The sequence below is a fragment of the Acetobacter tropicalis genome (assembly GCF_030644465.1).
In the GTDB taxonomy this organism is placed as follows: Bacteria; Pseudomonadota; Alphaproteobacteria; order Acetobacterales; family Acetobacteraceae; genus Acetobacter; species Acetobacter tropicalis.
Map to the genome: position 1 here is coordinate 2,019,582 of NZ_JAUYUW010000001.1, position 53,608 is coordinate 2,073,189.

Here is a 53,608-nt window from a genome sequence, read left to right on the forward strand (position 1 = left end):
TATCTTCCGTGCCGTTGGCGTGGAATCCGGGGTTCCATACCTGTCAGCAGCCGAGCGTGCTGGATACGGATTTATGGATGTTTCATCTGAAATACGCAGATCAGACCCATATGCTGGAGCGTCTGGCGTTGACCCGGCAGTTGAAATGGAGCGCACGAGCCCTTCAAACAGGGCATGGTGGCTCACATCGGGTTTCCAATCGCAGCATGGTCCGTTTCTTGGAAGGGTTTCAGGGCAAACGGCAGGAGACCGATCTGGATAGTCTGGATCTACGCGCACTTGTTGAAACCGGAACGGAAAGTGCGCTGCATCGTATTCCGTCAGTTTTCCTCAAATCTGTTTAAAATAAAGAAGGGTTTATGTCATCGTTCGGCGGGAATGGCTTTGCAGAAGCTGTGCCGTAAGGGTGGTCAATGTGTGTTGAAGGGGTTCAAAGCCCTGGTTTTTCGTGCGTGTTGCCTCGTCCATATACAGACCGCGCCGGATTTCTATTTGCAAGGCATGCAGCCCTTCACGCGGGCGTCCATAATGGCGGGTGATGTACCCTCCTGCATACGGGTTGTTGCGTGTGGTTTTGTAGCCAAGGTTTGTAAGCGTATCTTCCGCCGTAGTCACAAAGCGGCTGTCGCAGCTTGTACCGTAGCCGTCCCCCAACACAAAATCGGGAGATCCTGCTTCAGGCGCATCCGGCATGGAGTGTAGGTCCAGTAACAGGCAAATGCCATGCCGGGCGTGGGTCAGGCGCAGAGTTTCCGCCAGAGTGGCGTGATAAGGCATCCAGTAGTCACGGATGCGTAAAGCCGCTTCCATGAACGGGATGCGAGTGTGATAGATTGGGCGGTTATCGGCCACAATACGCGGAATGGAACCCAACCCGGAAAGTCCCCGATGTGTGGCTTTGACAAAGCTGGGCACGGGTCCGTCAAACATGCGCGGATCAAGGTCCCACGCGGCCCGGTTCACATCACAAAACGCACGGGGGAAGGTGGCGGATAACAGGACAGGCCCTAACGCATGCGCGCCTGCCGCGAGTTCTTCCACATAACTGTCCTCCCCACTGCGCAGGCGATGGAGCGGCTGACGGCTATTTTGCACAAAGGCTTCCGGGTAAAAACACCCGGAATGGGGCGAGGCCAGCACCAGTGGCGTTTCCACAGCGCCCGAAACCAGCACCGGCGGCGGCGCGGCAACCCGGTCCGTTTCTGGGTGAGACGTGCCCTCACCGCCAGGAAAAACGCGATTCAGGCCACGTCGGATAAGCGTGTGGGCAATATTTTTCATTCGGGTATCATTGTGGGCTTGCGCTTTGAACGCAAGAAGGATAGAACGCGCCCACGGTTAAGGATGGGCGCATAGCTCAGCGGTAGAGCACTACCTTGACATGGTAGGGGTCACAGGTTCAATCCCTGTTGCGCCCACCATCTTTATCCGGCAGAAAACCAACGGTTTTCTGAGGCTTATGCATTGGACTGCCATCCTTTGCAGTTGAGTCTAGCACGCTATTAGCACGCAAATTGAGATTTACCATTGACCGGGCTGCCACCCGGTCAATGGCGCTTGCGACCTCTTCAATAGCCTGTCTGGCGTTGGCGAGGAAGTCCGGACGCACATGCACATAGCGGCCTGTGGTGCGAAGATTGGGCATGGCATGTCCCATGAGAGAAGCGACTTCTATCTCAGGTACGCCACGAGTGATCAGTTCGGTCGCCATAGTATGGCGAACGGTGTAGGGAACAATTTCAGGCGATAGGTCAGCCGCTTCTCTCGCAGCTCGCCATGCACCATTAATTTTCAAGATCGGCTTGCTCTTGTAAGTCACGAGATGTCCCGAAGGTACGGTCTCAATCCATGGGCGCAAGAACGCAGGCATTGGCACACGGGGTCGCCGCTTTTTTGTGCGGGGTCGGCCGGGTGGGTTAAGGTCTATTACTCCGTGCTGTAAATCACACTGTTCACGCGTAAGTTCCAGAAGAGCTTCCGGTCGTGACGCCGTACCAATTATAAGGGCCAGAAACATGCGAAGGTGCGGTGGCATATCAACATCCCATAATCGCGCCATCTCTTGAATGGTCATTATGCGTTCGCGGCCTGTACCATCAGGAGGTAATACAATGGGGATTTGACGTTCGATTTCACCATTTTTCCACGCCCAGTTTATGACAGCAGCGGCAATACCCATAATTCGGCGCGTATACCCGGCAGAATAACCTTGGCTACGCATATATTCAGAAATGCGCTGTTGTTCAGAAATGGTATAATCTGCGACGGTGTAATTTGGTTTGAGACAGTCTAAAACTAACTGCAATGCGCGATAGTTCGGTTGGGCGCTTCGTGTCTGTTTACTATGTTTCTTGAAGTAACGAAAAAAAATGGTTGCCATAGTTGCATCTGAATTATGCACATTGCGTTTAACCGAGTGTTCTGCCACATATTCTGCAAGTTTTATTTGTGCTTCATGAAAAACAGTTGTGCGAAGCGATGTTCGCTTTGTTTGTCTTGTTTTTGGTTCGTAGTAGCAAGCACACCATGCTTGTGAATTTTTACGTCGATCGAGGAAATATTCTCCAATTCGAAATTTGCCTTCGGACATATCTCATTTCTCTTTAAATAGTCAGTCAAATGGTCTTCTGTGTAGCGATATCGAGAACGAATTTTTATATAGCCGATTTTTTTATCTCTTCGTTCGCGTTTTAACGTAGCGAGAGAAATTCCAAGACGGGTTGCCGCTGTTTTTTCAGTGAAAAGCTGCCTCGAAAAGGAGCAAAGATCAATGGTCACTATACCTGTCTCCGACAGGCGGCCATTTTATGACGGGTTTACACTATTTCTGGGATGAATTTCATTCCAGAATGGTGTAGAAAGTCTGTCATAGCAGGCCGCTAGGTGCTTCTTGCGGTTCTGCGTGAGGTTGGATGCTCAAACATCCAACCTCACAAGCTAGAAGACTTTTCTGTCTCAAATTTATAAATTTCGTCAACACAAAAAATAATAAAAAATTCAAGGAATATTCTCTGTTTATTATATCAGTCATATAATAAAAATATTCATAATTATTTTTTATTTAAAAATTAAATAGGAAAATATATAGTTTTTAAAAAATACAGTATTTTATTTTAATATATTTCTTGATGAAAAAATAATACAAGTAAAAGTGTTTACTTAAGAAATTTATATTTCTCCACGTTTTTTCATTTCCTCTATTGCTCCAATCGGATTAAAACGTTTCTTCGGTTTCCATGGTTCTGAGGACGGTGCGATTATCGGACTCAGTAACTCCTCGTCGTTGCGTGAGTGTGGAGCGTTGGATTGTTGTCCATTTGATGCCAGTAACATGGTATGGGGAGCCGCGTTGGGCTTCGGATTGGATTGTGCAATACAATCAGCATTTCCATTTCCTAGAATCCTTGATTGGTTACGATACCGTGCCACGTAGCTCGTAAAAGTACGGAAAGTAATTGATATTCCAGTAGCTTTTTTAAATTTCAAAAATGCTTGCTCTCTTGTGAAACCTTCATCTCGCCACGCTTCAATTTTAGGCATCCACTTTAAAACTATTTTACTAGCTTTTTTAGGGGTTTCGAGATTGATTTCCATATTCTGTTTTTTCCAGATTTTGTCGTGATCTGATGGTCATTATGTTGTTGGTTAGTTGTTATAGTATCTGACTTTTTCTGTTTTTTCATTGTTATTCTATCGTCAATTCGTTGTTTAAGGTCGCTACGCTCCGCAGTAGGACGATTTTTGGGCTTTTGATGAGGAGTGGAAGGTTCTTTTTCCCTTAATCTGGAAGCGTGTTTTGAGCCTTAAATTGGTCATACACAATACGCAGTCCTAAAAGACTGCAAGTCATTGATAAGAAAAGAATTTTTTCGTTTGGATATTACGTTTGGTATTATTTGCGTAAGACGTTTTTCTATTTTCTGGCAGTTTTCTGCGGGGTTTGCGTATTACTTTGGTAAGACGTTTAGATTAGAAGAGGAGCTTCGCGATAATTATGACCGTAGACAAGTTACGAACCAGTTCTCCAAGACTGAAAATTTTTGATAGCGTTCGCGCTGCCTCAGATCCTCATGTTCAAGAGAATTTGCTTAATATGGCGTGGCAGGATGGTAGCTGCCGCGCTTTTGTTCATGCGTTAGAAGTGATCGCGAAAGCGCGAAGTAGGGATTGTGCTTCAAATGATGATGTACAATCTACCGAGGAGCTTCTCAGTGTTCTATCAAATAAGAAAGATTTGAAACTGACTGATCTCTTGAGAATTTTGGCCGTAATGAATGTGCAAGTGACATTTAAGCTATCAAGTTTATCAAACTGATAATTAAGTGAAATTAACGGACTATTACGAGGAGCAGTACATGCGGGTGTCCACGAGTCGGATTGATCCGGAAAGTTTATGTCAGACTACTGAAGAACAAGATCTTTTTATCGCTGATGCCAATAAGACAGGGCAGACTGAGGTAATTGCTAATGCGCAGGCAATAGTTGAGCGGGCGAAGAAAAAAGCTTCTTCTTGTTTTTCTGGTTAGCTACAAAATGATAATGATCAGACCTGAAGAATGGGGAGGAGTAACTTGTTTTGTGTTTGATTATCGTCTTCGGGATATGAAAGCCTCAGGATTCAGATAAAACATTCTGCGCATTATGCGCAGAAGGGCTCTTTTGAGTTGGCTAAAGTGAACCTAGCTCATTAGCATTGTCTTTTTAATAAAGAGCCATCGTCAATCTGCGAAGCTCTTTTGAGTATACCCTAATGAGCCATGCCCATATTGACCAACAGCGAGCCGAAGCAAGTCACCCTAAAATCGCCCGGGTGTATCTCCGCGTGAGTACTGATCAGCAAGATTTACGAAGGCAGGAGCGGATTGTTGAAGATGCCCGTGCAGCGGGATGTTACATCGCTGCCGTCTACAGAGAAAAAGCATCTGGCGCACGTTCTGACCGACCGGAATTAATGCGTATGATCTCCGACAGAGGTGGTCCCGTCCGTTCGGACAGTTTTGCGGGCTTGATAAGCTATACCCGGTTGTTGTTATGCCGCCCTTCTGACGGCGTTGCTGTTGGCCATCTGGTCCGGGGTTAACCCCGGACCAGATGGCGTCGGCACGTTATGATACGCCTCATCGGGCGTTCGTCCAGCCAGCGCCGTATGCGGACGCCTTTCGTTATAATGGGCGATCCATCTGCCAAGCCCGGCCCTCAGCTCTGATCCGGTCTCGAACGCGTGCAGGTAGACGCATTCATATTTCAGCGACCGCCACAGACGCTCGATGAACACGTTGTCCAGCCATCGCCCACGCCCGTCCATACTGATGCGGATCTGACGCTCTTCCAGTATCCCGGTGAAACGGGGTGTCGTAAATTGCGACCCCTGGTCAGTATTGAAAATGTCCGGGGCGCCATAGCGCATGAGGGCATCCTGTAGCGCCTCGATACAGAACTCCACGTCCATCGTGTTCGACAGACGCCAGGACAGGACCTTGCGCGTGAACCAGTCCATGATCGCCACGAGATAGAGAAATCCCCGTTTCATGGGAATATATGTGATATCGGAACACCAGACCTGGTCAGGCCGATTGATGACCAGATCCCGTAGCAGATATGGATATTTCCGATGCTCCGGATGGGGCACGGTCGTGCGCGGCTTCTGGTAGATCGCCCGCAGGCCCATGATCGCCATGAGCCGCCGGACCCGCTTGCGGCCCACTTCATGTCCCAGGCGGCGCAGATGCCATGTCATCTGCCGTGAGCCATAATACGGCGTTTCCAGGAACTGGGCGTCGATCAGCCGCATCAGCTCCAGATTGGCTTCGCTCTGTGGCACAGGCCGATAGTAGACGCCCGACCGGTTGAGTTGCAGTAGCGTGCATTGCCGGATTATCGGCAGGCATGCTCTCTTCGGGTCAATCATCTGCCGCCTCTGATCACGCCCAACCGAGCAGAGGCATCCCGCAAAAAATCCCGTTCCACCAGCAACTGGCCGATCTTGGCGTGCAGTTTCTCTACATCAGCAGGGCTGACTGAAGGTTCCGTTACTGACTTACCAGAAAAAAGGCTTGCCATGCCTTCGATCGCCTGGCGCTTCCATTGGGCGATCATCGTCTGATGCACGCCATGTTTCGAAGCCAGTTCCGCCAGCGTCAGTTCCCCACGGATCGCCTCCAGCGCAACCCGTGACTTAAACTCTGCCGCATACCGTTTCCGCGTAACCTTGCCCATAAAACCCGTCCTCGTTCAGGCCAGATGATAGCTTATCGCCCTGTCCGAAAAATGGGGACCACCTCTGACCTTCAGCCAGGAGAGCTGGTTATTGCTGAAAAGATGGACCGAATCAGCCGCCTGCCATTGGGGGAGGCAGATAGACTGGTCCAGACAATCCGGCAGCGTGGAGCAAGACTTGCAATTCCCGGACTGGTGGATCTGTCCGAGGTCCTTGCAGAAGCTGAAGGCGTAACTCGTGTGGTCCTGGAAGCCATGCAAGAAATGCTTTTGCGGCTCTCTCTGCAAATGGCGCGAGAAGACTACGAAGACAGACGAGAGCGCCAGAAACAAGGTATTGAGCAGGCAAAAACCTTAGGAAGATACAGAGGACGAAAGCCAAATCGCAAAGTTCACGAACGGATAGTGGCACTCCGACAAGGTGGCACAAGTATTTTAGAAACAGCCCGCTTGGTAGGTTGTAGCCCAAGTCATGTCAAAAAAGTTTGGCTACACTATACGAGTACAATGGTCGCCGATGGTGCTTAAAGTCTCCTATCCCTGAAATCCCTCCCAAAGGCCGCCTTGCTTCACGATGGCGGCAATAACAGCACGCAACAGCGAGTTATCGTTCAGCAACTGTTTGCCCATTTTTTCATGAGCTTCCATAAGCTCAATGGTCGCGTTCAGCCCTTCTTCCTGAAGGTCAGGTGAGTTAGCGAACTGATCCTTTGTGTTAGCCTTTGCCTGCTCGCGTAGTTTTTCTGATTCTGCCAGCTTGGTTTCCAGCCCAGTGACAAACGCCACCTTGTCACCATCCGTCAGATCCCCTTCGAATAGGTCATTGATTGCCTCAATGATGCGGGAAAGCTGCACCTTCACTTTGTCCTGCGGTTGCCCCGAACCAGCTTCCTTTATCGGCTCCAGCCCATCACCGGCTTCGTTCTTCAGTCCAAGCTTCTGCTTGCCAAGGTCTTTCATACGGTGATGCGTCAGACGTAAAGTCGTCGTGTCAATGGTCTCACGCTCACGGTCGAACTTCAGTAACGGCCACAGCATCTTTGCAAACAGGTACAGCTTTTCATAATCCGGATTGCCGTAGTTCAGCATCTGGCTAAAAAACTCATACATCCGCACGTAAGATGCCAGATCACTCCGGAACTGAACCAGTTCGTCAATGCGCTCCTTTGCTTCCTTCCGCTCCTGTGAGCTTTCGGGTTCGTCCTGAATGATTTTCCGCGCCTCACGATAGCGGCCCAGCACACGGGAACTGACCGGCACAATGGCCGCATCAAGCTGCTGCTGTGACGCTTTCGGATTTGTGAGGATATGAGCCACCCGATCCACTTCAGGCTGATCATACAACCCGGCATCATCCAGCTTGTGGCGCAGGTTCACCACGCAGTTCGGGTCACTGAGGTCCGCCAGCTCGGCCTTCGTGTAATATTGCTGGAACGCCTTGAGGATGTCTTCGGGATCGTTCTCGAAGTCGACAACGAAGGTCATGTCCTTGCCCGGATAGCAGCGATTCAGGCGTGAAAGCGTCTGGACAGCCTGAATCCCGCCGAGTTTACGATCCACATACATGCCGCATAGCAAAGGCTGATCGAAACCCGTCTGGAACTTGTTCGCCACGATCAGAATCCGCCATGGATCTTCGGCAAAGACTTCCCTCAGGTCGCGCCCTTTGAGGGCCGGGTTGATATTGCTTTCCGTAAAGGGTTCCGGACCACTTTCCGGGTCATCCACTTCGCCCGAGAATGCTGCGAGAAGCCCAAATGGATAATGTTTTTCCTTCACATAGCGATCCATAGCCAGTTTCCAACGCACGGCCTCCTTGCGGCTGGCAGTCACGACCATGGCGCGGGCCTTACCGCCAAGGAGAGGCTGCACATTCTGACGGAAATGCTCCACTACGATCTGCACCCGGGCGGTGATGTTGGTGGGATGCAGGCGCACCCACTTCATCAGTGCTTTCTTTGCCTCCGAAGCCTCGACTTCCGTGTCATCCAGAATCTGTCCGTTCTGGCTTAGGCGAAACGCCTGTTTCCAGGACACATAATTCTGCAACACATCGAGGATGAAGCCTTCTTCGATAGCCTGCCGCATGGAATAGACATGGAACGCCTCAGGCTTATTGTGCTTGCCCTTGGGCTGATCCGGATGCGGCAGGCGCCCGAACAGTTCCAGCGTTTTGGCCTTTGGTGTAGCCGTGAACGCAATGAAGGAAATGCCAGCGTCTGCTGCCGTCCTCTGCGCCATTTCCGCCGCCAGCAGGTCTTCCGTGCTGATCTCCCCACCGTCCGCAAGCTCCGCCAGTTCACCGGCGGAAAGAGCAGCCTTGAGTTTACTGGCCGAAGTGCCGGTCTGGGAGGAATGAGCCTCATCAGCAATCACGACGAAATGCTTGCCCTCGGCTGCAGCAAGCTTACGGATTTCTTCCAGAGCGAATGGAAAGGTCTGAATCGTGCAGATGATGATTTTCTTGCCGGTATGCAAGGCCGCCGCAAGTTCTTGGCTTTTGCTGCCCCCGTTGCCAGAGATCGACGCCACGACCCCACGCGTGCGCTCGAAGCTCTCAATGGTTTCCGAAAGCTGCCGATCCAGCACGGTACGGTCTGACACCACGATGACCGTATCGAACAGCTTGTGATTATGACTGTCATGCAGGTCGGACAGAAAATGTGCCGTCCATGCGATGGAGTTTGTCTTGCCTGACCCGGCAGAGTGCTGGATTAGGTAACGCTGCCCCGGCCCTTCCTCCAGAATAGTGGAAACCAGCAGCCGTGTGGCGGCAAGCTGATGATAGCGCGGAAAGATCCAGCCCGCGATTTTCCCCTTTTTCTTCACCGGAATGACGTAGCGGCCCAGAATATCCAACCATGAGTCAGGCTGCCAGACTTCCTGCCACAGATACGCCGTAGTGCCGGGATTGCCCGCACCGCCAGCGTTCCCTTGGTTGAACGGCAGGAAGCGGCTGTGCGCGCCATCCAGATGTGTGCACATCATCACATCGCTGTTGCTGACAGCAAAATGCACGACCGCGCCACCAGGTACCGAAAGCAGAGGCTCCGCAGGCTTTCCCGGCGGTTTTGGCAGGCGGTCGGTGCAATACTGCTCCACCGCATCCTGAACTGACTGAGTGTAGTTTGATTTCAGTTCGGCGGTCGCAACCGGAACGCCATTCAGAAACAGCACCAGATCCAGCTCATTGCCGTTACTGGACGAATAACGCACCTGTCGTACAACGCGCAGGCAATTGGCGTCATAACGATACTGCAAATGCGGGTTCATCGTTAGAGCCGGACGGAACTGACAGATTTTCAGTGTTTTTGTCAGTCCGATAATGTCCAGCCCGTCCCGCAGAACAACCAGCGCGCCCCGTGTGTTCAGCGCATCCCGCACCCGCTGGCACAACACAGCCCCCGCTGAGCTGCCGTGCGTTTTTTCCAGCGTTTCCCACGCCTCGGGCTCGCATTCGCGTACCCATGCCAGCAGGTCTTCAGGGAACAACGCCAGCCCCACGTCATATCGGGCCGCCGAGCCTTCCTCGTAAAGCCAGCCGGAGCGCCCAAGGTAATCGCAGATTTCGGATTCTAGATGGTGCTCCTTGTGAAGATCGGTCATTCGCTAGCATCTTTTTCTGTTACGGCATCAAGTTGACGGGCCTGCCAGTCCCGGAATGAGATGTCTGGGTTGCTCTCCAGCTTCCATGCGGCAGGGCCACTCACGGAATGGCCGAAAACAACTGCGGCTGCTGCGCTTGGGCTTCGGAACGCATAGTCTTTGGTGAACACACGATGCGTTCCTACCATTTGCAGGATGCCGGACCGCACCAACTCGTCATGCAACGGTTGGTACGATGCACTCTGACCGCCCTCTCCGTACCACTCGCTCCGGGCTTGCGACCCGGCCTCGACAATAAATTCGCCGCCCTGAAAAATTGCCTTCGCCGTCAGATCAATGCGGGGCTTGTTCAGCACGAAACGAACGCTCTCCGTTGCGGCCTGATCCGCTTCCGCCGCTTCAAAAGCAGGAACAGGGCGCGACGAGCCCGCCGGACGGCTACGCTGAATGAACATATCTACCCGAATAGCAGGCAAAACCACCATCAGACTGGCAAGAAACGCTTCCATTTTGGCGATATCCGCTTCCGTCAGACCCGGCAGCTTTGGAGAATTGCCGTTGTGTAGCGGTGTATGCCCGATCTCCCGCGCCATAGCGATAAGCCGCGCTTCCAGATACTTTACATGCGCCTTGTTTAGCCGGTTAGCACTGGCCGATACCAGAACGGCTGTTTCCCACCAGTCCTTATCACTCGCCGCCGCATGCTGCTTGAGCCTGACACCAAGATCTTCGGCCTCCCCAATATAGGCGAAGTCTTCTCCTTCTTTCTCACCCAGCAGCAGGTAAACCCCAGCGTAACCAGCTTCCTCCCGTTTGAGCGCCTCCGTCAGGCGTGTGCGAGGCGTGACGAACACATGCCCCGTCCAGTTGAAGAGTTCAGCGGTGATCATCCCGTCCGGATGACCGTCGATATAGAAAAGCTCCAGAGAGCGGCCTTTGGTGTCGATCATGCTGCAACGGCCTTGCTCTGGGCGCGAACGTCGATCTTGCCGGTGACGGCGGCGGAGATGAGGGCAGCTCGGCGTTCTTTGAGGAGAACAATTGATTTTTGCGAAGCGTCCGTCAGAATTCGAACACTTGAGAGTTCGCCCTCTAAAGAATCGACAATTGCAAGTTGCGTTTCATAAGGTGGTAGGAGCAGCGGCAATGCACCTACATCGCCCACTCTCAAATGACCAACTGTACTTCCTTTTGACCTCTCAATAATTCTCTCTCGTGCAAGACCTCCATAAATAGAATATAGTAAGAATTTATTCGAAAGTATTTGGGGTAAAGGTCGAATAAACATCATTCTTTGCCCCAAACAAAATTCAATATTTTCAGGAGCAAGACAAGCCTCACCAGCGGGGGCTTCGCGTGTAAATAGCACGTCACCAAATTGAGGAACGCCTTTTTCGGTCCATTCAACGAAGTTGGTTTCATCTGTAAAATATCCTGAATCAGGGATAAAAACGCCGTCCTTGATACAAGAAGTTCTTACAACAAAAAATTTTCCGGCTGGATGATTTTCTGGCGTACGATTTTTACAATCGACTATTCTACAACCACAATCCTTAATCCGCTTCATTTCCCACCCTTCCGGCACCATCCCGATCCACGGGATGCCAGAGTCCTTCATGGAGGCGTTGGGATTCAGGCCTTTTGTGACGGCGTGGGAGATGACGGCCTGCCGCTTTTCCGCAAGGAGGGCAATCAGCCGTTCCTGTTCGGCAATCAGGGCGTCAATCTTCCCGCACTCGCGGTCCAGAAAGCTGGCTATTGCCTGCTGTTCGGGAAATGGGGGAAAGGTGACTAATTGGCTATATAGTGTTTCACGTGACAAACCCGGCACGCCGATATCTTGACTTAATGATGCTAAATTCAAAACGTGCAGCAACCAATAAACCCATCGCATATTTATCGAAGATGATAATTCAACAAAAAATACGGTATCGATTGCGAAAGCAGGAATTTGAGACCAGTTCAATGCACCGCACGAACCTTTTCTTCCGATCATTATTGTTGGAGATGGTGTATTAGAAATATTGTGAAAACCGACCACCCCATTAGAACCATAGACTGGGACAGAGCCATCCTCAGCGCGGTCTTCATTTTTTAAGCTGTCGCCATAAACAACTGAGATAATCCGTTTGAGTTGGATCATATTCCACCCAACCGGAATCTCCCCAATCCACTCGACCCCACTGTCCTTATAAGCCGCATACTTTGGGAAACTCATGCCGAAAGCTCCCCGAGCATCGCCATGATTTTCGCGGTCACCTCTTTCAGGTCGGCATCAATCTCCGCAAGCGGGCGCGGGGGCTCGAACACATAGAAATACCGGTTAAATGGAATTTCATAGCCGATCTTTGTCTTGTCCTCATCAATCCACGCATCCGGGGCATGGGGAAGGACTTCGCGTTTGAAGTAGGCGTGAATGTCATCATTCAGCGGCACATTTTCCGTATCGCGCAGGCTGCTGTCGGGCACAGGTTTGCCCTTCGCCTTGCCACGCTGACCGAGGACGATCTTGCCGTCCTCGTCGCGCTGCGGACGCTCCACGGTGATGGTCTGATAACCGAAATCCTCGTTATTGAAGATGCGACTGAGCGGCGCGAGCCGGACCTTGCCGCCTTCGGGCGCTTCCGGTGGCGCTTCACCCTGCATCACGACCGCGCGTGTCTGCGTGCCGTCTGTGGCAGTGATGGTGGCAAGCTGCGCCTCCTGCGCGTTCCGGAACAGGCGCGTGACAAGGGTGATGTCGTCCTCCCCCATTTCCTTGCGTTTGGAGCCGAGGCTTTTCCGCATTTTCTGCCAGAAGGAGGAGGCATCGATCAGTTGCACTTTCCCCTTGCGGTTTTTCGGCTTGCGGTTTGTCAGTACCCAGACATAGGTGGCAATGCCGGTATTGAAGAACATATCGGTCGGCAGCGCGATGATGGCTTCAACCAGATCTTCTTCCAGAACGAAGCGCCGGATTTCGGACTCGCCAGACCCGGCAGCACCCGTGAACAGGGGCGAGCCGTTCAGGACGATGCCAAAGCGTGCACCGCCGTCCTTCGTCGGGCGCATCTTGTGGACAAGATGGAGCAGAAACAGCATGGAGCCGTCCGAGATACGCGGCAGGCCGGGGCCGAAGCGTCCGTCATAACCCAGCTTTTCATGCTCGGCGCGCACGGTTTTCTCGACCTTCTTCCACTCCACGCCGAAGGGCGGATTGGAGAGCATGTAGTCGAATTTGTGGTCCGCCAGTTCATCATCGGAGAGCGTATTGCCAAGGCGGATGTTGCTGACATCCTGATTACGGATCAGCATGTCAGCCTTACAGATGGCATAGGATTCCGGGTTCAGCTCCTGCCCGAACATGGTCAGACGGGCGTCCGGATTGTGGTCGAGCAGGAACTCTTCCGCGACGGAGAGCATACCGCCGGTGCCAGCGGTGGGGTCATAAATGGTGCGGACGGCGGCATTGCCAGGAGTCAGCAGGCTGTCATCCTCGGCAAAGATGAGGTTCACCATCAGTTTGATGACTTCGCGCGGGGTGAAGTGCTCACCAGCGGTCTCATTGGAGGCTTCCGAAAATTTGCGGATCAGTTCCTCGAACACCTGCCCCATCTGGTGGTTATCAACGGCTTTATTACTGAGATCGAAGCTGATGAATTTTTCGAGTACCAGATAGAGGAGATTGGCTTTAGCCAGCCGGTCTGTTTGTTCGGCAAAGCGGAAGTGGCCGAAGATGTCGCGGGCGGCAGGAGAGAAAGCGTTGATATAGACCGAGAGGTTCTCTGTCAGGTTGCCTGGATCGTCCAGCACGCCTTTCAGCGTGAAGTCAGATGTGTTCACGAACCGCAAACCTGCAGCTTTCTCCATGAAAGGCATTGGGTCAATCCCTTTGCTCTCCCACTTTTCCTTTTCCTTCAGTACCTTGTCACGGGTCGGAGCCAGAACGGCATCAAGGCGGCGCAGAACGGTAAAGGGCAGGATGATCCGGCCGTATTCGGCTGGCTTGAAATCGCCTCGCAGGAGATCGGCGACCTGCCAGATCATGGAGGACAGGGAGGCAGTGCGGGGTGTCGTGCTCATAAGAAAATCTGGTCCGATGTCGAGAATATATGAATCACTGATTTTGAAAATGCTGCCGAAGCCACGCCGCGAACGCGTCTTCCCCCATTGCGCCAGCCGCCAGAGCCACCATGGCCTCGACGGCGTCCGGGGCGCTGACCTGCACACGGGTTCCATTCAGCCGAAGGAAAAGAACGCAGCAGCTCCAGGCTGTCCGCTTGTTGGCGTCATTGAAGGGATGATTACGCGCAATGCCATAAGCGTAGGCAGCTGCCAGAGTTGCGGGGTCCGATCGAGGCGCTTCAGCATAGTGCCATCGGTTTTCGGCGAGAGCTAACGCGCTGTGCAGCAGGTTCTCGCTTTTGAGACCATGTGTCCCACCATATTCCTTCAGAGCCTGATCGTGCATGAACAGCACCGCGTCAGGCTCCAGAAACTCAGGCGTATCGTCCATCAGCGCTTAGCCAGTTCCTGCAGAACGTCAGCTTGCTCACGCAGCGTCTCGCGCGCCATCTGCATCTGGCGTTCAAGCTTGAGATTGCGCTTTACGAGCTTGATGCCATCGGCCATTTCGACCAGCGTGAGTTCCTGCCCGACTTCCAGACCAAGGCGGATACGTGTTTCCGCCGGAAGGGTAACACCGACAGAATTACCCTGTTTGCGAACGACGACGGTTTCCATGGGCTTTGCTCCGTATTACGTGTCGTAATACGTAACAGGGCCACATCAAAGGTGACAAGCCCCAATATCCCTTTAGCAGTGCTGCTCAGACAGAATTGCGGGTCAGGTGGCTTCCCAGCTTTTGATGATTTCTACCCACTCGCCGGGTGAAAGCTGGCTGGGACCGTGGGGTTCTGGGTATCGACGCCCTGAAAGCAGTCGTTTCTCCTCTATAGATATATCTCTGGACGCCTTCTGCGTCATCCTGTCACTTAGAACCCGCACACCACGGAAAATGGCGCGGGCCATATGTTTTCCAGCCGCACGGACCTGATCAGCTGCCTTGATAAGCAGCCTGTAGGTATTACTTGTTCTCACCCATCGTCCCTCAACGCGCTTGCGCCGGTGGGTTCGCTCGATCAGTCCGAGTTCATAGCCCCGTTCAAGCGCCCTGATGACTGTCCGCACGGAATACCGGCAAGCCCGAGCGATTGCATCGTGGCTCGGATAGAGCCCATCCGCCCCCAGGAAGGTGGCGAGCGTCATGAGCACGGATTTTTCGGATGGCTTCAGCTTGTGATCAAAGTAAAGACCCAGAACCTGCTTGCGGAAAGCCGCCTTGACGGAAGCATGGCGGCTCATCGCTCCGCACTCCCGGTCGAAACAAGAATGCAATGAAAAAAACTTGTCTGAAGGGGCAGGAGATCCGTGACAACAGAGTTAGTTTCTAGTACGCTTCTCGCACGCATTGCACGATTTTTCCTTGATCGTGCGTGCCGTTTTTGAACGTGTTTGACTCTGTAAGTCTCTGATTTTGTTGGGGTCAGCCGGTTTTGACATGGTAGGGGTCACAGGTTCAATCCCTGTTGCGCCCACCATCTTTGACCGGCTGAAAACAGCCATTTCTGGCGTTTTCTTTTTCCATTCTCGTTGTTGGCTTCATGGTGTCTGGCACCATGAAATGGACCCAAGAGGCTACGGAATCCGTGCCGTTGTGGCAGTCTTATCATGCCTAGAGTCCCACCTTATACGGGGCCACGTATCTTCTCTGCACAAGGGGCAGCGCTACTCATTGCTGCTCATCCGCTCCCTTTGACAGTTGGTTTCTCTAGATTTTCTGTCGAGGTGTTGCGTGCGATCCGTAGCGTAACGTTACGCGTCGATGCACAACTATTCGCGGAATTATGCACAAACTGGTTAGAAGCTGGTTACAGCTTTTCTTGTTCAAGGATTAAGCGGTGATCCGATTTATCACCAGTCGATAATGCTTTCTCGGTACGCCATTGCCCTCTGCTTTGTGTAAGCTGTTGTTGTCTTGGTATTGCGCCAGATCTGCTGCTAGCTCAGCTCAGTGCCGCTTGGTGTTCCCAAGAGGGCAGAGGTCTCTTCGGGGCCCAAAAGCTTTATGGAGGAAGGAAGGGCCTCAGTCCTCCAGTTGTTCTTTCTTTTTTTCGCCTTCAGCCTGAACGCTCAGTTTGAGATAGATGCCCAGAGAGAAAACCATAAGCGTGGCCACAATCAGCAGGGAAGCGGGGTAAATAACCGTGGCGGGACCATCGCCTCGTGTCTCGAAAATCCCTACCAGTCCTTCTACAAACACCGCGATAATAATGCTGGTAATAAATTTGGTAAGGCTGACGCGGGCTTCAGCCAGAGTATGCTTGCCGCGTGAAAGAATGACTTCCTCTTCCATAAAATATTTGGCTACGTCAAATACAGCCAAAGCAATCACCACATAACTGATGGCATGTACCACGGCGGTCTGGGCTGTCTGCCAGGAATGACTGAAGAGCTGCTTTATAAGGTCGGAAATGCCAAAGCCCACCAGAAGGACTGCCAGAACCATAAGCAGAACACTGGCGGCACCAAACGTTATTCGGGCAAGAGCATGCATGCCGGGCCTTTTTCCTTTCTCACGCAAAATCATGATTGGCTAAGACAAGGAAAAACGTTTGGTTTGCCGAAGGGGTTCCACCCGTATTGGGCGGAGCCGGTATGCGCTGAAGGGAAAAGGGGCGGGGGCGTTCCTGTAAAAACGCATTGCTCCGGTAGGAGCAATGCGTCGTTGTAAGCAGCCTGAGTGCAGACTGATGCTTCAGGCCATCGCAACACGCAGGCGGGGGCCTGCATGGCCTACGGGAAGAACGGCGTAGTGGAACTGGGCTTCCAGAACTTCTGCTGCCGCCAGATACATGGCTGACAAACCGCAGAAAATACCTTCATAACCGGCAATTACGGTCAGGTTGGGTTGGGCAAGCAGATCCCCCAGCCCCAGCAGAACAAACAGGACCACAAGCGATGCAAAAATGGTCTGGTGTGCTCGGGTGGCGCGAAGCGTGCCGAGGAACATGACAAAGGTAAAAAGCCCCCATACCAGCAGGTAGCTACCCATCAGGTTGGGGTCAGTCGCAGCAACAATGTTGAGCTTGGGCAGGGCGATCAGCGCCACAAGGGACAGCCAGAAAGCGCCATAGGCCGTAAAGGCGGTTAAACCGAAGGTGTTTCCTTTGAGGAATTCTAAAATGCCCGCAATAATCTGGGCAAAGCCGCCAAACATCAGGCCCATGCCCAGAATGGCGGCGCCCATGGGCACCAGTCCTGCGTTATGCAGATTCAGCAGGACGGTGGTCATGCCAAAACCCATCAGCCCAAGGGGAGCGGGGTTCGCAAGGAGTGTGTCAGATTGTGCCATTGTCAGAACTTCTGTTCTTGTTGTTATGACACGATCATACTGGATGCTGTAGAAAGACTCCGCATGAAATCGTCAGGCGGCAGCGTAACTTTTATTTTATAGAACGCCTGCTCTATTTGGTCGTTATCGCTCTCTGTGTCTTTTTTCCAGAAGAGAAGCAGGAGAGAGCCGGAGCGGGTGTTTGTATAAAAAACAGTCTGAGGCTATTCTGTGTCTCAGCCGCCAAAAGGCCGCTATGGACCTCAGTTCTGGCTATATGCAGGTGTCAGCCGTTCCAGGGAGGACGCGCTTTTGGCACGGGCTGGTCGGGGTGCAGGCAGATCGGTCGGCTGTTCCCAGATATACAGAAGTGTCTGCCGCCATGTTTCCCGAACGGCTTCGCGCCATTTTTCATTGGGGGCAGGGGTGAGGGGCTGCTCGTTAAAACGGGGCATTGTGCTTTCCTGTGCGCTTACGTGCGAGGGCCTTTTAGCCTCTCTTTTCCTCCAACGGTGTGACGTTTCCATGAAACTCTCTTGTCTTTTCGGATATGAACTGAAAAAGAACTTCCGTCATATTCGTGCCATGGAGATATGAAATTATTGGAAAACAAAAGAAAAAGGAGTGGCTGATGACAGCATTTCAAGACTATTGGATAACTCTGAAAAACGTCTTTTCCCGAAGTTTTTCTGTCTTCTGGCGAAAACTGATCAAAAGACGAGGGAGAAGAAAAGCATGGTTGTGATCTCTAACCTTCTTCCCGCAGGTCCATAAAAAACCCCCACATTCCGTTTGGAAGTGGGGGTTTTCTCTGTTCGGGAGGAAAGAGCGTGCTGCTCTTCCCTCAAACAATGGGGCCGTTTGTTTTATTTGCTGTTGCCAGAAAATGTATTGCTGATGTCCTGTCCAGCTTCCTTGCCCCAGTTGCCAATTTTCTTGCCGGTCCGTTTGCTCCAGTTCTTTGTGGAGTCAGCAGCCTCTTCCGTGCCGTTCTTTGTTTTGTTCCAGGCGTGATTGGTCCCTTCCTTCGTCTTGTCCCAGGCTTCGGAAGTACCATTTTTGGTTTTATCCCAGACTTTTTCGGACCCATCCTTGGTGCGGTCCCACGTTTTGGCGGTACCCTGCTTTGTCTTGTCCCAAGCTTCGGAAGTGCCGCTTTTGGTTTTATCCCAGGCTTTTTCGGACCCTTCTTTGGTGCGGTCCCACGTTTTGGCGGTGCCCTGCTTTGTCTTGTCCCAGGCTTCGGAAGTGCCGTTTTCGGTTTTGTTCCAAGCCTTTTCGGACCCCTCTTTGGTGCGGTCCCATGTTTTGGCGGTACCCTGCTTGGTTTTGTCCCACGCATTGGTGGTGGTGGAGCGGGTATCATTCCAGGCGCGGTTGATCGGTCCCTGTTCTTCAGCGTGCGCACCGGGCAGGGAGAGAGTAAACGCCGCGGTGGCAAGCAGGGTCGTTGCGAACGTACGGATCGTCATAAGCGCCATAAAAAATCTCCAAATGCTGTTCGTTCAATCGTATGAAGATGGAAACTGTTTATGGCAAATATGAGAACAGGCTGTGCCGACCCTGTGTCACAGGGCGGGAGCCGTTAAAAAAGAGCAGGCCGGGGCATGCTGTCCAGCGCGGCTTGCAGGATATAGGCGGCTGCCAGTTGGTCCACCACACCTTCCCGTTTTTTGCGTGACAGGTCTGCTTCCTGAATCAGCATCCGGTTTACGGCGGAAGAAGAAAGGCGTTCATCCCACAGACAGACGGGGAGACCGGTCTGATCAGAAAGTGCCATGGCCCAGTCCTTTGCCGCCTGTGCGGCTGGCCCGAACGAGCCATCAAGGGAGAGAGGAATGCCGATCACCATTCCGCCAATGCCGTGCCGGTCGGCCAGCGCGCGGATGTGGGTCGCCATGGCCCCCAGTTTACCGCGTTTTACGGTTTCCAGCGGGGTGGCCACCATGCGTGAGACATCGGAAAGGGCAAGGCCGACCTGCTTGCGGCCGGGATCTATGCCCAGCAGACGGTCATTGCGGGCCAAAGCGGCGGTCAGGTCGGTCAGATTAAGGAGTGCCATGTCTGCACGGTATGTTGCCTTGCGCCCGATTATGCTAGGGCTTTTTTCCCCTAAACAGTCTGAAGAGAGTCTGCTTTCATGTCGCTTGACCTCGCGACCACCCGACGTATTGCGAAACTGGCCCGCATCGGCCTTGAAGATGCTGAGCTTGAATCCGTCCGCCAGAAGCTGGATGGCATTCTGGGCTGGGTTGATCAACTGTCCGAGGTGGATGTTGAGGGCGTGCCCCCCATGGTGGGCACGGAGATGGAAGCCCTGCGCCAACGTGAAGATGTGGTGACGGACGGAAACTGCCGTGAGGCCGTTCTATCCTGCGCGCCGGAAACATCTGGCCCCTTCTACACTGTACCCAAGGTTGTTGAATAAGATGCTGACCGGACTGACCCTGACCGAAGCGCGCACTGGCCTTGCCGCCCGCAAATTTTCTGCGCGAGACCTCGCCACGGCGCACATGCAGGCCATTGCGCGCCTGAACCCCAAACTGAACGCCTACATTACCGTTCTGCCGGAAAAAGATGTTCTGGCAGCGGCTGATGCCGCAGATGCCCGTTATGCTGATGGCACAGCCCGCCCCATGGAAGGGCTGCCCATTGGCGTGAAGGATCTGTTCTGCACCAAAGGGGTTAAAACAACCGCTGCCAGCAAGATGCTGGCCGATTTTGTACCGCCGTATGAAAGCAGCGTGACGCAGCGCCTGCTGGATGCCGGATCTGTTTTTGTGGGCAAGACCAACCTGGACGAATTTGCCATGGGGTCGGCCAACATCACATCCGCGTTCGGATCTGTTCTCAATCCGTGGCAGCGGAAAGGGGATGAGGCAACCGCGCTGGTGCCGGGCGGGTCTTCCGGTGGTTCCGCTGCTGCGGTAGCGGCTGGTCTGGCTCTGGCGGCTACGGGCACGGATACGGGGGGCTCAATCCGTCAGCCTGCCGCTTTCTGCGGTATTGTGGGGCTTAAACCTACCTATGGCCGGTGCAGTCGCTGGGGTACCATTGCGTTTGCAAGCTCCCTTGATCAGGCTGGCCCCATGACGCGCAGCGTGGCAGATGCCGGGCTGATGCTGGAAGCCATGGCTGGTTTTGATGAAAAAGACAGCACCAGTTCCAACCGCCCGGTTCCCGCTTTTGCTCAGGCTGTTGGTAAAAGCGTGAAAGGCCTGCGGGTCGGGATTCCTGCAGAATATCGTGCGCCTGGTCTGCCTGCTGAAATTGCGGCCATGTGGGAGCAGGGAATTGCCTGGCTGCGGGATGCCGGGTGCGAGATTGTGGATGTTTCCCTGCCGCACACCAAATACGGGCTTGCCACCTACTACATCATTGCACCTGCTGAGTGTTCATCCAACCTGGCCCGGTATGATGGCATTCGCTTTGGTGCCCGTAAGGACGCCCCCACGCTGGATGGCATCTATGAGCGGACCCGCGCCGAAGGGTTTGGGGAAGAAGTGCGCAACCGTATCCTGATGGGCACCTATGTGCTGTCCGCTGGCTATTATGATGCGTATTACCTCAAGGCCCAGAAAGTGCGCACACTGATCAAGCGTGACTTTGTGCAGGCTTTTGAACAGGTGGATGTGCTGCTGACCCCAACCGCGCCAAGTGCTGCGTTTGCGCAGGGTGAAAACATGGATGATCCGGTGCAGATGTATCTGAACGACATCTTTACCGTGCCTGCCAGCATGGCTGGTGTGCCTGCGCTGTCCGTGCCTGTGGGGCTGGACGCAAAAGGGCTGCCGTTGGGGCTGCAAATTATTGGTCGGCATTTTGATGAGGAAACCGTGCTGTCTGTTGGCGGCGCGCTTGAGGCTGCTGCGGGCTTTGCCCACACGCCCACCCTGCATGCGGAGGCAGGTGCATGAGCTACGTTATTGAAGGTAAAACCGGAAACTGGGAGATTGTGGTCGGGCTGGAAGTGCATGCCCAGATCATCAGCCAGTCCAAACTGTTTTCCGGCGCGTCCACCAAGTTTGGCGGAGAGCCCAACACGCAGGTCAGTCTGGTCGATGCGGCTTTTCCGGGCATGTTGCCGGTTATTAACAGGGAATGTGTGGCGCAGGCTGTTCGGACGGGTCTGGGCCTGAATGCCCGCATCAATCTGGAAAGCCGGTTTGACCGCAAGAACTACTTCTATGCGGATCTGCCGCAGGGCTACCAGATCAGCCAGTTTGCCCACCCCATTGTTGGGGAAGGCACGATTGAAATTGAACTGCCAGGGGGTGAAACCCGCCAGATCGGCATCACCCGGCTGCATATGGAGCAGGATGCGGGCAAGCTGCTGCATGATCAGGACCCCACCCGTTCCTTTGTGGACCTGAACCGCGCCGGTGTGGCGCTGATGGAAATTGTCAGCGAACCCGATATCCGTGCGCCGGAAGAAGCCGGGGCCTACCTGCGCAAGCTGCGCCAGATTCTGCGTTATCTGGGCACGTGTGACGGCAACATGGAAGAAGGTTCCATGCGGGCGGACGTGAACGTGTCTGTTCGGCAAGCGGGTGAGCCGTTCCGTACGCGCTGCGAGATCAAGAACGTCAACTCTATCCGTTTTGTCATGCAGGCCATTGAAGTGGAAGCTGCGCGTCAGGTGGAAATCTGGGAAAATGGCGGCGAGGTCGATCAGGAAACCCGCCTGTTTGATCCCGGCCGTGGGGAAACCCGCACCATGCGCTCCAAGGAAGACGCGCATGATTACCGTTACTTCCCGGACCCTGACCTGCTGCCGCTGGTGATTGAACAGGCATGGGTGGATGGCCTTAAAGCGGCCCTGCCAGAACTGCCGGACGCCAAGCGCGCCCGTTTCCAGAAAGACTACGGCATTCCGTTTTATGATGCCGGGGTGCTGGTGGCGGAACAGTCTGTGGCGGATTTCTTTGAAACCGTTGCCAAAGGGCGTGATGGCAAGCTGGCGGTGACATGGGTGACGGGAGATCTGTTTGCCGCACTGAATCGCACCGGGCGCACCATTGAAAACAGTCCTGTCAGCGCGGAAGCGCTTGGCAAGATGCTGGACCTGATTTCCGATGGCACCATCAACGGCAAGATTGCCAAGGATGTGTTTGAAGACATGGTTGAAACGGGGGAAAGCCCGGACGCCATTGTTGAGAAAAAAGGCCTCAAGCAGGTAACGGATACCGGCGTGATTGACGCCGCTGTGGATGCCATCATGGCCAAACATGCGGACAAGGTGGAAGAATTCCGCTCTGGCAAGGATAAGCTGTTCGGCTTCTTTGTGGGGCAGGTCATGAAAGAAACCAAAGGCAAAGCCAACCCGGCTCTGGTGAACGAGGCTCTGAAAGCCAAACTGAACGGGTAAGTTAAGAGGGGATGTAAAAAATCCCCTCAAATAAGCGTTCAGGGGGTTTGACGGAAAGCGAAGAACCCCCTAAAAGCACCAATGCAAACGTCGTGTATCTTTACACTCTTCTTGCGGAGGGGTGGCCGAGTGGCTGAAGGCGACGGTTTGCTAAACCGTTATACGGGTTAAACTGTATCGAGGGTTCGAATCCCTTCCCCTCCGCCAACAACTCCCTGATTTAAGTCAGAAATTACGATATTAATCGAATGGTTTTTGTGGGGGGTTTCCCTGACCTCCCCACATCAATGTGGGGGATTTTGTGGGGTTTAGTTATTCCATAGATCCTTGTTCTGCCGCGAGCTGGACGCGCTCTTGTTCTTCCACTGTCAGGTAGCCCAAGTAGTTTTGCTCCGTCACCTTAACACTGCTGTGGCCTAGGTGACGGGATAAACGGTAAATGTTCCCACCAGCCTTGAGCCAGCGCAGTGCAAAGGCATGCCGTAGATCATGCACCCCAAAACGATGAAAGAATGGATTGTCTTTCAGGATTCGCCTTTGGACCTGTCCGACATTGGATGAGAAATTAGCATAGGCCTGTTCAGTCGCCTCGCTGACATAGAGTAACCCTTTTTTATGCCCTTTTTCCAGGTAGGGCGTGGCATCTCCCCCTGGCGTAATCCAAGCAATGGTCCTTGGCCGACTAGTCTTTGTTTTGGTGAGGAGGATCTGTTGGCGTTTGGAGTCGACCTGAGACCTCTCCAGGTGTACGGCCTCTGCCAAACGCATACCTGTGGTTGTCAGGATGCCGAGAATACCTGCAACACCAGCAGGAGCGGCCCGCATAACTTGCTCTATTTCGTGCAGGGTAGGAGGTCGCTTAGGGTCTCTACGCTCACGGATGATGGTGCGGTCAAAGGATTGAACGGGATTATCAGTGCGCCACCCGATTGAGCAGCAAAAACTCATCAAGCGAGATAGGGCAGTCAGATCACGCTGGATGGACGCATTTGATATTTCCGTCCCGCATTCTGTACGGGATGATTTTCCCCCTGATTTTCTGCTCCTCACCCATTCGGCAATGTCTCTCGTGCTTATGGATGCGATGAGGAGAGAGCCAAACTGCTGATCGAAATTTCGGATGCTGGAGAGATAGCGTGTTCGGACTGATGGCTTAACTCCAGATAGGCCTTCCGCTGCCCATCTTACAACGGCAGCCGGCCAAGATTCCTCATCAGGAATTCCTATGGCCGTGCGCTCAATTTTGTTCCTAATAGCCTCTACGCGTCTTTCAGCCTCCCGTGCATCAGTTGTGCGTAGGCTTTCTCGGTGGCGCTTGCCGCTGATAACAATTTCTGCCCACCAAATTTCTCCGCGAAGAAAGCAGTTTTTGGGCGCTTTTGTTTTGTTCTGCTTTCTTGATGAGCGCGGCATAGATTCTTATTTTCCTTTTCCATAACCCAGTCTTGAATACGCGACCGGCTAAACGTCCATCGTCTTCCGACTTTTGCTGCGGGTATTTCTCCACGCTGAGCCATGCTTTGGATTGTCCTTTTTGGCACGCCCAGCATGGAGGCAACCTCTTGAGCATCTATGCGGGAGGGAGTAGCGATCTCACCCATCCACCCCTCCCATCTCAGCGCTGTTTGCAGGCGGAGCGGGCAGGGGCTGCCAGCAGATTGGAGGCGCATCCAACTGTTCTTGCCATTCCAGCATGCCACGATAGGGGAACGTGTCAGCCATCACGCGACCGTCCCGGTAATAGGTCAGGATTGTGGTATCCTCAGGCGCGCTCGCAATCGGCCTCCAAGCCGCCGCGTCTGCTGCTGCGAGGCCGACAGATGCATAGTCCCGCGCAACGTCTTGCCGGGTGTCTCCCATATCTTCCCATTTCAATGGCTTCCCAGCGCGCTCATAGACATATTCAGAAATCGCCCGCGCAGCAGCCTCAATCCTCGGGAAAGTCATGGTGAGCCTCCAGTTTTTTAGATGAATAGGAAACGGTGTAATGGCGGGTGACATGCATTTCTTTCCCGCAGTTGCCACATGTCTCATCAAACTCCTCCTCTCCGTCACCTGATTCCCACGAGTCATAGTCCTCATATCCGCAGTATGGGCAGATGATGTTGTCTGTGCTGTCAGTATCAAATTCCGGCATCGCCCTACCTCCCGCGCTGCGTCTATGGCTTCAGCTCGATAGAGTTTTCTGACCTCCTGCCCCTGCAAGACACGCGCCTTGTAAAAAATTTCGGTTGTATCAGTCCAATATGAAACACCGCTTTTGAATTGATAAACCGGCCTTCCGATCTTCGCCTGCACCCGCTGTTCTGCTCGGCGCTCAGCCTGATCCAGCATCTCGGCTATCCGCGCGGGGGAAAGGATTTCTCCACAGAAAGTAAAAACCGAGGCATCAGAGGGCGAAATTCCCTTCTTCCACCCTGGCACTAACGAGTAATGCCGTTGTGTGGCTGACCAATAGCGAACGATGAATTTCTCATCTATCCGCATTGCATACAGACCATCCCTTTCTGGATTGGGAGGCACGCCAAGCCGTTCAGGGTTGGGCCAGTTGTTGGGGGTGGTCATGCTGCCTCTCCTCTCGCATATGGAACCCATTGAGCGTTTCGGGTGCGTCCCGTATACCCACATTCAGAGCAACCTGATCCACGATCCGGCCCTTGCGTCATTTCTGGCACTTCCGTGCAGCCATAGCAGGCAGATGACCATGATATTGCCTCGCATAGATCAGGCAGGCCTTGGTCATTGGGAATGAAACACCATGCTTTGCGACGATCTAGGCGGAAACCTGCACGATTGTCCGCATCAGGCCACGACATTAGAGTGTCGTTATGATTAATTGTGCCGTCAGATGAAACACGTGTGCCATTTCTTATTCTAGCAGACCCAGCCATCACGCCTTCTCTCCTGCGCGGGTGTTCTGTTCTTTCTCAAAGTATTGGACAGCATCGCATACAATTGAGAGATCATCGTTGCTGGATATTAAAGCCTCAGACGGTAGCGCTTCTGGTGCCCTCACAATAATTGTGACTTTTGCATCTGGCCGCATCTTGCTTCGGACAGCTTGCGCACAAGCATCTAGGTGCGCCCAGAACGCACGTTCGTGCAGTTCCTCGCTCATGCTTCCGGGCCTTTCAGGGCTTTATGCGCAATGCTGTGCATAGTTGTTGCGGGCAGGTCCATCTGCGGGAATGGCAAATCTCTAATATGCTCTAAAGACTTCCTCAACCGCGCAATCTCCGCGTCACGCTCGGTAAGTTTGGCTTGGGCAAAATCTATAAACTCAGGCCATGCTTCCCAGGCGTTATTCAGGAAGGTTCGGTAGCCATAGCCATCTCCGCTACGCAGGCCACGAACGTAATCCGGGTTAACGCCAGCGCATCCTGTAGCCTTGGTGCACATCTGGGAATAGAACGCCTCGAAGCTGTCCCGTGATGGATCTAACCCTGCACCCGTCACTGACGTTCCGATAGAGAGAACGGCCTGTTCCGCCACTTCTCCGCAGTCAACTGCCGTAATAAATGCTTCCCGCTGCTCATCACTCAGTGGCAGCCGCACGAATACGCCGGTCGGGGATAGTTGTGCGTTACAACGTTGGCAGTTATTACAGTCTGTCCCGAGGGCTTTGCTGCCTTTGCAAACCGTTTTATTGCGCGTGGTCATAGTGCTGCTCCATGGTTTGCAAAGCCCAATATTGGGTTGAGCGTGTCCTCCCAGGGCGTTTCTAGGCTGGTTGGTCTACGGGAATGGATAGCTGACTGCATTTTAGCCGCAGTTTGATATCTATTTTGAAGAACTCTGTCATAGTTTCTGGACGAAAAGCGGAACAGAAAATCTGTTATCTCTCCAGATATTTTTATTGGCTTATTAATCAGTTCATCAAATGTAATGCACCATAACCTATTATGAGATGCATATGCTGCTTGCTTCTCTGCCAATGGTTCATCATGGCGGATAGAACTGGCCATGGCGCGTATATTCGCTCTGTTGACTGGTGTGCCCAAGAAGCGAAGCATGCTCTTTGCCTGCTCCGCATGATCCCGTTTTATGAAGATTGTCAGATAATTTCCGGGCACGATTCCATTTTCTGGACGGTGGCAATCAAGCCACTTCATTGCCTTGCCCCGGAAATGGAGCTGCGGCTTGTGTTTGATGAGTGAAAGAGCTTCTGCATCTTCAAATGACGGAGCACGCCCTATAGTAGGGATGCCGGCCGCAGAGAGCATGCTCATGACGGCTGTTGTTCCGCAACGCCCAAGACCGCAGACAAGAATAGTGCTCATGCGCCTGCTCCCAAGTAGCGGGTTTCGCGGATCTGGCCTTTGTGGTCGGCCTGGACGCCTGAGTGCAGGCGGGTGTTCTTGCCGTCTGCCATACCGTCTGCCCAGGCATCACTTGCGTCACTATCGCTCAGGCCGGATCCGCGCTGTTGCATTGTGCCCAGGCGTGGGAATTTCTGCTTAGTGAAAAGGCTTGTCAGGCGCTTTTCCTTTTCAGACAGTTTTTCCTCAATAATGTTTTTCCCTACACCATACACCCATCCCTCGCAGTAGGTATCTGCTTTGGAGGAGCTGCGGCCGGGGTTGCGCTCCTGGAGCATGATGAAGAAGGAGTATTCTGCCCGTTTGGTGCTGAGCAAGCGTGCCAGGACAGTCCAACTATAGGCTGAGATCTCCGCTTTTGATTTCGGTCCGAGCCAGAGAATGGTGCTATCGGAAAAAACAGCCTTGCAGCCGAATGCTTTCTCGATGGTGCTGGCCAACATGCCGCCGTAAATTGGCAGGCGGTGTCCAGGGCGCATCAGGATGACAGGGCTTTCCACCGTGGCATAGTCCACCAGTTCCAGGTCATCTTCGGTTATCGCTAATTCGTGCATCAGTTCCTGAGCTTTCGCCAGGGCTGCTGCGGCTTCGTTCTCATTAGCGCTACGGCTGAGGGAGAGCAGCTTCTTCAGCCGCTCCATCATTTTCTTTTTCTGGTCTTCGTTCATGGTCACATACCCAATGCGCGGCGATATATGTCGAGCAGTGTTTCCTGCTCCTCAATTTCTGCCGGTTCCTGTTTGCGCAGGCGGATGAGTTGGCGGATAATTTTCACTTCAAATCCGGCCGACTTGGCTTCCGTGTAGATATCCTTGACATCCCCTGACAAAGCCTTGCGTTCTTCTTCCAGACGTTCAATGCGCTCAATAATGCTGCGCAGCCGTTCAGCCGATATCCCGCCAGTGGCGCGATCAGGATCATTCTGGCCGTCAAAGCTGCCGTCTTCTTCCTCTGTCATGCTGCTGCCTTTTCAGGCTGCACAACACCTTCCGCAATTAAGCGGCGGCAGGCCCAGCGGAAGGCCGCTACAATTCTGTAGTTGTTGAAAGAATAGTTATATTGGAGCGGATATTCATCGAAAGTAGTATTCCGAAAAAGGCTAATTGCTCCTTCCTTATCGTAACATACGCTCTCAATTTCTTCGCGCATTTTGCGACGATAGGAGGACTTGGTGATATTCTTTAAATCATCATCAGTATAATCATGATAAAGACCGAAACCTTCTAATGCTTTCCATAGTTCAACCCAAGTGTTCCAGCATTCAAAGAAGCTCCAATAACGATTGGGATCATCTTCATGAGGCAGAGACCAGCTCTTTTTCTCTTCTTTCTTTTCAAACAAGAGCACGTCATCAATCATATCTCTATCAAGTTCGCCTTTCCTAACCTTTTGTAGATCCTGCCGCATACCGCTATGAACAAGGCGTTTTTTTGACGAATATATTTTTGTTTCCGGATCTTTGAAGTAATCATCAATCCAGTAGCCATTGATTGCTTCAATAACTTCTCTGTTTGCAATCCGGATCAGTTCTCTGGCTGTAGCTTCACCATCATATTCTTCTTTTGCTGATGATTTACCCAAGAGATAATCTAGATCAGCATTATGCCCCCAATGCACAGAGCTTTCCAAAGAACTCATGGCAGGCCAGCACTGGAGCACCATGCTTCCGATATCTCCGGAGATGGAGATTTTCCCGCGGCTCCATGTCATATTGAAGAAATAATAGCTGGAACCATCTGGGCGACGAAAATCAAAGCTGCGGCTTACACTTTCCGTCATGACATGGGTATCAAAGTCATTACGAAGATAGTTTTTGTCCATCAGACTAAACCTTCAAAAAACCACGCCATGGGCACGCCTAGGGCATCGGCAAGCTGGAAGAGGGTGGCAGCCTTTATTGCGTCATGCCCGACTTCGTATTTCTGGATCTGCTGGCCGCTGCGGGCTACGCGTTTGCCCAGGGCAGGGAGACTCAGGCCGCGTTCTTGCCGTTTCTGGCGCAGGCGTTTGCCGATATGCCGGTGCATCTTGAGTTCTGCGGCTTGATTGGGCTTGTAGCGGCCGGTTGCTTCCTCGAGGTCAATCTGTCTGCCATCATCAATGAGCGTGGCGCCACGCGGCGCAGAAGCGCCAAGGCGCAGAGCCGGAGCAGGCACAAAGCCAAGGCGCGGGCGAGCACGGTCAAGGGTAGGTGCATGGTGCTGTACCATCATCATGCTGCGCCCTCCAGGTAGAGGACCATTTTGGTTACGCTGTCAGCCCACTGGCCAAGCAGCCACCAGCCTGCATCCGTGCAGCACATCAGCACGGTGCCGAGAGCGATAAAGGCAAGCGCGTTTGTGATCTCGCCCAGTGTGGTGCGTGACAGGCCCTGATAGGTGGCCACTGCCTTGCCGGCCAGCGTAGCTGCGCAGATCAGGGCGCGTTCTGCCGCGTGTGCGAGCGTTTTCTGTGCGGCGGCATCGGTGCGCGCCTGCAGAGTATTTGCCTGGTGCGCGGTGGTCATGGCCGTGCCCCCGTGAGCTTATCCGCTTCAAACACGCAGGCCTCGGCCTCCGTGCGGTAGGAGTTGGCAATACGCTGCCATATGGCTGCACCATCCGGATTGTTGCTGGCAGCGCACGCGCTGCGAAAACGTTCGATGCGTTCTGCCTCAACAAACAGGGTGTCAGCCATCGCCCGCATGAGGCCAGCGCGGCGGATAAGCGCCTGGACATTTTGGAGGACAGGTACGGGGGCGCGGGTTTGCGTGGTCAGGTTCACAGACAGACCTCCTCGATTACGGGATTATCGTAAAAATAACGGCCAATATTCACGGCTTCCGGCGGCAACTGGGTGCGGATACCAACAAGCGTATCTGCTTCGATCAGCAGGTCCGTTGCGGCATTGGGTTCAGTCAGGTGCATCCGTGCCACCCATTTTCCGGGGTGGTCAGACGTGATGGGCCGGTAGACGACAAACATGGGGATAGCGTTCTGTGCTGCCCGGTAGGCTGCGCAGATATGCTGTTGGCGTTCCTGCGCGGGGCTCATGATTTTTCCTGCCAAAATCTGGCTTCAAAGCGCAGGTTTACGGTGTGGGGCAGGGTGCAGCCGCCCATGTCAAAGTGCTGGCGCAGTGTTGTCAGATCCCCACGGATCTGATCTGCACTCGCCTCAGCCATTTGCTTGAGCGCCAAGGGGCGGCACAGCCTATGGCATTCCGTGAGCAGGGTGCAGGCCAGATCAAAGGCACGCTTATGACTATTGCGGCCGAGCTGCTGGCTGCCGGTATAGGATGCCGCACGCGCAGCTATCTGCTCAATAAGAGCATTATCCTCAGCGCTGACGACAAATGTGCGCTTAACGTGGCCGGGTGACTGCGTGCTATCGCCGTCCCTACCATTTGCTACAGGGGCCTGCGCTAGGCGGCGCTCTCGTGCAGCGTTGAGCATGATGTTTCTCCACCACGGGTTATGATGGATGCAATGTGCCCAATAGAGACATATTGTGCAAGAGAAAAATGTCACCATAAGACACACGTAAAAATTGCATTGTCTCCATTTGGCGCATCGGTATAGAACAAAAAGAGAACATAAAGGAGGAAACATCAATGGGAATGGTGACGCGAATCGTCTTCCTTCCGTATGTCTGGCGGCTTAAGGGCAAAAAGAAGGTTTTGGAGCCCGGCAGTCCCATTCTATGCCGATCAGAGAATGATGCACTTAGATGGGTGGAAAAAGTGCGAGCAGGTTCTTTGTCTGTTGCGGGAGGTCGATCTGTAAAGATGGAGGTTGATGAGGAGGCCGGAGATTATGGAGAGCCGGAAATTCTAGGATTTGCCGGTAATGTTCCAGAAATCTCAGAATATTGAAAAGTGAAGAGTAATGGCCTCAACTGCTCGCAGTAAGTTAGGCAGCGTTGGGCCTAACCGCCTTCTCAATAAGCGTAAGGATGAGGTTCCTTTGGTCCTCGCCCATTTCTCTCCAGAGTTCGATAAGGGCCAGCTCTTCTGCAGAATAAGGAGGCTGACAGTTTTTATTCGCGCCGGGAAAAGAAGAACCAATGCCACGTATCAAGTAGTCGATGGAAACGTTATAGAAATCAGCGAGCGCTAAAAGTGTTTGAGGCGTACCAACCTTCTTGCCTCTTTCAAGGCTAGATAGATATGGCCTACCCACACCAATTGCTTCCGCAACTTCAATCTGGTTGAGGTTGCGTCCGTTTCTAAGCTGAAGAAGTCTATCGCCTACTGTCTCAGTCATTTGGGGAATATGACACCTTTCGAGACATCGCGGGTCTCTAATGGGCACAAAACCATTTGACAGAATATGTCTCCAACGGGCACATATCTGTGAATGGAACCGTCAGAACTCAGAAAGCGTGTGGGTGGGTGCAAGAAGCTGGCTGAAGGAATCGGTCTGCGTTCGCACTCTGCCGTCCTGAAGTGGAAGCGTATCCCCGACAAGCACATCGTCGCTATCGAAAGTGCTTTCGGGATCCCGCGTGAGGAACTACGTCCAGACCTGTACGAGCGTAAAAGCGAGGCGGCATGATGTCTCATGAGGGGAACCATGCCGCTTGTTCTGTAGGCTGTCAGCCGAACTCAGTCCGCCCTCTGACCAGGCAGGAACAGGGCTGCAATATTTCCCTCAGGGTTCTCATGTCCGGCCTGCCATACGCTCTTTATGCGTTCGGTTCTAAACCGCTGCTGCTGGGTTTTCCCCTCAGCAATGCCATCAATAAACAGCAAGGTTCTTTCCCGGCGGTTACCTCGGCTACGTTCTGTATAGCCGAAGGAAACAGGGCGTATGTTTACGCGCCTGTAGTTGGGTGTGCGGAACATGTAGTCCAACACCAGATCTGGCATGGCTATGGGCCGGATAATCGCGGTCTGGTTATCGCAGATGGTGGTAGCTGGTGCAGCCATAAGGGTGGCCATCAGGTCTTTGACGTCAGATTCGGCATCTTCCGCATCAGCAAGCTTGCACTCAACAATTCTGTCTGCCCGGAAGTTGCGCTGCGCTTTGCGCAGTTCGCAATAAGCATCCAGATTGTAGGGTACAACCTCACCATCTGGGGTTGCCGCAACGGTGAAAGCCTGCACGTCAATAATCCGGCTGGTCACGTCGCTTTTGGCGTCTGCGTAGCCGACTACCAGACGGCAATACATATTGTTCCGGCCGCCCTCTGTGGGGCGCAGATCATCTCCGGAAAAGCCCGCAGTAAAGCGGCCCTGTGGAATGGTGGGTTTCCTGCTGGGAGAATTTCCAGTTTTGCCGCCAGCTTGTGGCAAGGTTTTGAGGAGAAATCCTGCAAGAGCCCCCAGAACGCTCAGGATGCCGCCACCCCAAAGAGCAACCTGCATGCGATGGCTTTCAGGTACACCAAGCCAGCCTGTTCCCAGATAGATCAGGTACATCAGGGCGGCGGTGCTCACTATAAATATCATTCTCAAATTCTCACGGTGGTTAGGTGTCGCAGCCCTATCGTGAGATGTGCGGGTCAGTCTGGCAACAGACTGGCCCGTTTATCGCGTATGCAGCCAGGAGCGGGCGCATGACATCTCTTTATTCCCATCGGTTTGTGCCCGGCCTAAAAACGGCCACTAAACAGGCTGTAGAACATGTGGGCGGCATTGACGCCGCAGCCACAATAAGCCGCGTGGGGCGCACCCAGTTTTCTGATTATTCTAACCGGCAGCGGGATGGCATGGTGCCTGTGGATGTTGCCATTGACCTGGATCACTGCGCGGAAAAGCCACTCATTTTGGCAGCCATGGCGCATGCGTTGGGGTATATGCTTATCCCCCACCACATCGGGCCGGGTGATTTTGGCGAGAACATGAGCGAGTTCGCCATGTCCTCTGGGGATATTCTCAGCACGGCCATGCGTATTCTGGAGGATCATCAGATTGATCTGCCAGAGGCGAATGAAATTGCTCCCAAGTTTTCACGCGCTATCCATGTCCTGCAGCATGCGATGGGCATAGTGCATCAGGTGCAAAAAACCGGCGAGAGCTATGTGGTCAGCGATAAAGGGGCTGCATGATGGCTGATCTTTTGACCGGTGAGGACGTGTATGCAGAATTGAATACACGCATTCGTCAAGCTGGTGGCAACACGGCTTTTGCTGTGCAGGCCAGGATGAATGATAAGACGGTGAGCAATATTGCCAATGCGCGGCGCAGGCTATCTGACGATGTGCTGGCCGTGCTGGGTCTTGTGGCTGTTGAGGCCTACAAGCAGCAGGATGGCAAAATCATCCCGGTAAAAGCCATGTTTGCAAAACTGAATACAGCAATGCGGGATAGCGGAGGAAACGATGCTTTTGCGCGAGCGCACGGGCTGAACAAAACAACGCTTTCCTGCATTGCTAACACGCATCGCGCCCCATCAAAGCAGCTTTTGACTGTGCTGGGTCTGGAAAAGGTCCTGCGCTATATACGGGTGCCGTCGGCCGCGCCTGAAAGGCTTGCAGCATGATACTGCCTACTGTTTCAGAGTTTGACCGGGACGCGATAACACCGTTCCGGCTTTTGCGTTCTATGGCTCCAGATCTTCGTGGGATTGTGACAAATCTGCATGATGCTCTGAAAGAAGCACGTATTTGCGTGTTTCGTGCTGGTGATATTGTTCTGGACAACGAGCAGATTGCGCGACAGGCCTGGCTGGAGCCAGATGTGCTGGACCGTATGCTGCCTATGATTGTGCAGTCTGGCTTCATGGCGCGCGATGATGATGGGGCGCTATTCAGCCCGCATTTGTATGAGCGTGAATTACGCCGTGAAGAGCGGGCGTACCGTCGTGCTATGGCAGTAGAGAACCGACAGGCTATTGAGCGGGGAATTGCTGAGGGCAGCCTTCCGCCGACGATGACGCCCCAGCAAGCCGCCAATGCGTCAAATGGCGCGCGAGGAGGCAGGCCACGAAAAGGCGAAACAGCAGAGCAGGCGAAAGCACGCCGCGAGCGGGAAATGCACCAGGCACAGCAGCAGCGCAAAATGCCGCTGATGAGCGCTATGTCTGGTGGGAAAACTGGAACCCAAAACCCAAACACAAAAACCCATTCGGTTTCGGTTTCGGTTTCGGGAGAAGATAATTCGGTTTCTGGGTTTCCCATAGATCTAGATATAGAGTGTGATAATAATATTCCTTCTAGTTCTACTTCTGTGGAAACCGAAAACCCCAAAACCGAAACCGAAACCGAGAAATCTGCTTATGAGCAGGCGGATGCGCAACGGTTGGCAGCCAGGATGATGGCGGCATCTGGACTTGGCGAAGACCAGGCTGGTTTTGCTATGTCATTTGCCAAGCAATATCTTGGTCGGGGCATAAGCCCGGACCTGATTGTTGAGGCTATCGCGGCTCATAAACAAAAAATGGCTAAAAATTTCGATGCTCCCAAGGGGTTTGGTGTCTTCAAGGCCCCTGTTGAAAGGGCCGTTGCCGGGGAAGAGATTGCCCAGATTGTTTCTGAGCAAGGCGCTGTGCAACGAGATATTCCGGAATGGCAGCAGATAATGGAGGCTGCCTATGAGAAGGCTGGTAGCCTTTATGGTAAAACCATGCAGGAACTTGGCGATTTTGGTCGCATGACGCGAGAATGGCCAATAATTGCTGAACGCAATGGCTTGCCGCCTATTGCCTGGACGCGGTCAGCATACGAATCGCACTTCCACCCTGACAAACAGCAGAAAGCCGCGTGATGGCGCAGAAAAATGCATGCTTTTATCTGGTTTCTCAATCAGCGATTGGTGGTATTGCCGTGAACATCAGCACCTTTGTGCTTGTTCTGGCCACAGTTGGTATTGGCGTCTGGCTTGATAGTTCACCCATGGAATGGGTTGGAGCCATGATGTTTTGGATGGTGCTGATTGCACGGGCAAACAAAACAAAAAGCAGCAAAAAGGCTTTTGATGATCCGCAAGAGCTTGCTGATTATTTGCTTGATAAATACGGCGTTTCTGCAAACCCGTTGAGGGCAGAATGATCGCCATGAAACTGGTTGAGTTTGTGCTGTCCAAATGGACAACAGTGAAGAAACGGCGCGCCAATGCCGAGTTGGAAGCCAGTATGGCGCGCCGTTTAGAAAAGTCCCGGCAACCCCGCGACCATAAAGGACGGTACATGAGAACATGCGGGGCAGCAACGTGCAGCGAGAAATAAGTAGTAGTGCAAGTGTGACCGCATGTGATCCAGCCTGCGGCGAAATGGTTTCGGGTTTTAGGGGCATTGCAGGCAAAGAAGCGCCGACGTGGGAACAACTTTCCATTGAGGAGCAAAACCGTGTTCGAGCGTTGCTCCTGGCAGAAAAGGATAGTGCGCGTGAGAATGATCTCATCAGGCGCGGGATCAGGGCAGATCAGGGGACGATTGAGCGCCGCAACCATGGCGACCTGATAGAAACATCCACCGAGGTTGTGCCGGGCGTTAGTCAACCGTGCATTCGTTCATCTGGCGCGCTTTATACGCTCCGTAAGTCCGGTGCGATTGAGGACAGGCATGTTGCTGCAGCAGAAATGTGGGCACGGGATTACGAGACCGGGATACTTGGAGCGCGGGATCCGGAAGCAGGAAAGTCCGGGGCATGCTCAGATATAGAGTATGCGATGCTGTCCCGTGCGGCTGCTGTTTCGCGCTGCCAGTCTGTGCAGCGTAATCTGGGCGAGGTCAGCCAACGGTTTTTGCAGATGATGATGATTGACGGGATGTCAGTGAATCAGATGCACGCTGCGATGAATAAAGACCGGATGCGTGTGAGTGGCGCCATAGAGCTTCTGCTTGAACAGCTTGTTGAACTGTATGACAATTTCCCCGTAAGGATGATGGCGCAGTGAGTAAATCTGGTCATGAACGGCACCCAGATGACTGGTATGTTGAGCCGGCTTGGTGCGTTGACGCCTTATTGCAAAAGGAAAAACCTTTTCTTGGGAAGGTTCTGGACCCGTGTTGTGGTAGTGGAAACATTGTTGACAGGCTAATGGCGCACGATGTGATTGCTTTTGGTTCGGATATGCGTGACCGTAAAGACGGAAGTTTCCCCGTGATGGATTATACCAGGTCTATTCCATCATTTTGCCCAGACAGTATTATCAGTAATCCGCCATTCAAAGTGGCGCAGGACTTTATTGATTGTGCCTTGGCATCAACACATGATCGTGTGGCAGTCCTTCTCAGGCTGGCGTTTCTTGAGGGGCGGAAACGGAATGAATGGTTTCCATCTGTGCCTCTGGCAAGAGTTTGGGTGAGTAGTAACCGCATTTCTATGCCTCCGGGTGGAACAGATATCTCAGCCGAAGGCGGAAAGACGGCTCATGCGTGGTTCGTATTTGAGCATGGATATTCTGGTGCACCATCTATCGGATGGATACAGAAAGAGGATTCCATTTAAAAACCTTGCTTGTTGCAAGCAGATAACATAAGTTGTCACAATCTTCGAAGTCGTGTGCCCACAAGGCCACGGCTTTTTTTGATTCTGAAGCGAGCGAATATGGTCAAAGGGCAGGTTTTCTGCCGTGGGTCCATTGCGCTGCACGAAAAAAAACCTGTTCTGGTTTTGCGGCCGTATGATGCGGACTGCATTGTGGTTGTCCGCCTGATTGGTGACAAACCTCCTTATCATCGCTCGGATGTTGATCTGGGCATGAGCGCTTTTCTTCTTCGCAATCGGGTTGCGCGTGTGTGCAACATTTTCCGTGTCCCGCAGAAATCTCTGCGGTGCATGGGAGATGTGGCGATGCGTGTGCCGGAAGAAGTTGTGCGGCGCGTGGAGGCCGCCGAGAGGGACGAACGGGCACGCCGGGGCGGAGAGAATTTTCGTCCAGGCATCCTGCGGTCAGGTTGGCGAGGCCCAAAGATGGGTGATTGCGGCCGTAAGATTGGCGGTCCACCGTCTGATTAAATGCGCAAGAATAACCCCGAGTTATCACGCATTGCCTACAGGGCAATGTGCAAGATAACCCGCAGATGCCCCATGAAACCCGCAAGATAATTGATGTTATCACGCGGATTTTTGAGGGGGAAAAGTAGCCACAAATCTAGGCATTTCAAATGGTTAGTGGAGATACTGCCGGAATGGCGGTTCAAACCGCGCAGAAAAGCAGTCCATCTCCTGCTGACAAAATGCTCATCAGAGCGTGGCTGCACAGCAAGTCTGAAAACACACGTCGCGCCTATGAGCGCGTTGCGCTGGGTCTCCTCGCTCATGCGGGGAAGCCACTGGCTGACGTGACGTTGCCAGACCTGCAAAACTGGTCGGACAGTCTGGGAGGCGCAGCCTCTTCTCGCCGCCTGGCGATGGCCGCTGCCAAATCTCTTATCGCGTTCGGCGCGGAGACGGAGATGTTGGCCCGGAACGTAGGGCAGGCCCTCAGACTGGACCGGGAGCGTGACAGCCTGCACGAGCGCATTTTGTCGCAAGAGCAGGTTGCCACGCTCATTGATATGGAAAAATGCCCACGCCGCCGCGCGCTGTTGCGGCTTCTCTACGTGATGGGCCTGCGCATTTCTGAGGCGTGCCGTCTGACATGGCGGGACGTGACGCGCAGGCAGCAAGGCGGCGTGGCTTCGGTTTTCGGCAAGGGCAATAAGACGAGGCCGGTGGAAATTCCGGCAAAACTCTACAAAGAGCTTGTGGCGCTGCGCGTTGACACCGAGCCAAAGGCTCCGCTTGTCCCCGGCCACAATGGCGGCCTGCTCTCGCATGATGCGGCTCATCGCATCGTCAAGCGGGCCGGTAAGCGTGCCGGATTGCCATCGTCGTTTTCGGCGCATTGGCTCCGGCACGCTCATGTTTCGCACTCGCTGGATCGCGGGGCCCATGTTCACGCCGTCCAGCGGTCTGTGGGACATGCGTCTCTCGCCACGACAACACGGTACGCTCATGTGCAGGACGGCGACGGCTCCGGGAAATTCCTGGACTAACCCGCTTTGCGTTCATGCAGTATTTTTTAGGAGATGTTCATTGGCTCGCAAAGAATACCGGCCTCGCCGCATGCAGTATCAAGAAAAGAACCCTATGGCGGCGTTTTGGGAACAGACCGCAATGCAATACGAGAAGCAGGCTCTTAAAGCGCCGGCTGCTGGCCAACGCATATGGGCGAATGGGCGCGCTAACTCATGCTGGGAACGAGCTCAGGCGGCGAGGATCTTCGCATGAGCATTCCTGACGGATACATGATGGACGCTCAGGGGCGGCTTGTCCCTCGTGAGAATATCAAACCGCAGGACCTGCTGGAAGACGAGCTGGTCCGCATCCTGCATGCAAAGGCCGGCGAGCTCACGCAGGCACTGGCCTCGTTCAAGAAAGAGGGATTTTCCGAGGTCGCGGCACTGCAGGAGCTTCTGCACGAACAATACCAGGCCAAAATTGGTGGAGCAAAAGGTAATACCACCCTGAGCAGCTATGACGGGCATTTGCGCGTGTCTGTGTGCATAGGCGAAAGTATCTCGTTCGGTCCGGAACTCCAGGTTGCAAAAAGCCTGCTGGATGAGCTGTTCGAGCGATGGACGGATGGTGCCAACGCGAACCTCAAAATCATTGTGATGGAGGCGTTTGACGTGGGGAAAGAAGGAAAGCTTTCCGCCACGAAAATTCTTGGCCTACGTCGGCACAACGTGTCTGATCCCGAATGGAAAAGGGCTATGGATGCCATTCAGGACAGTATCCGCATCGACAGCACAAAGGCTTATCTCCGGCTCCACGTCCGTGAGACCCCAGCACAGTCATGGCAAATTCTCCCGCTTGACCTGGCCAAGGCATGATCCAGCCGGATGACTTTGCCCGGCAGGCCGCACGTCGGCGCTCACCTCCTGAGTTGGTGATGTCGGTCGTTATGTTGCGCCGCAAGAGGATACCCATGCGGCAGATCGCTTCACGGCACGGCTTGTGCATGGAGGGTGTAAGGCAGATCTTGCTGCGTTACAGCAAAGCGCAATCAAGTGCGGCGCCGGATGCTGAGGCAGATGCAGATGCAGAGTGTGATGACGGGTTAATGGCAGGCTTCCGCGAAGCAATGCCAGCCGGGCATCCGGTATCTATGAATGCTATCTGGTCAGGGCTTGAGCGTTGGAGGAATATTGATGCTATGCGACCCCAATAAATTCCCACCTAATCCGCTACTGTTCTTCTGGTGTGCAATGATTGGTCTCCTTTTGGTTGGAGGGTCATAGATGGATGCCTCATCTCAGTGGGTGCTAGTGTGTGCTTTACTCATCGCTGCTCTTGTCATGATGCTTTTTGTCGCAGGTGACTAAATTTGACTGGTATCAAACTGGATATCACGCGGGCCAGTGCGTCACTATCTGACCTGCAAAAGCAGATCCCATTCATGGCGGCCACAGCCATCAATGATGTAGCGTTCCAGGTTCAGCGCGCTGAGAATGAAGCGATGGGGGATATCTTCCACAACCCGCGTCCATTTACGCAGCGGGCTACCCAGGTGGAAAAAGCCACGAAAGCAAACCCACGGGCAGTTGTGTCATTGAGGCCGGCTCAAGCGCGCTACCTTGAGCCGTATGAGGACGGAGGAGAGCATGCCACAGCGGGCAACAACAGCAGTCTGCTGGTTCCGGTTGACGCAAGGACTGACCAGTATGGTCAGATGACCAAAGGCGCCATTGCTCGATTTGTGTCACGGGATGATACGTTTGTTGGTATCGGTCCCAAAGGCATTATGGGCATCTGGCAGCGTGTTAAACCGGCAGCAGTGGGTCGCAAAGGCAAACGCAACGGCATCCGCCAAGCCAAGCCGGCGCTTAAGTTGCTCGTAAGGTTTGTTCCCAACCAGCAGGTGCACAAGCGTCTAGGCTTCAAAGAGCGCGCAGTTCGCATTGTCACGCTGGATGGAGGCGCAGCCATCGCAAAGGCCGTTCAGCGCGTGTTAGCTACCGCTTTCCGTTGATATGCGTCACGCGCAGGGTATTGGCGTAAGATATGCATTTGGTGCCCCCCCCCCTATCTTGGGTCCTTCCTGGCCCTCCTGTATCGCGGGGATTGCGCCAGCCCGTTTGATCCCTAGCTGAGGCAAAAATTTTGGGTTGCAGTTGCAGGTTGCAGTTTTGCCATGAGTAGCGAGACAATCAGCCAGAGCGAAGCTGCGCGCCGCGCAGGCGTGAGCCGTGCGGCAATCCAGAAAAATCTTTTGTCAGGCCGCATCATTGCCAATGGCAAGCGTGTAGATTTGGCGTCATTCAACGAATGGCTGGCGATCAGAAAATCCATGCAGGGAGGGGTGCAACCTCCTCTGCAACCTGAGGTGCAACCAGCTGAGAAGGTTGCAGGGGCAGCGGTGCAGATTACGCGCGCCTCGCCAGACTGTGTGCTACCTCAATGTGATGGGCTTTTGCCCATGGCGCTGGCGCTGCAAGTTGAACAGAACGCCAAGGCGAACCTCAAGCAACTGGAGTTTGACCAGAAATCAGGTGCGGTTGTGGAGGTCAGCGTGGTGGTGGCAACCGTAGGCAAAGAGTATGCCGCCGTGCGCCGCAAACTTCTTGCTCTGCCAGCCGAACACGCCCCATCCATCCACCGCTGCAAAACCGTTGCAGACGTGCAGGAGAGACTGCGGGTCTTGATTACCCGCGCCCTGGAAGAACTGACAGCAGATGGAGATAGTAACTCAGGGCCTGCGGTATCTTAAGGGATACGAGCATTTCCGCAATGAACTGACGCGCCAGAGGCAAGCCAATCTCAAGCCGCCACCCAAGCTGAGCCTCAGTGAGTGGGCAGAGCAGTATGCGGTTCTCTCGGCGGAGACGAGTGCTCAAACCGGAAAATTTGAAGCTTTCCCATATCAGATCGGGATGATGGATGCTTTCACGGATCCGTCTGTCGAAAAGATCTCGGTCATGAAGTCAGCCCGCGTGGGCTACACGAAAATCCTTGACCACGCCATTGGCTACTATCTGCATCAGGACCCATCGCCCATTCTCATGGTGCAGCCGCGTGAGGGCGATGCTGAGGGCTACAGTAAATCAGAAATCGCGCCTATGCTGCGCGATACGCCAGTTCTTGCGGCTCTGACTGGAGACCCGAAAAGCAAGAGCAGCGAAAACACGTTGCTTAAAAAGACCCTGCTGAACGGATCGTCTCTTACCATGGTAGGGGCGAATAGCCCCGGCGGTTTCCGCCGTATCACCGTCCGTATCGTGTTGTTCGATGAGGTGGACGGCTATCCAGTCGGGGGCGCAGGGTCCGAGGGTGACCAGATCGCTTTGGGCTCCAAGCGTGCTGAAACATACTGGAACCGCCTAATTGCCATGGGGTCTACCCCCACGGTGGCCGGCATCAGCCGTATTGAGCGTGCATTTGATCAGGGCGACGGGCGTCACTACCACGTCCCATGCCCTCATTGCGGAGAGTTTCAGGTTCTGGAATGGGGCGGCCCTGATACCCCCCACGGAATCAAGTGGGACAAAGATGAGCAGGGCAACCACCTGCCGGAAACAGCACGCTACGCCTGCAAGCACTGCGGCTGCCTCATTGATGAGGCAGAAAAGCCAGACATGATCGCCAAGGGCAAGTGGGTCGCCATGCGCCCGTTCAAAGGCCATGCGTCGTTCCACATCTGGGCAGGCTACTCGCTTTTCCCAAATGCTGCATGGTCGCGTCTGGTCGCAGAATGGCTTGAGGTAAAGGATAAACCCCTTGAACGCCAGACATTCATCAACACGGCTCTGGGGCTGCCCTACGAAGATCGCGGCGACGGTGCTCTAAACGAGCGCACACTGGCGGCCCGTGTTGAAGTCTGGGAAGGGGAAGTCCCTGAGGGCGTAGCCGTCCTTACAGCAGGCATCGATACGCAGGATGACCGGCTTGAGGTCGAGATTGTCGGGTGGGGGAGAAATGAAGAGCGATGGTCCATCGCCTATATTGTCATTGACGGAGACCCGGAACAGCCTGAGGTGTGGGACCAGTTGGACGCGCTCCTCAAGCGCGAGTGGTACCGTGCCGATGGCCGCCCCTACAAGCTCATGGCTGCCTGCATTGATTCCGGCGGTCATCATACACAGCGCGTCTATGATTTCTGCCGGGCGCGTCTTGGCCGCCGTATCTGGGCAATCAAGGGTGAGTCTGCCCGAGGTGGCCAGCGTTCTCCAGTCTGGCCTACCAAAAAGCCGAGTGCCCGAAACAAGGCTGCATTCCGCCCCATAATCATCGGGGTCAATGCTGCCAAGGATGTGATCCGCGCCAGATTGCACCTCAAACAGCCTGACCCGGGCCAGCCGAGTGCAGGTTACATGCATTATCCGGCAGACCGGGATATCAACTTTTTTGCCCAGCTCGTGGCGGAGCGCTCTGTCAAAAAGCATGAACGTGGTCAGATATTCCGTGTGTGGGAACTCATGCCTGGGCGGCACAACGAGGCGCTGGATCTGGCCGTCTACAGCTACGCTGCTCTGTGCGGTCTGACCTACATGGGCCTTCGCCTGAACCGTAAGGCAGATGCCATTGCAGCAGAAACCACGCAGCATCCGCCGCCGCCAGAACCGGTGACGGAAGATATCAGCATCGTTCCCGGTGAGTCTATCCAGTCTCTGACGGAAACAGATGCAGCAGAAGCCAAACAGAAACGCAGATCAAGTCTGGCAAAACGCTTTTCGCGTTTGCCGGGATAAGGAGTGACCATGTCCGGATTTTTCGGCAGGCTGCCGCAGGCCCGATATAACCCCAACACTAGCCTGTTTGCGGGCATGAGCCGGGAACAGGTGCAGGCCTATCTGGCATCATGCCAGCAGGCCTATATCGAGTTGCAGAGCGGCGCAAAGGTCGCGTCTGTCAGTTACGCGCAGGGCGATGGTAACCGAGCGGTGACCTATACGCAGGCCAATGCCACAGGCCTCGCTGCCCTCATCAAGCAGTTGCAGCAGCAGTTGGGGATGCCGGGCGTACGCCGCAAAGCCCTGCGTCCTGTATTCTGATGGCTAAAAAACAGAAAAAATCCAAGCAGGCGAAAGCGTTTGCTCAGTCCATGGGGCAGCGTGCCAGTGCTTTGAATGGTGGCTGGCAGGGTGTACCCTTTGATGCTGCCGATATCTACGGCCAGCATACTCAGAGCTGGATGCCGCCGCTTTGGTCCGCTGATACAGAGCGCGGCCCGTTCCGCAACAGGGTGGTCAGCCGGGCGCGGGATCTGGTGCGCAATGATGGCTGGGCAGCAGGCACAGTCACTCGTGTGCAGGACAATGCTATCGGCATTACTCTGCGGCCAATCAGCAAGCCAGACTACCGTGCCCTCGCACACCTAAGCGGGAATTCGGCATTTGATTCGACATGGGCGCGGGAGTTTAGCGAGGCAGTTGATGCACTCTGGCGCTCATGGGCCGATGATCCTCTCCATTTCAACGATGGAGAACGCATGCTGACATTTGGCCAGCAGATGCACCTCGCGTTCCGTCATCTCATTGTGGATGGGGATGCGTTGGGTGTGCTGCCATGGCTGGAGAACCGGGTGTGCCGCGGGGGTGCTCGCTACGCAACGGCCCTGCAACTGGTGGATCCTGACAGGCTCAGCAACCCACAGATGAAAATGGACCTGCAGAACATCCGCAATGGTGTCGAAATTGATGCTCTTGGTGTCCCCGTTGCCTACCATATCCGGCAGGCGCATGAGGCTGATTGGTATTCCGCTGCGAAATCAGTCCAGTGGGACCGCATCGAGCGGGAAACCAGCTGGGGAAGGCCCAGAGTGGTGCACATGTTCGAGCATCACCGAGCCAGTCAGCATACGGGCGCAACCGGCATCCTGACACCGGTCATGCAGCGTCTTAAAATGCTGATCAAATATGATGGGTCAGAACTCGATGCGGCCATCATCAATGCGATTTTTGCTGGCTATATTGAGAGCCCTTACGATCCCGATATGGTGGCTGAGTCCCTGGAGGGCGGTGACGAGTCATTCGGCGCCTATCAGGACGGTCGCATTGCGTTCCATGAGAACCGTAATATCAACCTCGCAGGCTCCCGGCTGCCCATCCTGTACCCTGGTGAAAACATCAAAACAGTGTCTGCCTCGCGGCCCGCCGGGAATTTCAGGGATTTTGAATCTGCGGTCTTGCGAAATATTGCCAGCGGCGCGGGCCTGTCCCCGCAGCAGGTGAGTAATGACTGGTCAGACGTCAACTACTCGTCGGCACGTGGCGCGATGCTGGAGGCATGGAAAACCCTCAAGCGCCGCCGGGATGATTTCGCAACAGGCTTTGCCGCACCAATCCGGCTTGCATGGCTAGAAGAATGCATGGAGGTCGACAAACTCCCGATGCCACGCAACGCACCGGAATTTATCGATGCCAGACAGGCCTATGCCCGTGCGACATGGCTGGGGCCGGGCCGTGGTTGGATTGACCCTGTGGCAGAAAAACAGGGTGCTATCCTGGGCATGGATGCAGGTCTCTCCACGCTGGAAGAGGAATGCGCCGAGAACGAGGGTGGTGACTGGATCGAAAAAATCGACCAGAGAGCCGTAGAAATTCAGGCCTTTAAGGACCGGGGCATGCCCATCCCGGATTGGGGTGGATATGTCCCGCCCGAGCAGTCATCCAGAAATCAGGATAAGTCATGACCTCACGCAGCATGGCGCTCACGCGGCAACTGCTCAACCGGCCTCTGGCATTGTCTGCCCGCCATGCAGATATTTTGAGCAGCATGCTCCTCAAAGGAGGAGATGATGTCATGTTGTTTGGCCCGGCCAATGATCTGGAACAGTTCATTGCGCAACAGATGATGACGCGGGTGGATAACGTTGCAATCATCAAGATCAGCGGCGTTCTTCTGCCGGGCAGCAGTAACGGGTTTGGCTGGTGGTATGCGGGCGCAACATTTTACGATGACATCGGAACTGCGTTCGATCTCGCCATAAAGGATGAGGGCGTCAAAGCCATTGTCCTGCATATCGACAGCCCCGGTGGCACCGTCGCCGGGTGTTTCGATACAGCTGAGCAGATCTATCTGGCTCGGTCACAAAAACCAATTGTGGCGATTGTTGATGAGATGGCCTGCTCTTCCGGATATGCTCTGGCCAGCGCAGCAGAAACTATCACGCTCCCCCGCACCGGTGAGGTCGGTTCTATCGGCGTCGTCAGTATGCATGTCGATATCACGGGTGCGCTGGAACAGGACGGCATCAAAGTCACCACGTTCCAGTTTGGCGACCGGAAAACAGACGGCTATCCCACAACCCCTCTGTCTGATGAGGCCATCAAGTCCCAGCAGGCTGATACGGACCGGCTGGGCGATCTGTTCGTTTCAACGGTCGCCCGCAACCGTGGTCTCAAGCCTGAGGCCATCAGGGACATGCAGGCGGCAGTCTATCGCGGCCAGCTTGGCGTAGAAGCCGGTCTGGCTGACGCCGTGATGTCACGCACAGATGCGTTCACGGATCTTCTCAAAAACCTCTGACACGACACAAAATCGGAGATTACCAAATGGCGAAGCACCCCGCTTCTACCAGTCCCTTTGCGCATCTGGCAGCCGCCAACGCAGAGAGTGAAGATGACGACAAAAACAAGTCCAAGGCCAAGGCTGCGGGCGAGGAGGAAGAAGAAGGTGAGGAGGAGGCAGACGACGAAAAAGGCACCAGGGCCAAACGGTCTAAGGCCAAAAAAGCCAAGGCCGAGGGCGAAGGTGAAGCTGACGATGGCGACACCGACGATGAGGAAGACGAGAAGGACGATCAGGCCAAAGCTGCCCGATCTCGTGAGCGCGCCCGCTGTGCTGCGATTTTCGCCTCTCCCGCTGCTGCCCGCAATCTTCCGGGCGCTGCCCATCTGGCCTTTAACACAGCACTCCCGCGCTCTCAGGCCGTTGGACTGCTGGACTCCCTGACGCCGACAGCCGCCACCCCGGCTCGTTCGGCAAAAACGGAGAGCCAGACCCTGCGTGACCGCATGCAGGCCTCCCCATTCGGGGGGGTCAAGCCGGAGGATACGGGTGCAAACGCTCCGGCCAATCCGGGCGCACGTCTCGTCGCCGCACAGGCAATTCGTAAGGGGGGCAAATAATGTCAGGAACCAACAGCTACGGGTTTTACCCCGGCGCCCGTTCCGCCACGTTTGTGCCGGACCAGCTCATTGCTGGCAACCTCAAGCTTGTCACAGCCACAGTCACGTTTGCTGCGGGAAATATGCTTATCCGTGGGCAGGTTGTGGGCCGCGTGACAGCATCGGGGGCCTATATGCCGTGCGTCAAATCGGCCACGGACGGCAGCCAGGTCCCGTGTGGCATCGTGGTCGATACCGTTGATGCATCAGCCACAGCCCAGACTGGCAGCATTTATCAGATGGGTGAGTTCAACTCGAACTACATGACCTTTGACGCAAGCTGGACACTGGATGACCTGACGCAGGCTCTCCGCCAGTGGAGCATTTTCGTCAAAACAGGGATCTCCAACGCCATCGTTTGATGGCGCACCCTCTTTTTCCAATCCTGTTCATAAGGATTTCTAAATGTCCGGAACCACCGGAGAAAGCGGCGTAAGCGCCTCTCTCAATGATATGCTGAGCGTCTATTCCACAGCAGCTCTGGTCTATTTTGTCCGCAATATGAAGCTGGCGAAGACCGATCTGCTGGATATGTTTTTCCCCAACATTATTGAGTCCGATACGCCGGAGGTTGCGATCGATGTCGATAACGGCAAACGACGTATGGCCCCGTTCTGCTCGCCGTTGGTTGAAGGCAAGCTGGTGGAAAGTCGCCAGTGGCAGACCAATATGTTCAAGCCGGCCTACATAAAGGACTGGCGCAACCCAGATCTCCTGAAGCCAGTCCGCCGCGCCATGGGTGAACGGCTGATGGGGAATATGTCTCCCGCAGAGCGTTTGGAAGCAAATCTCGCCTGGGAAATGGCCGACCAGATTGACATGATCAATCGTCGCATGGAATGGATGGCGGCCTGCGCCTTGGTCAATGGCTCCGTCACCATTGTGGGTGAGGGATACCCCAATCCCATTGTCGTTGATTTCCAGCGTGATCCGGCCTTGAAGATTGCCCTGACAGGTGCTGCACAGTGGGGCCAGAGTGGCATTTTCCCCAGTGATTATATCACCGGATGGGCTCTCTATGTTCTGCAAAAAAGTGGGGTGGCTCCCACAGATGTTGTGCTGACAAACACGCCCTTCAATGCGCTTAAAAGCGACCTGAAATTCCTGAATTCTGTCATCTGGGCAGGGGATAGGACAGGCGGATCGTCCATTGACCTGGGTGGCCGTGCACAGACGGGCAAAATCTACATGGGCCAGTGGGGGCAGTTCCGTATCTGGCTCTATAATGACTGGTATGTGGACCCCGTAACGGACAAAGAAGTACCGATGATTCCCGACGGGACCATCATCATGTCCAGTCCGGGCCTCGAAGGCACACGTGCTTTCGGCCAGATTCTTGACCCGGCCTTTGGTTATGGCCCGCTCGCCTATGCTCCTAAGATATGGTACAAGGAAAACCCTGCCACCATCAATCTGCTGATGCAGTCTGCACCGATCGTAATTCCGTCGCGTGTCAATGCCTGCCTCAGCGCCACCGTCATGGAGGCTGGCGCTGAAGCCCCGGCCCCTGGCGTTTAACGGAGGCGCATCATGAGTGATGAAACCCAGACCAAATCAGTGACAAAAACTGCCAAAACGGTTTCCGTCATCACCCTTATCCCCGTTTATCCGGCAGCAGGGAAGGCCCCTTATCCCATAGGGACAAAACTGAACGTGTCCCCCGAGCGCGCCAGTTTCTGGACCTCCCGTGGGATTGCCCGTCCGGAGAGTGCAGGATCAGAAGAGGTCAATCGGGTTGGTTCCTCGGCTGATAACTCAGTCGAGGCTGCTCCATTACCAGCTGCACCGCCCATGACCCCTCTGCCCAAACAACCGGGGGCCTGACGCATGGGGCCGGTCGATTTTGACAAGCTCGTCCTTGGCCCCTGTGACGCCGTGTTTGGTGAGGTCGTGACATTTCAGTCATCTCTGCTCGGGAAAGCAGTCATACTCAGCGGGATTTTTGATGATGGCTACAGGGCCATCTCTCCGCTGGGTGACCTGCCGGGGCAGAGCCCAACTCATATCACCGGGTCAGATGCCCGTGTGGGCGTGCGCCTATCACTTTTCCCGGTCCCGCCGGCGCAGGGTGATTTGCTGACAATCCGGGGCCGGGTCTGGCGCATTCGCGAGGTCCAGCCGGACAGTCATGGCGGCGCACATATCGAACTGAATGCTGCCGACGGAGAAAATGATGCTCTATCGTGTGGAACTACGGGAGGCCGCGGCCAGACTGCTGTCAAACGCAACTGACGCCGGGCCGAACGTCTTTTCCCGCCGCGCGCTGCCGCTCTCGCAGGATGCCCTGCCGGCCATATACCTGTCAGCTCCATCTGACACAGCCCGCAGCACGGGCCGCACAGCACCAGATTTTGTGCGTGTTACGCAGCTCAATGTAGACGCCATGGTCTCCGGCGGCACGCCTGAGGCGACCCAGGACGCGCTGGATGCACTGACAGAGCAGATCGAACTGCTCATCATGCAGGATGTCGGATTTCAGGCGCGGCTTTCGCAGGTATCAGACCTCAGCACCCTGCAAGAGGTCACAAGCGATAATTCTTCTTACATCGGAAAAGTCCGTCTTTCATTTTCTCTCGAATATTTCGAGGAATTTTCTCCAGGTGGCCAGAGGATTGCTGCGCTTGATCTGCAAATGCAGACAATGGGGAACCCGGATTTTGCAGAAACACGGGAAGAATTCCCTGCGCAGAACATCCAGTAACATCAAGGAAGACTGATGAAAGTGAAACCAGCCGAGGGGCGCGCTGTGCGGTTCCCTGGCACGCTCCGTCTGCTGGATAAAGACGGAGCTTATGTGCCTGAAACAGCATTCTGGCTCCGCGCACTCTCCCGTGGGGATGTGCAGCGGATTCATGCGTCCATACCGTCTACCATCCCGGCGCGATCTGCTGCCAGTGCTGAGACGGCAACCGAAAAGGCCCCTGCATGAGCAGCTCTATCTCTGTTCCCGGTTACTCAAGTAGCAACCGGGTCCCTGGATTTTATTTTGCTCTGGATGGCTCCAAGGCAAATACGGCTACCACAACGCGTCGTGTCCTGCTGATCGGCCAGCAGCTGGGCAGCAGCACAACGACAACCGGTGTGGCCACACTCTCCGGCGGCCAGTCTGACGCCATTGCAAAATACGGTGCCGGGTCTCAGTTGGCCCGCATGGTCACTGCTTATCGCCAGATTGATACATCAGGCGAGGTCTGGTGCCTGCCTCTAGCGGATCCGGCGGATGGCAAGGCTGCTGCAGGCACTATTACGCTATCGGGAGCCGCTACCACCTCTGGCACCCTCCCTCTCTATGTTGAAGATCAACTGGTGCAGGTTGGCGTCACATCGGGAGACACAGCCTCCACGGTTGCCGCAAATGCTGCTACAGCACTGGCGGCCGTTGCTGCGCTGCCAGTTACAGCTGCGGCATCTGAAAGCACGATTAACGTGACCGCCAAAAATAAGGGCGTGACAGGGAATGATATCACGCTGGGCGTAGCTCTGCTGGGGCAGATGGGGGCGCAGTCCATCCCGGATGGCCTCACTGTCGCTACGGCCAATCTTGCAGGCGGAACTGGCACGCAGGAAACACTGGCCTCTGTCATGGCCGGTCTGGGTGACCGTGTGTATGACCTGTTCATCCACCCCTATACGGACACAGCCAGTCTGGAAGTGTTTAAGTCGCTGTTTGACAACACTACAGGCCGCTGGTCTCCCATGGCGCAACTTTACGGCCACGGCATCGCGGCTCTCCGGGGCACGTACGGGCAGGTAACCGCCGCGGGCATGACGCTCAATGACCCACATATGACCATCATGCCTATTTCGGACAGTCCGTCCTCTCCTCTGGTCTGGGCAGCGCAGATCGGAGCATGGGTGGCCACATCTATGCGGGACAACCCGGCACTCCCTGTCACCGGTCTGGCCCTGACTGTCCTGCCGCCAACCGATGCGGGCCGCTTTGGTCGGGATGAACAGAACAGCCTGCTGTATGACGGTCTGTCTACCCATACGGTGGATGACAGCGGAGCGGTTCTGATCCAGCGCCTCATCACTACCTACCAGACCAACACGGCCGGCCTGCCGGACGATAGTTATCTGGGGATAGAAACACTGATGACGGCTGCTATCTGCCTGCCGGATATGCGCAGCTATCTGGCTGCACAGGTTGGCGGATATATCCTACTGGATGATGCCGCAAAGATTCCGGCTGGAGCCAAAGCTACCACAGCCAAGCTGATCGGCAAACTATGCGTCGCCCGCTACCGGTATCAGGCTACGCAACTGTGGGTCCAGAATGCTGACACATTTGCTGCCAGCATCGTTTGCCAGAATGCCGGGAACGGCGTGGTGAAGCTCCTGATGCCCTACGATTTCGCGAATCAGCTCTGGGTCATCGCGGGCAATGCCCAGTTTGTTAAATCGTAAGGAGGCCACAAGAAATGGCAGCATATCGTGGCCCTCTTGCGGGCTTAGCAACCATCACCATCAATGGCGATGTCTGGAGCGTCGTCGGAGAGGCCCAGTGGCAGGCTTCTGGGCTGGTTAATGAAACCCTCAAAGGGCAGAGTGCTGTTGAGGGTTTTGCCAGTATGCCGGGGCAGGGCTTCATTCAGGCCACGCTGCGAGACCGTCGGGACGCCAAAGTTTCAGATTTGCAGGGTGCCAGCGGATTAACCGTCATCCTGGAACTAGCAAACGGTAAAGTCATTACGGCTGTCGATGCCTGGCAGACGGAAAACATCAACGTCAACACGCAGGAAGGAACGTTTGAGCTGCATGTTGAAAGCGATACCGTGACTGAGGATACCGTCTGATGGACACTCTGGAACAAGAGCTGTATGGCAGCCAGTCCTCTGAAAATGAGGAAATCAAACTGGCATGTTCTTTTGTCACTGCACCAATCCATACAAAGGATGGGCGCGAATGGATAGAACTTACCTGCCGTGAGCCATCAGTAGGGGAATGCCTGCTGGCCACACGCACGATTGGGAAACGCCCCACGCTCGAAACAGTCTATGCGTCGGAAATTGCGCTCCTGTGTCGCGTAACCGGATGGCCCCAGACGGCAGTGGACCAGATCCCCACCCGCACGCTGGACGCAGCCGTCGCGTATATCTCCCATTTTGAGGACGATGCGCGCCGGAAACCGGATGAAGAGCCTGATTGTCAGGATACGTTCCATCTGGCCTTGACGCCGCCAATCACTGCCGTCAACCGCGAATGGCAGGATATGGATCTGCGGGAACCAACTGTCGCTGAGCGCCGCCGGTTCAAGTCGCAGGAACAGCGGGGCAGCATGGCGGATTTTCTGGAGGCAGAAATCAACCTGCTGACAGATGTCAGTGGCTGGCAGCGGGCCGCAGTGCTTAAAATGCCCATCAGCCAGTTTGCTAAAGCATCGGACTATCTGACCGGTTTTTTTATCGCTGGCCAGAAAACTGGGAACGTCTCCCTGCCGATCTAAGCGCATTCTGGCCCGGCTGGTCGCGGCACGACGCGGAAACGCTCACTGGAACAGGCATGCTGTGGTGGGTAGCGGAATCAAACCGCATAGCCGAACAACGGCGCAGGGAGGCGCAACGTGGGCGCAGTCGCAGCAACTAACGCGCTGATCACAATCAGCGCGGTTGACCGTGCCAGCAAAACGCTGGATTCGATCAATGGGAAGATAGCCTCTATTCAGGCTCCTGTTGTTCGCGCAACAAAGTCTATGCGCCGTTTTTCTGACCTCACCGGATTGACGCAGGTGCGCAATGCGATAGGTGCTCTTGGTCGTGGGTCGGTCAATGCATTCCGCTCTGTCAGCCGCATTGTCCCTGTTCTTGGTACCATTACCGGGGCCACGACACTAGCTGGTATTTACCGCCTATCCACAGCATGGGCAGATTTCGGCACGAAAATGCGGACGACTGCCCGCTCCATGGGCATGCCGGTAAGTCGTCTGATGGCTCTGCAAAATGCCGCTCGCCTATCGGGTGGGTCTGCTGATGCCGTGACTGGGGCTATGGGGCAGCTTTCCCAATTGAAATGGGAAATGCCGCACGGTTTCGCACCTGAAGCAGCAGCACAATTTCAGGCGCTAGGGATCAGCATGCAGGAGGTGGCGAAAGCATCTCCTGATAAACTGTTTGCTCGCATTGCTGACCGTATCCGCAAGATTAAAGATCCGGCAGCCCAGACGATTGCGGCCATGAAAATCTTTGGGCAGGCAGGTGAGGGGCTTCTTCCTGTCTTCCAGCAATCAGCCGCCGCTTTCAGACAAAATATAGAGCTTAGCCGTCGCTATGGTGTGATGAATGAGAAGGGAGCCGATGCTGCGGCTCGCCTGCAAAAGACCCAGACAGAACTTGAGCTTGCAGTCAGGGGGTTTGGTTTTAGTGTGGCAGAGGCAGTTGAGCCCGCTCTATCCCCAGTTATTCATCAAATGTCTGAATGGATTGCAGCAAACCGTGAATGGATTGCTCAGGATATATCCCAATATATTCGGAAGATCGTAAAATGGCTGAAAGATGGCGGCTGGGATAAAATCAAAAGTGGCGTCATTGATGTGATGCACGCCATATCCGGTGTTGTGGACCATTTGGGTGGGTGGCAAAATGCTGCCAAAGATGTTGCCATTGGTATGGGCGCTCTTTGGGGCGTATCTGTCTTGTCAAAAATTGCGCTGCTTACCACAGCATTGGCTGGTGTAGCGGCGTCCATGACCGCGATTGGTGTTGCTGCGGGTGTCGCGGGTGCAGTAGGAACTGCCTACTATGCCAGCCAGAATGGATGGCTGGGTGACTGGCTTTCAAAGCATACGGACCATTTTGGCAGGTCGTACGAGGACCAAGATGCAGATCATCGTGCTGCATCTATGCCTGCATCTGAAAAAATAGCGACTGGTCGAAAGATACAGGCATTTTTCCAAAGGAATGGTTTTACGGCTGACCAAGCTGCAGGGCTGGTCGCAAATTTCGATGCCGAAAGCGGGTTTGACCCAAATATTCAGGGGGATAAAGTTAATGGGAAATACACAGCCTACGGCATAGGGCAGTGGCATCAGAAACGGCAGGATGATTTCCGCCGGGTTATAGGCAGGGACATTCATGGATCATCTTTAGATGATCAGTTGAAATTCTCTGCGTGGGAACTGGCGAATACGGAAAAAAATGCAGGTAATGCAATCCATGGGGCATCATCAGCCCAGAACGCTGCTGCCCTCACATCGTTTGATTATTTCCGGCCCGGAAAAGACCGTGCAGATCAACTGGCAGAAATGCAAAAGCGTGGCGCTAGAGGCAGAGAATGGGCGGGATATCTGTCTGTAGGCCCTGTCGCCAGCGTACCATCAGGAGGGGGTGGTCACCCTGATCCATATCAGGCCATGATGCTTGATCTGAACATTACCACCAATGGACCGCATGGTGTATCTGCCAAAGCTATCAGTAAAAGCGGCGGCCTAAAGGTTCGCTCCGTTACTCAACAGCGCGCTATGGACCCGGAAAGTACCTCAGTAGGACAGTAGCAAAATGCAACGTGGCAGCCTCTCAACACTTGCAAGAGAATTTCTTCAAGGGTCGTTTCGTGGTGTGCCTTTTGTCGTCCTGGGGAATGGTGGGCAGACTGGGCGCAAACAAGCCGTGCATGACTATCCCTATCGGGATACGCCGTGGGTCGAAGATCTCGGTCGTCGGGGGCGCCTCTACCGGATCACAGGGTTCCTTTGCGGAGCGACCTGTTATGCT

At 54.2% G+C, this 53,608-nt stretch carries 71 protein-coding genes, 2 tRNA genes and 1 pseudogene (2 of these 74 only partly in view); 40 read left to right on the plus strand and 34 right to left on the minus strand.

Annotated elements, in window-relative coordinates:
• Positions 1–344, plus strand: the final stretch of a protein-coding gene (locus QWU00_RS09000; protein ID WP_052051093.1) for a glycosyltransferase family 2 protein. 565 nt of this gene lie to the left of the window's left edge; only the last 344 of its 909 coding nucleotides appear in the window; the start codon falls outside the window, past its left edge; it ends in the stop codon at positions 342–344.
• Positions 345–357: 13 nt separating this feature from the next.
• On the opposite strand, the gene QWU00_RS09005 is transcribed toward QWU00_RS09000, so the two are convergent.
• On the minus strand, positions 358–1,281 hold the full coding sequence (locus QWU00_RS09005) for an N-formylglutamate amidohydrolase (protein ID WP_035377023.1): 924 nt from the start codon (positions 1,279–1,281) through the stop codon (positions 358–360).
• A gap of 65 nt (positions 1,282–1,346) precedes the next feature.
• Here QWU00_RS09005 and QWU00_RS09010 point away from each other — a divergent pair.
• A tRNA-Val gene (locus QWU00_RS09010) sits at positions 1,347–1,421 on the plus strand.
• On the opposite strand, the gene QWU00_RS09015 is transcribed toward QWU00_RS09010, so the two are convergent.
• The 3 genes and pseudogenes from QWU00_RS09015 to QWU00_RS09020 all read right to left on the minus strand — a co-directional run bounded on the left by QWU00_RS09015 (position 1,400) and on the right by QWU00_RS09020 (position 3,594).
• Positions 1,400–2,590, minus strand: coding sequence for a tyrosine-type recombinase/integrase (locus tag QWU00_RS09015; RefSeq protein ID WP_081938905.1), 1,191 nt, complete (start codon positions 2,588–2,590; stop codon positions 1,400–1,402). The genes QWU00_RS09010 and QWU00_RS09015 overlap by 22 nt on opposite strands.
• Before the next feature lie 17 nt (positions 2,591–2,607).
• Positions 2,608–2,778, minus strand: a pseudogene (locus tag QWU00_RS16850) (helix-turn-helix domain-containing protein); the annotation flags it as partial.
• Positions 2,779–3,168: 390 nt separating this feature from the next.
• On the minus strand, positions 3,169–3,594 hold the full coding sequence (locus tag QWU00_RS09020) for a hypothetical protein (RefSeq protein WP_035377021.1): 426 nt from the start codon (positions 3,592–3,594) through the stop codon (positions 3,169–3,171).
• Between the two features lie 400 nt (positions 3,595–3,994).
• Between QWU00_RS09020 and QWU00_RS09025 the strand changes: the two genes are divergently transcribed.
• From QWU00_RS09025 to QWU00_RS09035, 3 genes are all read left to right on the plus strand, one after another.
• The gene (locus QWU00_RS09025; protein WP_035377019.1) at positions 3,995–4,315 is read left to right on the plus strand and encodes a helix-turn-helix domain-containing protein; all 321 of its coding nucleotides are present in this window, start codon (positions 3,995–3,997) and stop codon (positions 4,313–4,315) included.
• A gap of 40 nt (positions 4,316–4,355) precedes the next feature.
• On the plus strand, positions 4,356–4,526 hold the full coding sequence (locus QWU00_RS09030; protein ID WP_156105397.1) for a hypothetical protein: 171 nt from the start codon (positions 4,356–4,358) through the stop codon (positions 4,524–4,526).
• A 224-nt stretch (positions 4,527–4,750) separates the two neighbouring features.
• The gene (locus tag QWU00_RS09035) at positions 4,751–5,080 is read left to right on the plus strand and encodes a recombinase family protein (protein WP_456304783.1); all 330 of its coding nucleotides are present in this window, start codon (positions 4,751–4,753) and stop codon (positions 5,078–5,080) included.
• On the opposite strand, the gene QWU00_RS09040 is transcribed toward QWU00_RS09035, so the two are convergent.
• A protein-coding gene (locus QWU00_RS09040; RefSeq protein ID WP_150395534.1) for an IS3 family transposase occupies positions 5,030–6,216 on the minus strand; the annotation gives its coding sequence in 2 pieces (ribosomal slippage) (positions 5,030–5,946 and positions 5,946–6,216; 1,188 coding nt in all). The two genes, QWU00_RS09035 and QWU00_RS09040, sit on opposite strands and share 51 nt — an antisense overlap.
• A 24-nt stretch (positions 6,217–6,240) precedes the next feature.
• On the opposite strand from QWU00_RS09040, the gene QWU00_RS09045 reads away from it, so the two are divergent.
• Positions 6,241–6,744, plus strand: coding sequence for a helix-turn-helix domain-containing protein (locus QWU00_RS09045; protein WP_081939142.1), 504 nt, complete (start codon positions 6,241–6,243; stop codon positions 6,742–6,744).
• Between the two features lie 6 nt (positions 6,745–6,750).
• Here QWU00_RS09045 and QWU00_RS09050 read toward each other — a convergent pair whose 3' ends face one another.
• The 12 genes from QWU00_RS09050 to ruvX form a co-directional block, all read right to left on the minus strand.
• The gene (locus QWU00_RS09050) at positions 6,751–9,822 is read right to left on the minus strand and encodes a type I restriction endonuclease subunit R (RefSeq protein WP_035382076.1); all 3,072 of its coding nucleotides are present in this window, start codon (positions 9,820–9,822) and stop codon (positions 6,751–6,753) included.
• On the minus strand, positions 9,819–10,772 hold the full coding sequence (locus QWU00_RS09055; RefSeq protein ID WP_035382078.1) for a GIY-YIG nuclease family protein: 954 nt from the start codon (positions 10,770–10,772) through the stop codon (positions 9,819–9,821). Before QWU00_RS09055 ends, QWU00_RS09050 begins: the two co-directional genes overlap by 4 nt.
• Entirely contained in the window at positions 10,769–12,040 is a 1,272-nt protein-coding gene (locus tag QWU00_RS09060; RefSeq protein WP_052051520.1) for a restriction endonuclease subunit S, read from the minus strand. Before QWU00_RS09060 ends, QWU00_RS09055 begins: the two co-directional genes overlap by 4 nt.
• Positions 12,037–13,848, minus strand: coding sequence for a type I restriction-modification system subunit M (locus QWU00_RS09065; protein WP_035382156.1), 1,812 nt, complete (start codon positions 13,846–13,848; stop codon positions 12,037–12,039). Before QWU00_RS09065 ends, QWU00_RS09060 begins: the two co-directional genes overlap by 4 nt.
• 70 nt (positions 13,849–13,918) lie before the next feature.
• Positions 13,919–14,317 (minus strand): type II toxin-antitoxin system death-on-curing family toxin, encoded by a 399-nt coding sequence (locus QWU00_RS09070; protein WP_035382080.1) that lies wholly within the window; start codon positions 14,315–14,317, stop codon positions 13,919–13,921.
• Complete coding sequence (locus QWU00_RS09075; RefSeq protein WP_035382081.1) at positions 14,317–14,544, minus strand: AbrB/MazE/SpoVT family DNA-binding domain-containing protein; 228 nt, start codon at positions 14,542–14,544, stop codon at positions 14,317–14,319. Before QWU00_RS09075 ends, QWU00_RS09070 begins: the two co-directional genes overlap by 1 nt.
• Positions 14,545–14,646: 102 nt before the next feature.
• Positions 14,647–15,165, minus strand: a complete 519-nt coding sequence (locus tag QWU00_RS09080; RefSeq protein WP_035382083.1) for a helix-turn-helix domain-containing protein — start codon at positions 15,163–15,165, stop codon at positions 14,647–14,649.
• A gap of 781 nt (positions 15,166–15,946) precedes the next feature.
• Entirely contained in the window at positions 15,947–16,417 is a 471-nt protein-coding gene (locus tag QWU00_RS09085) for a hypothetical protein (protein ID WP_035382084.1), read from the minus strand.
• Positions 16,418–16,618: 201 nt separating this feature from the next.
• Positions 16,619–17,215 carry an acetate uptake transporter gene (locus QWU00_RS09090; RefSeq protein WP_035382085.1) on the minus strand — a complete coding sequence of 199 codons (597 nt, stop codon included), beginning with the start codon at positions 17,213–17,215 and terminating at the stop codon, positions 16,619–16,621.
• 242 nt (positions 17,216–17,457) lie between these two features.
• The gene (locus QWU00_RS09095; protein ID WP_006559902.1) at positions 17,458–17,649 is read right to left on the minus strand and encodes a hypothetical protein; all 192 of its coding nucleotides are present in this window, start codon (positions 17,647–17,649) and stop codon (positions 17,458–17,460) included.
• 411 nt (positions 17,650–18,060) lie between these two features.
• Positions 18,061–18,675, minus strand: coding sequence for an endoglucanase (locus QWU00_RS09100; RefSeq protein WP_187668674.1), 615 nt, complete (start codon positions 18,673–18,675; stop codon positions 18,061–18,063).
• A 104-nt stretch (positions 18,676–18,779) separates the two neighbouring features.
• Complete coding sequence (ruvX, locus tag QWU00_RS09105) at positions 18,780–19,256, minus strand: Holliday junction resolvase RuvX (protein WP_035382087.1); 477 nt, start codon at positions 19,254–19,256, stop codon at positions 18,780–18,782.
• A 78-nt stretch (positions 19,257–19,334) separates the two neighbouring features.
• Here ruvX and gatC point away from each other — a divergent pair, with 78 nt between their 5' ends.
• From gatC to QWU00_RS09125, 4 genes are all read left to right on the plus strand, one after another.
• Positions 19,335–19,622 (plus strand): Asp-tRNA(Asn)/Glu-tRNA(Gln) amidotransferase subunit GatC, encoded by a 288-nt coding sequence (gene gatC, locus QWU00_RS09110; RefSeq protein ID WP_006559089.1) that lies wholly within the window; start codon positions 19,335–19,337, stop codon positions 19,620–19,622.
• Position 19,623: 1 nt separating this feature from the next.
• Positions 19,624–21,111, plus strand: a complete 1,488-nt coding sequence (gatA, locus tag QWU00_RS09115) for an Asp-tRNA(Asn)/Glu-tRNA(Gln) amidotransferase subunit GatA (protein WP_035382089.1) — start codon at positions 19,624–19,626, stop codon at positions 21,109–21,111.
• Positions 21,108–22,562, plus strand: coding sequence for an Asp-tRNA(Asn)/Glu-tRNA(Gln) amidotransferase subunit GatB (gatB, locus tag QWU00_RS09120; RefSeq protein ID WP_035382091.1), 1,455 nt, complete (start codon positions 21,108–21,110; stop codon positions 22,560–22,562). Before gatA ends, gatB begins: the two co-directional genes overlap by 4 nt.
• Positions 22,563–22,677: 115 nt before the next feature.
• Positions 22,678–22,769: transfer RNA gene (locus QWU00_RS09125), tRNA-Ser, on the plus strand.
• Positions 22,770–22,874: 105 nt separating this feature from the next.
• Here QWU00_RS09125 and QWU00_RS09130 read toward each other — a convergent pair.
• From QWU00_RS09130 to QWU00_RS09200, 15 genes are all read right to left on the minus strand, one after another.
• A complete protein-coding gene (locus QWU00_RS09130; RefSeq protein ID WP_231551889.1) occupies positions 22,875–23,909 on the minus strand; it encodes a tyrosine-type recombinase/integrase in 1,035 nt (344 codons plus the stop codon).
• Positions 23,822–24,232, minus strand: coding sequence for a helix-turn-helix domain-containing protein (locus tag QWU00_RS09135; RefSeq protein ID WP_081939135.1), 411 nt, complete (start codon positions 24,230–24,232; stop codon positions 23,822–23,824). The genes QWU00_RS09130 and QWU00_RS09135 overlap by 88 nt, the downstream gene beginning before the upstream one ends.
• The gene (locus tag QWU00_RS09140; protein ID WP_150395637.1) at positions 24,156–24,509 is read right to left on the minus strand and encodes a hypothetical protein; all 354 of its coding nucleotides are present in this window, start codon (positions 24,507–24,509) and stop codon (positions 24,156–24,158) included. The genes QWU00_RS09135 and QWU00_RS09140 overlap by 77 nt, the downstream gene beginning before the upstream one ends.
• The gene (locus tag QWU00_RS09145; protein WP_081939136.1) at positions 24,490–24,699 is read right to left on the minus strand and encodes a hypothetical protein; all 210 of its coding nucleotides are present in this window, start codon (positions 24,697–24,699) and stop codon (positions 24,490–24,492) included. The genes QWU00_RS09140 and QWU00_RS09145 overlap by 20 nt, the downstream gene beginning before the upstream one ends.
• Before the next feature lie 753 nt (positions 24,700–25,452).
• Positions 25,453–25,680, minus strand: a complete 228-nt coding sequence (locus QWU00_RS09150) for a hypothetical protein (protein ID WP_035382095.1) — start codon at positions 25,678–25,680, stop codon at positions 25,453–25,455.
• On the minus strand, positions 25,677–26,117 hold the full coding sequence (locus QWU00_RS09155; protein ID WP_035382096.1) for a hypothetical protein: 441 nt from the start codon (positions 26,115–26,117) through the stop codon (positions 25,677–25,679). Before QWU00_RS09155 ends, QWU00_RS09150 begins: the two co-directional genes overlap by 4 nt.
• 101 nt (positions 26,118–26,218) lie before the next feature.
• A complete protein-coding gene (locus QWU00_RS09160; RefSeq protein WP_035382098.1) occupies positions 26,219–26,842 on the minus strand; it encodes a hypothetical protein in 624 nt (207 codons plus the stop codon).
• On the minus strand, positions 26,839–27,549 hold the full coding sequence (locus tag QWU00_RS09165) for a DUF7168 domain-containing protein (RefSeq protein WP_035382099.1): 711 nt from the start codon (positions 27,547–27,549) through the stop codon (positions 26,839–26,841). The genes QWU00_RS09160 and QWU00_RS09165 overlap by 4 nt, the downstream gene beginning before the upstream one ends.
• Positions 27,550–27,551: 2 nt before the next feature.
• Positions 27,552–27,839, minus strand: a complete 288-nt coding sequence (locus QWU00_RS09170; RefSeq protein WP_035382101.1) for a DUF2312 domain-containing protein — start codon at positions 27,837–27,839, stop codon at positions 27,552–27,554.
• Positions 27,836–28,702 (minus strand): hypothetical protein, encoded by an 867-nt coding sequence (locus tag QWU00_RS09175; protein ID WP_035382102.1) that lies wholly within the window; start codon positions 28,700–28,702, stop codon positions 27,836–27,838. The genes QWU00_RS09170 and QWU00_RS09175 overlap by 4 nt, the downstream gene beginning before the upstream one ends.
• Positions 28,702–29,097, minus strand: coding sequence for a helix-turn-helix domain-containing protein (locus QWU00_RS09180; RefSeq protein WP_081939138.1), 396 nt, complete (start codon positions 29,095–29,097; stop codon positions 28,702–28,704). Before QWU00_RS09180 ends, QWU00_RS09175 begins: the two co-directional genes overlap by 1 nt.
• The gene (locus QWU00_RS09185; protein ID WP_035382103.1) at positions 29,094–29,387 is read right to left on the minus strand and encodes a hypothetical protein; all 294 of its coding nucleotides are present in this window, start codon (positions 29,385–29,387) and stop codon (positions 29,094–29,096) included. Before QWU00_RS09185 ends, QWU00_RS09180 begins: the two co-directional genes overlap by 4 nt.
• Entirely contained in the window at positions 29,384–29,644 is a 261-nt protein-coding gene (locus tag QWU00_RS09190) for a hypothetical protein (RefSeq protein WP_035382105.1), read from the minus strand. Before QWU00_RS09190 ends, QWU00_RS09185 begins: the two co-directional genes overlap by 4 nt.
• Positions 29,641–29,913, minus strand: a complete 273-nt coding sequence (locus QWU00_RS09195) for a hypothetical protein (protein WP_035382107.1) — start codon at positions 29,911–29,913, stop codon at positions 29,641–29,643. Before QWU00_RS09195 ends, QWU00_RS09190 begins: the two co-directional genes overlap by 4 nt.
• Complete coding sequence (locus tag QWU00_RS09200) at positions 29,910–30,314, minus strand: hypothetical protein (RefSeq protein ID WP_035382109.1); 405 nt, start codon at positions 30,312–30,314, stop codon at positions 29,910–29,912. Before QWU00_RS09200 ends, QWU00_RS09195 begins: the two co-directional genes overlap by 4 nt.
• Positions 30,315–30,472: 158 nt before the next feature.
• Between QWU00_RS09200 and QWU00_RS09205 the strand changes: the two genes are divergently transcribed.
• On the plus strand, positions 30,473–30,733 hold the full coding sequence (locus QWU00_RS09205) for a hypothetical protein (RefSeq protein ID WP_035382110.1): 261 nt from the start codon (positions 30,473–30,475) through the stop codon (positions 30,731–30,733).
• 37 nt (positions 30,734–30,770) lie between these two features.
• Here the strand turns inward: QWU00_RS09205 and QWU00_RS09210 are convergent, their stop codons facing one another.
• Positions 30,771–31,124, minus strand: coding sequence for a helix-turn-helix domain-containing protein (locus QWU00_RS09210; protein ID WP_052051524.1), 354 nt, complete (start codon positions 31,122–31,124; stop codon positions 30,771–30,773).
• Between the two features lie 93 nt (positions 31,125–31,217).
• Here QWU00_RS09210 and QWU00_RS09215 point away from each other — a divergent pair, with 93 nt between their 5' ends.
• Positions 31,218–31,415, plus strand: coding sequence for a YdaS family helix-turn-helix protein (locus QWU00_RS09215; RefSeq protein ID WP_035382111.1), 198 nt, complete (start codon positions 31,218–31,220; stop codon positions 31,413–31,415).
• 50 nt (positions 31,416–31,465) lie between these two features.
• On the opposite strand, the gene QWU00_RS09220 is transcribed toward QWU00_RS09215, so the two are convergent.
• Complete coding sequence (locus QWU00_RS09220) at positions 31,466–32,299, minus strand: hypothetical protein (protein ID WP_150395636.1); 834 nt, start codon at positions 32,297–32,299, stop codon at positions 31,466–31,468.
• 119 nt (positions 32,300–32,418) lie between these two features.
• Between QWU00_RS09220 and QWU00_RS09225 the strand changes: the two genes are divergently transcribed.
• From QWU00_RS09225 to QWU00_RS09360, 28 genes are all read left to right on the plus strand, one after another.
• Entirely contained in the window at positions 32,419–32,910 is a 492-nt protein-coding gene (locus tag QWU00_RS09225; RefSeq protein WP_035382114.1) for a phage regulatory CII family protein, read from the plus strand.
• On the plus strand, positions 32,907–33,344 hold the full coding sequence (locus QWU00_RS09230; protein ID WP_150395635.1) for a hypothetical protein: 438 nt from the start codon (positions 32,907–32,909) through the stop codon (positions 33,342–33,344). Before QWU00_RS09225 ends, QWU00_RS09230 begins: the two co-directional genes overlap by 4 nt.
• 197 nt (positions 33,345–33,541) lie before the next feature.
• Complete coding sequence (locus QWU00_RS09235; protein WP_150395634.1) at positions 33,542–34,567, plus strand: hypothetical protein; 1,026 nt, start codon at positions 33,542–33,544, stop codon at positions 34,565–34,567.
• Positions 34,564–34,851, plus strand: coding sequence for a hypothetical protein (locus tag QWU00_RS09240; protein ID WP_150395633.1), 288 nt, complete (start codon positions 34,564–34,566; stop codon positions 34,849–34,851). Before QWU00_RS09235 ends, QWU00_RS09240 begins: the two co-directional genes overlap by 4 nt.
• A 145-nt stretch (positions 34,852–34,996) precedes the next feature.
• Positions 34,997–35,698, plus strand: coding sequence for a hypothetical protein (locus QWU00_RS09245; RefSeq protein ID WP_231551881.1), 702 nt, complete (start codon positions 34,997–34,999; stop codon positions 35,696–35,698).
• Positions 35,695–36,252 carry a hypothetical protein gene (locus tag QWU00_RS09250; RefSeq protein ID WP_035382122.1) on the plus strand — a complete coding sequence of 186 codons (558 nt, stop codon included), beginning with the start codon at positions 35,695–35,697 and terminating at the stop codon, positions 36,250–36,252. The genes QWU00_RS09245 and QWU00_RS09250 overlap by 4 nt, the downstream gene beginning before the upstream one ends.
• 99 nt (positions 36,253–36,351) lie before the next feature.
• Positions 36,352–36,762, plus strand: a complete 411-nt coding sequence (locus QWU00_RS09255; RefSeq protein ID WP_035382123.1) for a hypothetical protein — start codon at positions 36,352–36,354, stop codon at positions 36,760–36,762.
• A 149-nt stretch (positions 36,763–36,911) separates the two neighbouring features.
• The gene (locus QWU00_RS09260; RefSeq protein ID WP_081939139.1) at positions 36,912–37,784 is read left to right on the plus strand and encodes a tyrosine-type recombinase/integrase; all 873 of its coding nucleotides are present in this window, start codon (positions 36,912–36,914) and stop codon (positions 37,782–37,784) included.
• 231 nt (positions 37,785–38,015) lie between these two features.
• Positions 38,016–38,624 (plus strand): DUF3164 family protein, encoded by a 609-nt coding sequence (locus QWU00_RS09265; protein WP_035382126.1) that lies wholly within the window; start codon positions 38,016–38,018, stop codon positions 38,622–38,624.
• A complete protein-coding gene (locus QWU00_RS09270; RefSeq protein WP_150395631.1) occupies positions 38,621–38,962 on the plus strand; it encodes a hypothetical protein in 342 nt (113 codons plus the stop codon). The genes QWU00_RS09265 and QWU00_RS09270 overlap by 4 nt, the downstream gene beginning before the upstream one ends.
• Positions 38,963–39,118: 156 nt before the next feature.
• Entirely contained in the window at positions 39,119–39,763 is a 645-nt protein-coding gene (locus QWU00_RS09275; protein WP_035382128.1) for a hypothetical protein, read from the plus strand.
• A gap of 162 nt (positions 39,764–39,925) precedes the next feature.
• Positions 39,926–40,501 (plus strand): hypothetical protein, encoded by a 576-nt coding sequence (locus QWU00_RS09280; protein WP_035382129.1) that lies wholly within the window; start codon positions 39,926–39,928, stop codon positions 40,499–40,501.
• Positions 40,467–42,479 carry a phage terminase large subunit family protein gene (locus tag QWU00_RS09285; protein ID WP_035382130.1) on the plus strand — a complete coding sequence of 671 codons (2,013 nt, stop codon included), beginning with the start codon at positions 40,467–40,469 and terminating at the stop codon, positions 42,477–42,479. Before QWU00_RS09280 ends, QWU00_RS09285 begins: the two co-directional genes overlap by 35 nt.
• 9 nt (positions 42,480–42,488) lie before the next feature.
• On the plus strand, positions 42,489–42,782 hold the full coding sequence (gene gpW, locus QWU00_RS09290) for a gpW family head-tail joining protein (RefSeq protein WP_035382132.1): 294 nt from the start codon (positions 42,489–42,491) through the stop codon (positions 42,780–42,782).
• The gene (locus QWU00_RS09295; RefSeq protein WP_081939140.1) at positions 42,782–44,422 is read left to right on the plus strand and encodes a phage portal protein; all 1,641 of its coding nucleotides are present in this window, start codon (positions 42,782–42,784) and stop codon (positions 44,420–44,422) included. The genes gpW and QWU00_RS09295 overlap by 1 nt, the downstream gene beginning before the upstream one ends.
• Positions 44,419–45,258, plus strand: coding sequence for a S49 family peptidase (locus QWU00_RS09300; RefSeq protein ID WP_035382133.1), 840 nt, complete (start codon positions 44,419–44,421; stop codon positions 45,256–45,258). Before QWU00_RS09295 ends, QWU00_RS09300 begins: the two co-directional genes overlap by 4 nt.
• A 26-nt stretch (positions 45,259–45,284) precedes the next feature.
• Positions 45,285–45,860: a hypothetical protein gene (locus tag QWU00_RS09305; protein ID WP_035382135.1), complete on the plus strand. Its 576-nt coding sequence runs from the start codon at positions 45,285–45,287 to the stop codon at positions 45,858–45,860.
• A complete protein-coding gene (locus tag QWU00_RS09310) occupies positions 45,860–46,261 on the plus strand; it encodes a head decoration protein (protein WP_035382136.1) in 402 nt (133 codons plus the stop codon). Before QWU00_RS09305 ends, QWU00_RS09310 begins: the two co-directional genes overlap by 1 nt.
• A 43-nt stretch (positions 46,262–46,304) precedes the next feature.
• Positions 46,305–47,417, plus strand: a complete 1,113-nt coding sequence (locus QWU00_RS09315) for a major capsid protein (protein WP_197056333.1) — start codon at positions 46,305–46,307, stop codon at positions 47,415–47,417.
• A 12-nt stretch (positions 47,418–47,429) separates the two neighbouring features.
• Positions 47,430–47,723: a hypothetical protein gene (locus QWU00_RS09320; RefSeq protein ID WP_035382138.1), complete on the plus strand. Its 294-nt coding sequence runs from the start codon at positions 47,430–47,432 to the stop codon at positions 47,721–47,723.
• A 3-nt stretch (positions 47,724–47,726) separates the two neighbouring features.
• Positions 47,727–48,131: a head-tail joining protein gene (locus QWU00_RS09325; protein WP_187668572.1), complete on the plus strand. Its 405-nt coding sequence runs from the start codon at positions 47,727–47,729 to the stop codon at positions 48,129–48,131.
• Positions 48,070–48,600 (plus strand): hypothetical protein, encoded by a 531-nt coding sequence (locus QWU00_RS09330; protein WP_035382140.1) that lies wholly within the window; start codon positions 48,070–48,072, stop codon positions 48,598–48,600. The genes QWU00_RS09325 and QWU00_RS09330 overlap by 62 nt, the downstream gene beginning before the upstream one ends.
• Positions 48,601–48,615: 15 nt before the next feature.
• The gene (locus QWU00_RS09335) at positions 48,616–48,828 is read left to right on the plus strand and encodes a DUF2635 domain-containing protein (RefSeq protein WP_035382141.1); all 213 of its coding nucleotides are present in this window, start codon (positions 48,616–48,618) and stop codon (positions 48,826–48,828) included.
• Positions 48,825–50,306: a phage tail sheath subtilisin-like domain-containing protein gene (locus tag QWU00_RS09340; protein WP_035382143.1), complete on the plus strand. Its 1,482-nt coding sequence runs from the start codon at positions 48,825–48,827 to the stop codon at positions 50,304–50,306. The genes QWU00_RS09335 and QWU00_RS09340 overlap by 4 nt, the downstream gene beginning before the upstream one ends.
• Positions 50,307–50,320: 14 nt before the next feature.
• Complete coding sequence (locus QWU00_RS09345) at positions 50,321–50,695, plus strand: phage tail tube protein (RefSeq protein WP_035382144.1); 375 nt, start codon at positions 50,321–50,323, stop codon at positions 50,693–50,695.
• The gene (locus QWU00_RS09350; protein ID WP_052051527.1) at positions 50,695–51,345 is read left to right on the plus strand and encodes a phage tail assembly protein; all 651 of its coding nucleotides are present in this window, start codon (positions 50,695–50,697) and stop codon (positions 51,343–51,345) included. Before QWU00_RS09345 ends, QWU00_RS09350 begins: the two co-directional genes overlap by 1 nt.
• 117 nt (positions 51,346–51,462) lie before the next feature.
• On the plus strand, positions 51,463–53,388 hold the full coding sequence (locus QWU00_RS09355) for a phage tail tip lysozyme (protein WP_052051528.1): 1,926 nt from the start codon (positions 51,463–51,465) through the stop codon (positions 53,386–53,388).
• Between the two features lie 4 nt (positions 53,389–53,392).
• Positions 53,393–53,608, plus strand: partial view of a DNA circularization protein gene (locus QWU00_RS09360; protein ID WP_035382146.1) — the beginning only. It continues 1,086 nt past the right edge of the window; 216 of the gene's 1,302 nt are visible here — the first part of the coding sequence; it begins with the start codon at positions 53,393–53,395; its stop codon lies off the right edge, out of view.

Coding starts and splice junctions, on each gene's coding strand:
- QWU00_RS09200 (WP_035382109.1), bottom strand. CDS start 30,314: ATGCTCAACGCTGCACGAGAGCGCCGCCTAGCGCAGGCCCCTGTAGCA.
- QWU00_RS09215 (WP_035382111.1), top strand. CDS start 31,218: ATGGAACCGTCAGAACTCAGAAAGCGTGTGGGTGGGTGCAAGAAGCTG.
- QWU00_RS09080 (WP_035382083.1), bottom strand. CDS start 15,165: ATGAGCCGCCATGCTTCCGTCAAGGCGGCTTTCCGCAAGCAGGTTCTG.
- QWU00_RS09315 (WP_197056333.1), top strand. CDS start 46,305: ATGTCCGGAACCACCGGAGAAAGCGGCGTAAGCGCCTCTCTCAATGAT.
- QWU00_RS09180 (WP_081939138.1), bottom strand. CDS start 29,097: ATGATGATGGTACAGCACCATGCACCTACCCTTGACCGTGCTCGCCCG.
- QWU00_RS09325 (WP_187668572.1), top strand. CDS start 47,727: ATGGGGCCGGTCGATTTTGACAAGCTCGTCCTTGGCCCCTGTGACGCC.
- QWU00_RS09065 (WP_035382156.1), bottom strand. CDS start 13,848: ATGATCTGGCAGGTCGCCGATCTCCTGCGAGGCGATTTCAAGCCAGCC.
- QWU00_RS09205 (WP_035382110.1), top strand. CDS start 30,473: ATGGGAATGGTGACGCGAATCGTCTTCCTTCCGTATGTCTGGCGGCTT.
- QWU00_RS09145 (WP_081939136.1), bottom strand. CDS start 24,699: ATGCCGGAATTTGATACTGACAGCACAGACAACATCATCTGCCCATAC.
- QWU00_RS09020 (WP_035377021.1), bottom strand. CDS start 3,594: ATGGAAATCAATCTCGAAACCCCTAAAAAAGCTAGTAAAATAGTTTTA.
- QWU00_RS09225 (WP_035382114.1), top strand. CDS start 32,419: ATGACATCTCTTTATTCCCATCGGTTTGTGCCCGGCCTAAAAACGGCC.
- QWU00_RS09310 (WP_035382136.1), top strand. CDS start 45,860: ATGTCAGGAACCAACAGCTACGGGTTTTACCCCGGCGCCCGTTCCGCC.
- QWU00_RS09160 (WP_035382098.1), bottom strand. CDS start 26,842: ATGAGCACTATTCTTGTCTGCGGTCTTGGGCGTTGCGGAACAACAGCC.
- gatA (WP_035382089.1), top strand. CDS start 19,624: ATGCTGACCGGACTGACCCTGACCGAAGCGCGCACTGGCCTTGCCGCC.
- gpW (WP_035382132.1), top strand. CDS start 42,489: ATGTCCGGATTTTTCGGCAGGCTGCCGCAGGCCCGATATAACCCCAAC.
- QWU00_RS09285 (WP_035382130.1), top strand. CDS start 40,467: ATGGAGATAGTAACTCAGGGCCTGCGGTATCTTAAGGGATACGAGCAT.
- QWU00_RS09330 (WP_035382140.1), top strand. CDS start 48,070: ATGATGCTCTATCGTGTGGAACTACGGGAGGCCGCGGCCAGACTGCTG.
- QWU00_RS09305 (WP_035382135.1), top strand. CDS start 45,285: ATGGCGAAGCACCCCGCTTCTACCAGTCCCTTTGCGCATCTGGCAGCC.
- QWU00_RS09340 (WP_035382143.1), top strand. CDS start 48,825: ATGAGCAGCTCTATCTCTGTTCCCGGTTACTCAAGTAGCAACCGGGTC.
- gatC (WP_006559089.1), top strand. CDS start 19,335: ATGTCGCTTGACCTCGCGACCACCCGACGTATTGCGAAACTGGCCCGC.
- QWU00_RS09085 (WP_035382084.1), bottom strand. CDS start 16,417: ATGCATGCTCTTGCCCGAATAACGTTTGGTGCCGCCAGTGTTCTGCTT.
- QWU00_RS09320 (WP_035382138.1), top strand. CDS start 47,430: ATGAGTGATGAAACCCAGACCAAATCAGTGACAAAAACTGCCAAAACG.
- QWU00_RS09255 (WP_035382123.1), top strand. CDS start 36,352: ATGGTCAAAGGGCAGGTTTTCTGCCGTGGGTCCATTGCGCTGCACGAA.
- QWU00_RS09185 (WP_035382103.1), bottom strand. CDS start 29,387: ATGACCACCGCGCACCAGGCAAATACTCTGCAGGCGCGCACCGATGCC.
- QWU00_RS09245 (WP_231551881.1), top strand. CDS start 34,997: ATGCGGGGCAGCAACGTGCAGCGAGAAATAAGTAGTAGTGCAAGTGTG.
- QWU00_RS09350 (WP_052051527.1), top strand. CDS start 50,695: ATGGACACTCTGGAACAAGAGCTGTATGGCAGCCAGTCCTCTGAAAAT.
- QWU00_RS09195 (WP_035382107.1), bottom strand. CDS start 29,913: ATGAGCCCCGCGCAGGAACGCCAACAGCATATCTGCGCAGCCTACCGG.
- QWU00_RS09095 (WP_006559902.1), bottom strand. CDS start 17,649: ATGCCCCGTTTTAACGAGCAGCCCCTCACCCCTGCCCCCAATGAAAAA.
- QWU00_RS09150 (WP_035382095.1), bottom strand. CDS start 25,680: ATGAGCGAGGAACTGCACGAACGTGCGTTCTGGGCGCACCTAGATGCT.
- QWU00_RS09090 (WP_035382085.1), bottom strand. CDS start 17,215: ATGGCACAATCTGACACACTCCTTGCGAACCCCGCTCCCCTTGGGCTG.
- QWU00_RS09015 (WP_081938905.1), bottom strand. CDS start 2,590: ATGTCCGAAGGCAAATTTCGAATTGGAGAATATTTCCTCGATCGACGT.
- QWU00_RS09135 (WP_081939135.1), bottom strand. CDS start 24,232: ATGCGCCTCCAATCTGCTGGCAGCCCCTGCCCGCTCCGCCTGCAAACA.
- QWU00_RS09075 (WP_035382081.1), bottom strand. CDS start 14,544: ATGGAAACCGTCGTCGTTCGCAAACAGGGTAATTCTGTCGGTGTTACC.
- QWU00_RS09265 (WP_035382126.1), top strand. CDS start 38,016: ATGAGCATTCCTGACGGATACATGATGGACGCTCAGGGGCGGCTTGTC.
- QWU00_RS09230 (WP_150395635.1), top strand. CDS start 32,907: ATGATGGCTGATCTTTTGACCGGTGAGGACGTGTATGCAGAATTGAAT.
- QWU00_RS09260 (WP_081939139.1), top strand. CDS start 36,912: ATGGTTAGTGGAGATACTGCCGGAATGGCGGTTCAAACCGCGCAGAAA.
- QWU00_RS09280 (WP_035382129.1), top strand. CDS start 39,926: ATGAGTAGCGAGACAATCAGCCAGAGCGAAGCTGCGCGCCGCGCAGGC.
- ruvX (WP_035382087.1), bottom strand. CDS start 19,256: ATGGCACTCCTTAATCTGACCGACCTGACCGCCGCTTTGGCCCGCAAT.
- QWU00_RS09035 (WP_456304783.1), top strand. CDS start 4,751: ATGAGCCATGCCCATATTGACCAACAGCGAGCCGAAGCAAGTCACCCT.
- QWU00_RS09100 (WP_187668674.1), bottom strand. CDS start 18,675: ATGGCGCTTATGACGATCCGTACGTTCGCAACGACCCTGCTTGCCACC.
- QWU00_RS09345 (WP_035382144.1), top strand. CDS start 50,321: ATGGCAGCATATCGTGGCCCTCTTGCGGGCTTAGCAACCATCACCATC.
- QWU00_RS09060 (WP_052051520.1), bottom strand. CDS start 12,040: ATGAGTTTCCCAAAGTATGCGGCTTATAAGGACAGTGGGGTCGAGTGG.
- QWU00_RS09055 (WP_035382078.1), bottom strand. CDS start 10,772: ATGATCGACACCAAAGGCCGCTCTCTGGAGCTTTTCTATATCGACGGT.
- QWU00_RS09025 (WP_035377019.1), top strand. CDS start 3,995: ATGACCGTAGACAAGTTACGAACCAGTTCTCCAAGACTGAAAATTTTT.
- QWU00_RS09175 (WP_035382102.1), bottom strand. CDS start 28,702: ATGGACAAAAACTATCTTCGTAATGACTTTGATACCCATGTCATGACG.
- QWU00_RS09050 (WP_035382076.1), bottom strand. CDS start 9,822: ATGACCGATCTTCACAAGGAGCACCATCTAGAATCCGAAATCTGCGAT.
- QWU00_RS09165 (WP_035382099.1), bottom strand. CDS start 27,549: ATGAACGAAGACCAGAAAAAGAAAATGATGGAGCGGCTGAAGAAGCTG.
- QWU00_RS09070 (WP_035382080.1), bottom strand. CDS start 14,317: ATGGACGATACGCCTGAGTTTCTGGAGCCTGACGCGGTGCTGTTCATG.
- QWU00_RS09045 (WP_081939142.1), top strand. CDS start 6,241: ATGATAGCTTATCGCCCTGTCCGAAAAATGGGGACCACCTCTGACCTT.
- QWU00_RS09030 (WP_156105397.1), top strand. CDS start 4,356: ATGCGGGTGTCCACGAGTCGGATTGATCCGGAAAGTTTATGTCAGACT.
- QWU00_RS09140 (WP_150395637.1), bottom strand. CDS start 24,509: ATGACTTTCCCGAGGATTGAGGCTGCTGCGCGGGCGATTTCTGAATAT.
- QWU00_RS09295 (WP_081939140.1), top strand. CDS start 42,782: ATGGCTAAAAAACAGAAAAAATCCAAGCAGGCGAAAGCGTTTGCTCAG.
- QWU00_RS09210 (WP_052051524.1), bottom strand. CDS start 31,124: ATGACTGAGACAGTAGGCGATAGACTTCTTCAGCTTAGAAACGGACGC.
- QWU00_RS09300 (WP_035382133.1), top strand. CDS start 44,419: ATGACCTCACGCAGCATGGCGCTCACGCGGCAACTGCTCAACCGGCCT.
- QWU00_RS09335 (WP_035382141.1), top strand. CDS start 48,616: ATGAAAGTGAAACCAGCCGAGGGGCGCGCTGTGCGGTTCCCTGGCACG.
- QWU00_RS09005 (WP_035377023.1), bottom strand. CDS start 1,281: ATGAAAAATATTGCCCACACGCTTATCCGACGTGGCCTGAATCGCGTT.
- QWU00_RS09170 (WP_035382101.1), bottom strand. CDS start 27,839: ATGACAGAGGAAGAAGACGGCAGCTTTGACGGCCAGAATGATCCTGAT.
- gatB (WP_035382091.1), top strand. CDS start 21,108: ATGAGCTACGTTATTGAAGGTAAAACCGGAAACTGGGAGATTGTGGTC.
- QWU00_RS09270 (WP_150395631.1), top strand. CDS start 38,621: ATGATCCAGCCGGATGACTTTGCCCGGCAGGCCGCACGTCGGCGCTCA.